Origin of the sequence: Pseudaminobacter soli (ex Li et al. 2025), assembly GCF_003012705.1 — a bacterium.
In the GTDB taxonomy this organism is placed as follows: domain Bacteria; phylum Pseudomonadota; class Alphaproteobacteria; order Rhizobiales; family Rhizobiaceae; genus Pseudaminobacter; species Pseudaminobacter soli.
On sequence record NZ_PXYL01000026.1, the window covers coordinates 1 to 48,309 of the forward strand.

The 48,309-nt window shown below is 60.1% G+C and carries 41 protein-coding genes and 4 pseudogenes; 17 read left to right on the forward strand and 28 right to left on the reverse strand.

Translation table 11 applies throughout. The features are described from left to right. The coding region (locus C7I85_RS27245) for a transposase family protein (RefSeq protein ID WP_146148983.1) at positions 1–540 on the reverse strand (540 nt) is incomplete at its 3' end. A 168-nt stretch (positions 541–708) separates the two neighbouring features. Continuing rightward, positions 709–965: pseudogene (locus tag C7I85_RS27250) on the reverse strand (ATP-binding protein); the annotation flags it as partial. 136 nt (positions 966–1,101) lie between these two features. On the opposite strand from C7I85_RS27250, the pseudogene C7I85_RS27255 reads away from it, so the two are divergent. Further along, positions 1,102–1,311, forward strand: a pseudogene (locus tag C7I85_RS27255) (DDE-type integrase/transposase/recombinase); the annotation flags it as partial. A gap of 64 nt (positions 1,312–1,375) precedes the next feature. Here C7I85_RS27255 and C7I85_RS27260 read toward each other — a convergent pair. The 5 genes from C7I85_RS27260 to C7I85_RS27280 form a co-directional block, all read right to left on the reverse strand. Then, a complete protein-coding gene (locus C7I85_RS27260; protein ID WP_245445129.1) occupies positions 1,376–2,668 on the reverse strand; it encodes an SLC13 family permease in 1,293 nt (430 codons plus the stop codon). Between the two features lie 653 nt (positions 2,669–3,321). Beyond that, positions 3,322–6,054 (reverse strand): HAD-IC family P-type ATPase, encoded by a 2,733-nt coding sequence (locus C7I85_RS27265; RefSeq protein ID WP_106727152.1) that lies wholly within the window; start codon positions 6,052–6,054, stop codon positions 3,322–3,324. Positions 6,055–6,128: 74 nt separating this feature from the next. After that, the gene (locus C7I85_RS27270) at positions 6,129–7,031 is read right to left on the reverse strand and encodes a polyphosphate kinase 2 family protein (RefSeq protein WP_106727153.1); all 903 of its coding nucleotides are present in this window, start codon (positions 7,029–7,031) and stop codon (positions 6,129–6,131) included. Between the two features lie 448 nt (positions 7,032–7,479). Further along, complete coding sequence (locus C7I85_RS27275; protein WP_428832918.1) at positions 7,480–7,821, reverse strand: DUF6958 family protein; 342 nt, start codon at positions 7,819–7,821, stop codon at positions 7,480–7,482. Beyond that, positions 7,755–8,246 carry a GFA family protein gene (locus C7I85_RS27280; RefSeq protein ID WP_210203090.1) on the reverse strand — a complete coding sequence of 164 codons (492 nt, stop codon included), beginning with the start codon at positions 8,244–8,246 and terminating at the stop codon, positions 7,755–7,757. The genes C7I85_RS27275 and C7I85_RS27280 overlap by 67 nt, the downstream gene beginning before the upstream one ends. A gap of 101 nt (positions 8,247–8,347) precedes the next feature. Between C7I85_RS27280 and C7I85_RS27285 the strand changes: the two genes are divergently transcribed. Continuing rightward, on the forward strand, positions 8,348–9,001 hold the full coding sequence (locus C7I85_RS27285) for a TetR/AcrR family transcriptional regulator (protein ID WP_106727156.1): 654 nt from the start codon (positions 8,348–8,350) through the stop codon (positions 8,999–9,001). Between the two features lie 276 nt (positions 9,002–9,277). Here the strand turns inward: C7I85_RS27285 and C7I85_RS27290 are convergent, their stop codons facing one another. From C7I85_RS27290 to C7I85_RS27310, 5 genes are all read right to left on the reverse strand, one after another. Then, complete coding sequence (locus tag C7I85_RS27290; protein ID WP_106727157.1) at positions 9,278–11,260, reverse strand: NAD(P)-binding protein; 1,983 nt, start codon at positions 11,258–11,260, stop codon at positions 9,278–9,280. Positions 11,261–12,061: 801 nt separating this feature from the next. Next, positions 12,062–13,420 (reverse strand): sensor histidine kinase, encoded by a 1,359-nt coding sequence (locus C7I85_RS27295; RefSeq protein WP_106727158.1) that lies wholly within the window; start codon positions 13,418–13,420, stop codon positions 12,062–12,064. Next, positions 13,407–14,084 (reverse strand): winged helix-turn-helix domain-containing protein, encoded by a 678-nt coding sequence (locus tag C7I85_RS27300; RefSeq protein ID WP_106727159.1) that lies wholly within the window; start codon positions 14,082–14,084, stop codon positions 13,407–13,409. Before C7I85_RS27300 ends, C7I85_RS27295 begins: the two co-directional genes overlap by 14 nt. A 96-nt stretch (positions 14,085–14,180) precedes the next feature. Continuing rightward, positions 14,181–14,975, reverse strand: coding sequence for a COG4705 family protein (locus tag C7I85_RS27305; protein WP_106727160.1), 795 nt, complete (start codon positions 14,973–14,975; stop codon positions 14,181–14,183). 51 nt (positions 14,976–15,026) lie between these two features. After that, a complete protein-coding gene (locus tag C7I85_RS27310) occupies positions 15,027–15,290 on the reverse strand; it encodes a hypothetical protein (RefSeq protein WP_106727161.1) in 264 nt (87 codons plus the stop codon). Positions 15,291–15,544: 254 nt separating this feature from the next. Here C7I85_RS27310 and C7I85_RS27315 point away from each other — a divergent pair, with 254 nt between their 5' ends. From C7I85_RS27315 to C7I85_RS27330, 4 genes are read left to right on the forward strand one after another with little or no spacing between them, the layout of a single operon-like run. Beyond that, positions 15,545–16,132, forward strand: coding sequence for a hypothetical protein (locus tag C7I85_RS27315; RefSeq protein WP_106727162.1), 588 nt, complete (start codon positions 15,545–15,547; stop codon positions 16,130–16,132). Beyond that, on the forward strand, positions 16,096–16,797 hold the full coding sequence (locus tag C7I85_RS27320) for an ABC transporter ATP-binding protein (protein ID WP_245445130.1): 702 nt from the start codon (positions 16,096–16,098) through the stop codon (positions 16,795–16,797). The genes C7I85_RS27315 and C7I85_RS27320 overlap by 37 nt, the downstream gene beginning before the upstream one ends. Continuing rightward, positions 16,790–17,473 (forward strand): ABC transporter ATP-binding protein, encoded by a 684-nt coding sequence (locus C7I85_RS27325; RefSeq protein WP_106727163.1) that lies wholly within the window; start codon positions 16,790–16,792, stop codon positions 17,471–17,473. The genes C7I85_RS27320 and C7I85_RS27325 overlap by 8 nt, the downstream gene beginning before the upstream one ends. Further along, positions 17,470–20,118, forward strand: coding sequence for an FtsX-like permease family protein (locus C7I85_RS27330; protein ID WP_106727164.1), 2,649 nt, complete (start codon positions 17,470–17,472; stop codon positions 20,116–20,118). Before C7I85_RS27325 ends, C7I85_RS27330 begins: the two co-directional genes overlap by 4 nt. Positions 20,119–20,548: 430 nt before the next feature. Here C7I85_RS27330 and C7I85_RS27335 read toward each other — a convergent pair whose 3' ends face one another. Together C7I85_RS27335 and C7I85_RS31230 are read right to left on the reverse strand one after the other, a co-directional pair. Further along, the gene (locus C7I85_RS27335) at positions 20,549–21,799 is read right to left on the reverse strand and encodes an Nramp family divalent metal transporter (protein WP_106727182.1); all 1,251 of its coding nucleotides are present in this window, start codon (positions 21,797–21,799) and stop codon (positions 20,549–20,551) included. A gap of 277 nt (positions 21,800–22,076) precedes the next feature. Continuing rightward, positions 22,077–22,253: a hypothetical protein gene (locus C7I85_RS31230; protein ID WP_181257417.1), complete on the reverse strand. Its 177-nt coding sequence runs from the start codon at positions 22,251–22,253 to the stop codon at positions 22,077–22,079. A gap of 137 nt (positions 22,254–22,390) precedes the next feature. Between C7I85_RS31230 and C7I85_RS32390 the strand changes: the two genes are divergently transcribed. Together C7I85_RS32390 and C7I85_RS27340 are read left to right on the forward strand one after the other, a co-directional pair. After that, the gene (locus tag C7I85_RS32390; protein WP_146148984.1) at positions 22,391–22,537 is read left to right on the forward strand and encodes an IS110 family transposase; all 147 of its coding nucleotides are present in this window, start codon (positions 22,391–22,393) and stop codon (positions 22,535–22,537) included. 365 nt (positions 22,538–22,902) lie between these two features. Further along, positions 22,903–23,592: a KUP/HAK/KT family potassium transporter gene (locus tag C7I85_RS27340; RefSeq protein WP_245445131.1), complete on the forward strand. Its 690-nt coding sequence runs from the start codon at positions 22,903–22,905 to the stop codon at positions 23,590–23,592. Between the two features lie 159 nt (positions 23,593–23,751). Here the strand turns inward: C7I85_RS27340 and C7I85_RS27345 are convergent, their stop codons facing one another. The 3 genes from C7I85_RS27345 to C7I85_RS31860 all read right to left on the reverse strand — a co-directional run bounded on the left by C7I85_RS27345 (position 23,752) and on the right by C7I85_RS31860 (position 25,368). After that, positions 23,752–24,357, reverse strand: coding sequence for an OmpA family protein (locus tag C7I85_RS27345; RefSeq protein ID WP_106727166.1), 606 nt, complete (start codon positions 24,355–24,357; stop codon positions 23,752–23,754). 5 nt (positions 24,358–24,362) lie between these two features. Further along, positions 24,363–24,860, reverse strand: a complete 498-nt coding sequence (locus tag C7I85_RS27350; RefSeq protein WP_210203091.1) for a hypothetical protein — start codon at positions 24,858–24,860, stop codon at positions 24,363–24,365. 346 nt (positions 24,861–25,206) lie between these two features. Then, a complete protein-coding gene (locus tag C7I85_RS31860) occupies positions 25,207–25,368 on the reverse strand; it encodes a hypothetical protein (protein WP_245445133.1) in 162 nt (53 codons plus the stop codon). Here C7I85_RS31860 and C7I85_RS27355 point away from each other — a divergent pair. Together C7I85_RS27355 and C7I85_RS27360 are read left to right on the forward strand one after the other, a co-directional pair. Then, positions 25,301–25,543, forward strand: a pseudogene (locus C7I85_RS27355) (SMC-Scp complex subunit ScpB); the annotation flags it as partial. The gene C7I85_RS31860 and the pseudogene C7I85_RS27355 overlap by 68 nt on opposite strands. 1 nt (position 25,544) lies before the next feature. Continuing rightward, a complete protein-coding gene (locus tag C7I85_RS27360; protein ID WP_210203092.1) occupies positions 25,545–26,705 on the forward strand; it encodes an Ldh family oxidoreductase in 1,161 nt (386 codons plus the stop codon). A 721-nt stretch (positions 26,706–27,426) separates the two neighbouring features. Here the strand turns inward: C7I85_RS27360 and ggt are convergent. Further along, on the reverse strand, positions 27,427–29,169 hold the full coding sequence (gene ggt / locus C7I85_RS27365; protein WP_106727168.1) for a gamma-glutamyltransferase: 1,743 nt from the start codon (positions 29,167–29,169) through the stop codon (positions 27,427–27,429). Positions 29,170–29,729: 560 nt separating this feature from the next. On the opposite strand from ggt, the gene C7I85_RS27370 reads away from it, so the two are divergent. The 3 genes from C7I85_RS27370 to C7I85_RS27380 all read left to right on the forward strand — a co-directional run bounded on the left by C7I85_RS27370 (position 29,730) and on the right by C7I85_RS27380 (position 33,302). Next, the gene (locus C7I85_RS27370) at positions 29,730–30,407 is read left to right on the forward strand and encodes a gamma-glutamylcyclotransferase (RefSeq protein ID WP_106727169.1); all 678 of its coding nucleotides are present in this window, start codon (positions 29,730–29,732) and stop codon (positions 30,405–30,407) included. Between the two features lie 121 nt (positions 30,408–30,528). Continuing rightward, complete coding sequence (locus tag C7I85_RS27375) at positions 30,529–31,062, forward strand: GNAT family N-acetyltransferase (RefSeq protein WP_106727170.1); 534 nt, start codon at positions 30,529–30,531, stop codon at positions 31,060–31,062. Positions 31,063–31,607: 545 nt separating this feature from the next. Continuing rightward, complete coding sequence (locus C7I85_RS27380) at positions 31,608–33,302, forward strand: HWE histidine kinase domain-containing protein (RefSeq protein ID WP_106727171.1); 1,695 nt, start codon at positions 31,608–31,610, stop codon at positions 33,300–33,302. A gap of 410 nt (positions 33,303–33,712) precedes the next feature. Here the strand turns inward: C7I85_RS27380 and C7I85_RS27385 are convergent. Beyond that, positions 33,713–34,411, reverse strand: a pseudogene (locus C7I85_RS27385) (IS6 family transposase). A 31-nt stretch (positions 34,412–34,442) separates the two neighbouring features. Between C7I85_RS27385 and C7I85_RS32115 the strand changes: the two are divergent. Further along, positions 34,443–34,784 (forward strand): FAD-dependent oxidoreductase, encoded by a 342-nt coding sequence (locus tag C7I85_RS32115; RefSeq protein ID WP_280954427.1) that lies wholly within the window; start codon positions 34,443–34,445, stop codon positions 34,782–34,784. 136 nt (positions 34,785–34,920) lie between these two features. On the opposite strand, the gene cyoD is transcribed toward C7I85_RS32115, so the two are convergent. The 8 genes from cyoD to C7I85_RS27430 form a co-directional block, all read right to left on the reverse strand. Next, entirely contained in the window at positions 34,921–35,334 is a 414-nt protein-coding gene (gene cyoD, locus C7I85_RS27395; protein WP_106727173.1) for a cytochrome o ubiquinol oxidase subunit IV, read from the reverse strand. Next, on the reverse strand, positions 35,331–36,026 hold the full coding sequence (locus C7I85_RS27400; protein ID WP_106727174.1) for a cytochrome c oxidase subunit 3: 696 nt from the start codon (positions 36,024–36,026) through the stop codon (positions 35,331–35,333). Before C7I85_RS27400 ends, cyoD begins: the two co-directional genes overlap by 4 nt. Continuing rightward, complete coding sequence (locus tag C7I85_RS27405) at positions 36,023–38,035, reverse strand: cbb3-type cytochrome c oxidase subunit I (RefSeq protein ID WP_106727175.1); 2,013 nt, start codon at positions 38,033–38,035, stop codon at positions 36,023–36,025. Before C7I85_RS27405 ends, C7I85_RS27400 begins: the two co-directional genes overlap by 4 nt. Before the next feature lie 2 nt (positions 38,036–38,037). Then, entirely contained in the window at positions 38,038–38,970 is a 933-nt protein-coding gene (cyoA, locus tag C7I85_RS27410; RefSeq protein ID WP_106727184.1) for a ubiquinol oxidase subunit II, read from the reverse strand. Positions 38,971–39,865: 895 nt separating this feature from the next. Further along, positions 39,866–40,690 carry an LssY C-terminal domain-containing protein gene (locus C7I85_RS27415; RefSeq protein ID WP_106727176.1) on the reverse strand — a complete coding sequence of 275 codons (825 nt, stop codon included), beginning with the start codon at positions 40,688–40,690 and terminating at the stop codon, positions 39,866–39,868. A 148-nt stretch (positions 40,691–40,838) separates the two neighbouring features. Then, positions 40,839–41,615, reverse strand: coding sequence for a DUF4239 domain-containing protein (locus C7I85_RS27420; RefSeq protein WP_106727177.1), 777 nt, complete (start codon positions 41,613–41,615; stop codon positions 40,839–40,841). Positions 41,616–41,746: 131 nt separating this feature from the next. Beyond that, entirely contained in the window at positions 41,747–43,357 is a 1,611-nt protein-coding gene (locus C7I85_RS27425) for an arylsulfatase (RefSeq protein WP_210203093.1), read from the reverse strand. A 182-nt stretch (positions 43,358–43,539) separates the two neighbouring features. Then, on the reverse strand, positions 43,540–44,526 hold the full coding sequence (locus tag C7I85_RS27430; protein ID WP_106727178.1) for a formylglycine-generating enzyme family protein: 987 nt from the start codon (positions 44,524–44,526) through the stop codon (positions 43,540–43,542). Positions 44,527–44,860: 334 nt separating this feature from the next. Between C7I85_RS27430 and C7I85_RS27435 the strand changes: the two genes are divergently transcribed. The 3 genes from C7I85_RS27435 to C7I85_RS27445 all read left to right on the forward strand — a co-directional run bounded on the left by C7I85_RS27435 (position 44,861) and on the right by C7I85_RS27445 (position 48,070). Further along, positions 44,861–45,625 carry a hypothetical protein gene (locus C7I85_RS27435; protein ID WP_146148985.1) on the forward strand — a complete coding sequence of 255 codons (765 nt, stop codon included), beginning with the start codon at positions 44,861–44,863 and terminating at the stop codon, positions 45,623–45,625. Between the two features lie 605 nt (positions 45,626–46,230). Continuing rightward, positions 46,231–47,583 carry a metallophosphoesterase family protein gene (locus C7I85_RS27440; RefSeq protein WP_245445132.1) on the forward strand — a complete coding sequence of 451 codons (1,353 nt, stop codon included), beginning with the start codon at positions 46,231–46,233 and terminating at the stop codon, positions 47,581–47,583. Between the two features lie 22 nt (positions 47,584–47,605). Next, positions 47,606–48,070 carry a hypothetical protein gene (locus C7I85_RS27445; protein ID WP_146148986.1) on the forward strand — a complete coding sequence of 155 codons (465 nt, stop codon included), beginning with the start codon at positions 47,606–47,608 and terminating at the stop codon, positions 48,068–48,070. Between the two features lie 58 nt (positions 48,071–48,128). Here C7I85_RS27445 and C7I85_RS31435 read toward each other — a convergent pair. Then, positions 48,129–48,309, reverse strand: a 181-nt coding sequence (locus C7I85_RS31435; protein ID WP_210203094.1) for a hypothetical protein, incomplete at its 5' end; no start/stop codon positions are given.

The following is a 48,309-nucleotide window of genomic DNA, read 5'->3' on the forward strand; positions in this document are numbered from 1 at the left end:
CCGACGCTCTAGGTCACACACGATCGTGCCATAGCGATGATTGCGCCGCCAAGCCCAGTCGTCGATGCCGATCACCGAGGGCGGGGGCGACGGTGGCAATCCTTGCCTGCGGATGACTCGGAGCAAGATGTCGTTGCTAACGGGCAGCATGAGCCGCTGGGCAAAACGCGCCGCTGGGCGTCCTCCAAGCGCAAGCGCCAGATGGTGGACGAGATGCTCGAGACGCCCAGTTCGCCTAGCGTAGGGAGGTAGCACATCGCCGAACCGCTCGGCGAATATCTGCCTACTGCAAAGTACCGCGTCACAGGTGAACCTCCGTGTGCGCACGAGAAGTCTGACGCGCCTTCCCGACAGGGGGAGGTCCGCTACCTGGCGGTAATAGCGGCTTCGAACCGTTTGCGACATTCGTCCGCATGCCGGACACGTCGCAGTAGCGGCGGCGCGGGAAAGCAACATGCAGGTCTCATCGGCAATGTGGGTGATGCGTTCGGCGACGAAGCCAGCCGGTACCAAATCAGAGAGGCGAAGCTTGGTGCTCATCAGGCTGATTCCTTTGTGGAAACTAGAAACGCAGCATCGTCACAACTGCATCAAAACTGAGTCAGAGCCCAATATTGACCCCCTTGTAGGCGATCAGCACTTGGCCTGCCCGGCGCTGGCCGGGGTTGCAGAGGGCGGGCCAAGTGCGGGTGGTTTGAGTATTCGGCTTTAGCTTTGAGAGCGGTTCTTGAACCGCCAGGATTCGTTGCCGGTCTCGATGATCTCGCAGAGGTGGGTGAGGCGTCGAGGAGCGCGGTCGTCATCTTGGCATCGCCGACGACGGAAGGCCATTCGCCGAATGCCAGGTTGGTGGTGACGATAACGGAGGTGCGCTCGTAGAGCCTGCTGATCAGGTGGAACAGCAGTTGCCCTCCGGCCTGAGCGAACGGTAGGTAACCGAGCTCATCCAGGATGACGAAGTCGAGAGGCCGCGTCGCCACGGCGTCGACGTTAACCAGGGCATCCGGCTCACTGGCCGTTCCATCGGACTATGCCCCATATGTGCCCGGGAGGTGGATCAACACTTCTCCGCTGGTCAAAGGCATACAACAGGTGTCTCACAAGCCGATCCGCACGACGTTCCCGGACAAGACGGCTCCGAACCCACTGGACCGCGTGAACCGACAGTTCAAGGCTCCCGCGCCCAACAGGCTCTGGGTTTCGGATTTCACCTACGTCACCACCTGGCAGGGTTTCGTCTATGTGGCCTTCGTGAGCGACGCCTTCGCTCGCCGCATTGTCTGCTGGCGGGTGAGCCGGACAGCACATGCCGCTACCGGTCTTTCCGAGCAAACTGACGTGCCAGATGTAACCGCCGTGAAGCAGGATTCCCCAATTACAACGGCACGAGGCCAATGCCCCAAAGCCATGCTATCGTAATGGCCAGGCTTGCGATCGTCATTGGAATACCAGAACGCGCGAAGTCAACAAAGCCGAGCTTGACGCCGGAAACGGAGGCCCGTTCGGCAACAATGATGTTGCACAATGAACCCGTGAGAAGGAGGTTTCCTGCGAAGGTCGATAGCAGCGCCAGCGCTGTCAGAGCACCCTCCGAGAGATCAGGAACGAGCTTGACCAGCAAGATGACGGCCGGGACATTGCCTATCGTGTTGGAGGCGGCAAGCGTCAGCGGCGCGAGGACAGAGAGCCGGTCGGGCAGCAAGCCCCGTTCGGTGAGCCAGACCATGCCCTGCTGTGCCAGTCCGGTCTTGGCGAAAGCGGCGGTGACTCCGAAAAGGCACACGAAAAGGAGCAGCAATTGCCAGTCGACCGCGCCGATCATAGTGCGTGAGGAGAGGCGACGCGACATCAGCAGAAAGCCCGCGACCGCGAGCGCCGAGAGTTCACGCGGCAACGGAGTCAGGAACAGCGCCACAAGTACAGCGACTGCAAACATGCCCTTCAAGAATTGAAACCGGTCGATTTGAGGTGGCCGGCTGTCCGCCGGAGTCGCGCCGTCGCCAGGCGCGATGCGCCAGGTCGCGACGATGGCGACGAAGGTAATTGCGAGGCTGGCCATTGTGGGCGGTAGGGCAAAGGCGAGATAGCGCCAGAAATCCAAGCCACCGGCCTGCCCGATGAGGATGTTTTGGGGGTTGCCGATAAGGGTAGCGGCCGAGCCGGCGTTGGCGGCCCCTGCGAGCCCAATAAGGTATGGTCGCGGATCGAGTCGTTGCGAGGCAACACCCGCGACAACCAAAGGCGCAAGCGCGAAAACGACGACGTCGTTGGTGAAGATCGCGGCCAGGACACCCGTCACTGCGATCAGGCTGGCGAGCAAAAGCTTCGGATTGCGGGAAGCGCGAACGATTTGATCAGCGATCCAGCCATAAAAACCGGAATGGTCAAACTGTGCAGAGAGGATCATCAGTGCGAACAAAAGGGCTATCGTGGGCACGTCGACTGCTGCGCCGGCTTCTTCGAGAGACAAATCGCCGAAGGCAAGGAGGACGATCAGACCGAGCAACGCGACGCCGGTTCGGTCGATCGCCAGGCCGGGCACGCGCCCCAGAGCCATGCCCACGTAGGCGAGCACGAAGACCGTTACAGACAGGGTTGTCATACAAAAATGCCCCGGAAAACGCAGACTGGAAGGAATCGCCAACCTACGCATAAAATAATCAAACACTTTACGCCCGTGGCGACCTGTCGAAGTGGCTTCAAGGTCGGTTCTGCCCGAGGGTCTGCTTGCATGCGAAGCCGTCAAGCGGCAAGGCCGGTCGCCAATTGATCATGAACGAAGTCCATCGCCCAGACCATATTGGGTGTGCTAATTCACTGTCCGCGTCGCCCGACAACTCCAACATCGGGCCGCGTTTTCATCCGACTAGTTCCGCCTTACGGGTGCCGCCGGCCGCAAGGTGCGATTTCGATCGTTCTGAAGCAACCGCTTGAAGATGTCGGCTTATCGTCAACTCTATCCAAAACCGGACTGTCCGGTCTCGGCCCCCAAACTGCCAGTCAGCAACGCGTCCGATCTCGGACAAACAGCGTGGCTCCACGAAACTCCGGAAGCGGATATTCACGCAACGAACAAGGTTGCCATATCGCCTTTCGAACAGCCCCGACAGGTCGTCCGGATGGACAACAGCCATCCACCCCCGGTCGAGACCCTCGTCTGAGCCGAGCCCGGCGTATTCGGACCAACGTCGATTAACAATCGATCTGCCCGTCGGGCAGTGGTGCCAAACCATGGCGGGTATCGCGTCGGGGACGCGGCCGTATCGATCTCCATTGCTGTCCTTTCCCATCCCGGGGCACCATGCGCCACGGTTGCTCACCTTACTGACGGGTCGCTGCGGCTCTCAACGCGGGCATGGAGCGGATGATGAGCTTCTCGATCTCCACGACAAAGAAGAAGACGAGCCCTCCGCCGATGAGCCAAAGCCAAGCCGACAGGGGTAGGGCCTCGGTGTCGAAGATCGTGTGGAACGGCGGCGCATAGGTAAAGAGGAGCTGCAACACTACAACTCCGGCGATCCCATACCAGAGAAAGGGATTGCCCATATGGGCGCGTAAAGACAGGGATGAATCGAGCAGGTAGCGGCTGTTGAGAAGATAATAGACCTGCCCCAGCGTGATGGCGTTAACGGCAGCCGTACGCGCCAACTGGTCCGAAGCGCCTTGCGCCTTCATCCAGAAGAAGGCAGCGAGCGTGTAGAGCACGAGCGCAGCGCCAACGAAGAGAATGCGCCAGATTCCGAAGCCGGTGACGATCGGCCGGTCGACCCGGCGTGGCCGCCGCCGCATCACATCCGCCTCGTGAGGCTCGAACGAGATGGTGAGGCCGAGCGCGACCGAGGTGACCATGTTTACCCACAGCACCTGCGGTGCGGTAATCGGCAGAGTGAAGGCGAACAGGATGGCAATCGCGATCACGGCGCCCTGGGCGACGTTGGTCGGCAGCAGGAAAAGCATAGCCTTCTCGATGTTGTTGTAGACCGTGCGGCCCTCCTTCACCGCCGCGGAGATCGAGGCAAAATTGTCGTCGGCGAGGATCATCCCGGCCGCCTCCTTGGTCACCTCGGTGCCCTTAATGCCCATGGCGACGCCAATGTCAGCCTTCTTGAGGGCCGGCGCGTCGTTGACACCGTCTCCGGTCATGGCGACGATCTGACGGTTGGCCTGGATCGCCTTTACGAGCCTGAGCTTGTGCTCCGGGCTGGCGCGGGCGAAGACGTCGACGTCGCGCACGCATTCCTGCAGCGCCGCATCGTTCATCGCCTCGATCTCGGTGCCCGCCACGGCCGTTTTGCCGTCACCGATGCCGAGCATCTTCGCGATTGCCGCCGCGGTGATCTTGTGGTCGCCCGTGATCATCGTCACGCGGATACCGCCACCGTGGCAATCCCGTACGGCGTCGACAGCCTCCTTGCGCGGCGGGTCCATGAGGCCGACGAGGCCGAGCAACACCAGGGTTCTCGGCAGGTGCTCCGGCCCGAGGCTACCGGCCTCTAAATCCGGGTCTGGCAGCCAAGCCAGGCCCAGCACGCGCTCGCCCTGCGCGGCGAGTCGGTCGCTCTCCCGAGTGAAGCGGTTACGATCGAGCGGCGCCGGTCCACTCGCCGTCTGCTGTCGGTCGCAATGGTCGAGGATCACCTCCGGTGCACCCTTGACCAGCAGCATCTCGCCGTCCGCAGACCGGTTCAGCGTCGCCATGAACTTGTGCTCGGATTCGAAGGGAATCGCGTCGAGTCGCGGCGCGGCGGCGGCCTCTGTGGCACGGTCCATGCCGAGCTTACTGGCGAACGGATAGAGCGCGCCTTCCGTAGGATCCCCCTCGACCTTCCACTTTCCGTCGTCCTGAAACAGCTCCGCGTCGTTGCAAAGCACCGACACACGCCCCATCAGCGCAAGCACCGGCGTGGTGCCGACCGGTTTGCCTCCCGCCTTAACCTCGCCTTCGGGCGCATAGCCGTCGCCGGTGACCTCATAGGAGGCTTCCGCCGTCACGACGGAGGTGACCATCATCTCCATCAGAGTCAGCGTGCCAGTCTTGTCCGAGCAGATGCGCGAGACGGCCCCCAGCGTCTCGACCGCCGGCAGGCGGCGGATGATGGCGTTGCGCTGGGCCATGCGCTGCACACCGATAGCGAGCGTGATCGTGATGAGCGCCGGCAGGCCTTCCGGAATCAGCGAGACCGCGATGCCGACAACCGCCTGGAACAGTTCGACGAAGGTCATGTGCCCGAGCCAGTGGCCCCAGGAGAAGAGCAGCACGCTGATGATGGCGATGGCGACCGTGATGACGTAGCCGAACTTCTTGATCTGCCGAAGGAGCGGCGTCTCAAGCGCGCTAACTTCGGCGAGCATCTGGTTGATGCGGCCGAGTTCCGTCTGCCTCCCGGTCGCCACGACGACGCCAGTCGCCCTGCCCGACACCACCATGGTGCCGGAGAATGCCATGTTCTCACGGTCGCCGACGGTAGCTTTGGCGGATACCGGAGCGACTGTCTTTTCGGCCGGAACGGATTCGCCGGTCAGTGCCGCCTCCTCCGTCCGCAGGTTCTTGGCGTCGACGAGGCGCATGTCCGCCGGGATCTTGTCGCCCGATTCCAAGAGCACAATGTCACCCGGCACAAGATCCTCGGCCGCAATGAGGCGCGCCGCCCCGCTGCGCAGCAAGCGCGCCTCCGCGGACAGCATGTTGCGGATCGAATCGAGGGCCTTTTCCGCCCGTCCCTCCTGCAGGAAGCCAAGCAGCGAGTTGAGAACAACGACGGCGAAAATGATCGAAGCGTCGAGCCACAGGCTCAGCATAAGCTTGATGAAGCCGGCCGCGAGCAGGACATAGATAAGTACATTGTTGAACTGGGCGAGGAACCGCATCAGCGGCCCGCGCTTCTTGCCTTGGGGCAGGCGGTTGGGTCCATAGGTCTTCAGCCGCTCGGCCGCCTCCGCGGCATCGAGGCCCCGCCCGGGATCGACGCGAAGCTGGCTTTCGACCTGTTCCACCGGCATCGCATGCCATGGCAACGGCTCCGTTTCCGAAGCCGTGGCCTCAATTGAGCCCATGTGCGTTCCTCCCGGTGCTTTCTGGTTGGCGTCGCAGGCCTCGCAATTGCGGTCGACATGAAGGCCTCGTCCGTCTAGCGGTCCGCCTCGAGTTCCTGACGCGCCGCAGAGAGATCCTTCATCTGCGCGGGCGTGACCTTGGGATATGCGAGGTCGAGCTTTTCGACAGCCTCGACGATCGTTGCCGCGACGACGAGGCGTGTGAACCATTTGTTGTCGGCGGGCACGACGAACCATGGCGCCGCCTTGGAGGCCGTGGCTCGGATTGCCTCGTCATAGGCATGCATGTAGTCTTTCCAGTATCGTCGCTCGCGAATGTCGGATGCGGAGAACTTCCAGTTCTTGTCAGGCTTGTCGAGGCGGGCCATAAAGCGCTTCTTCTGCTCCCCGTATGACAGGTTCAGGTAGAATTTCAGGATGACCACGCCCTGGCGCGATAGGTAGTCCTCAAAGCTGGCGATATGGGCGAGCCGCTCCTCCCACACGTTTTTCCCGAGAAGATCCGGTGGAATCTTTTGCGCGTTGAGCAACTCCGGGTGCACGCGCACCACCAGCACTTCCTCGTAGTATGAGCGGTTGAAGATGCCAATTCGTCCACGCTCCGGCACTTTTGTGGAATAGCGCCACAGGAAATCGTGAGAAAGTTCCTTGTTTGAGGGCTGCTTGAACGAGACGACGTCGCACCCCTGCGGATTGACGCGCGACATGACGTGCTTAATCGTCCCGTCCTTTCCCGCCGCGTCCATCGCCTGGAACACAAGCAGCACGGACCAGGAATCCTGCGCATAGAGAATATCTTGCTCCATCGCGAGCCATTCCGAACCGCGCTCGAGAAGTTGCGCTGCTTCCTGCTTGTCCATTTTGAGCCCCAGCGTGTCGCCGGGATCGAAGTCCTTCAGGCGAAAACTCTTGCCCTTGGTGACACGGAACGGATCCGAGTACTTCCTCATGGCGTCTAGTATTTCTTTGCGGGGCATTGACCGCTTCCTCCCGAACGATCGTCATTCGAGAATGAGATCTCGCGCTTGCAATCAATGTCAACGGAGGCGTTGATCGAGTTGCGAACTTTCGTCAAGGACACGCTGCTATGGAAACCCCTTCATTTCGGCGGTGCTTTCGATGTTCAAAGCGCGATGTCACGTTGTCTGCGGCTTAACGGTTCGAGGGTAATGGGGCGGGAATGAGCGAACCCACTGTCAGCTTTAAGATCGCCGCCGTAGCCTGGTGGCTATTCGATGCGCGGGTACGAGGCGGCTTTGCGCCCAGGATCGGCCCTCGTCGTGCCGTCCGCTAAATGTCGTGTTTGGGCGGTGATTGGATCGGCCCCGAGGCGGACCTATCGCTAGCGGCCAGTCCATTCAAAGCGCAGCGAATCGTACTGTGCTCCGCTTCATTCCTTCGGTTTGGTCCGGATGCATTGATCTATTACGCCAGGTGGAACGTGAGTGGCTTCGTTTCCTGTCTGATGATCTGACGCTTGGCCTCGAGGTTCAATTGCGCCGCCTTCTGCCGCCAACCCGACTTTGCCCCGCCAGGAAACAAATCCTGCGGCAACAAAGGGAGCAACTGTTTCTTCTCTTCAGCGGCCGTGATCCCCGGCGCTTTTGAGGGCAACACAGATAACAGGGCATCTTGCATAGCGAGATATTTGGCCTTGTCGAATTTCATGACATGACATTCTCGATTTCGAATTTCTCGCTTCAGACATTTTCCAATCTGCCTTGCAGGAATTCGATCTTCGGGTTGCGAAAGCCCATACGCGCCCAGGCTGCCATTAGCCGCAAGATAAACATGGGGGATTGCCGGTTCTGAACCGGCGCACTCTCAATTACGCGCCTGTCTTCAAGTCTGTCGCGGCAAATCGTGATCCAATGGCCTTTCGTGAAATCGAGAAACATGAACGTGTTGCAGCAGGCCGCGACGGCCCTTCGCGTCGGCGAACTCTCTTTCAGGCGATACTCACGAAGATTCTCTCGCCCGCTGGTGCATTGAACACAGTTCTTGGGGAACAATACATAGGCAACACCGTCGCTTTCATCGAGAATCGGCGCTGCTCCCGGAAGCCTTTCGAAGATGAGCGCCGCGTCCTGGCAACTGGAGCAGTGGCAGACGGTCGACAAGATCGGGTGTGCGCCAACCTCCAATGTGACCTGACCGCATAGGCACCGCGCTTTGGCAACCATGTCAGACACATCAACGCTCCATTTTGCAATCCGTTAAATAGACTGGACCGTCCAGTTTGATTTGTCAAGCTGGAGTGATATGCTCCCAGAGGACGATTCAAGGAGGGCAAATGTCGAACGGAGCTGCCACCCGCATACGCAGAAGCCGGGAGAAGATTCTCGCCGCAGCCGAAGACATCTTTTTGAGGCTCGGGTTTCTCGGCTCAAACATGGATATGATTGCGGAACGCGCGGGCGTTTCCAAGCAGACCGTCTATGCTCATTTCAAATCCAAGGAAGCTCTCTTCATTGAGGTCGTGAAGGCCATGACTGCCGGTGCGGCGAACAAGATCGGCAAGGATGTTGAAGAGGTTTTCGACGGTCGGTTGGTGGAGGAATATTTGTTGGACGTTGCGATCGCCCATCTTGCGATTGTGCTGACCCCAAGGCTCATGCGGCTCCGCCGGATGGTTATCGGCGAAGTCGAAAGGTTCCCCGAACTCGGGCGATCCCTTTACCTCAACGGACCGATACGATCGATCAAACAGTTCACGCGGGCGCTCGAACACTATGCGAGCATCGGCCAAATCGAGACGGCTGAGCCTGAAGCGGCCGCGACCCACTTCAACTGGCTCGTCATGGGCGGACCAACAAGCGCCGCCATGTTGCTCGGAGATGAGGGAATACCCGGTAAGGCGAAACTGCGCGCGCACGCGCAAGAAGCCGTGCGAATATTCCTTTGCGCCTACGCGACGGACGATAGACTGAAAGCTCACGATTATTGAACGACACACGGAGCGCGTCTCGACCGGGCAGCCTAAAGACGAGCCTCAGGGTACTGCAGAAATCGGATATTGGCTCGACTGCGTTTATAAGTACACGGCCTAGCTAAATCTCCTCATAGCGGACCGACAGCTTCTGGCCCCTAAACTGCCGGTCAGCAACGCGCCCCAAATCGGCCGTTCAAGTCGCTGCTAGCATCTCCCCAAAGCGGACCCGACAATGACCGGTGCGGCACGGTGCGGAAACGTCCCGCACCTCGCTGACCGACGGCGGCCGAATTACAGCCCGAGCTTCTCCAGCGGCGGTCCGGGATATCGGCTATAGTCGGGCGCACCTTCCGGCGTTCCCAGCAAGTCGCGCACCGCGCGGATACCTTGATCCATGGCCGAGTGGGCATAGGCGTAGGCGCCGCTGTCGGCGTTGGCGATGGCAATGCGCCCCCAAGGCTTGCGCGCCGTTATGATAGGCAGCGGGCCATCGGGCCAGTAGGCATCCCAAGGCCGCATGTACTCGTAGGCATAGCCATGGGCCCAGCGATTGCAGGTGATTGCCTCGATGTCGCGGGCGGCGTCGAAGCCCCCGGCGCCCAGCGCCCGGTTCAGCATGTCGCGGATCGAACGCTCCATTTCCTCGAAGGTGAGGCTGTAGAGTTCCCGGCGTCCGGCGAGGAACTGGTCGCGCGCTGTATCGGCCGGCGGCGCGAAGACTTTGGTGAGGTGGAGCACCACCGGGTCGGAGGGTTTGTCGGTGAACCTGTAGTCGCCCACCGAGACCGGGAAGTCGATCGAGGCGCCGCTCCAGAAGTTGCCGCGTGCGCTGAACCGGTCAATCTTGAGCTTGTCGAAAGCCTCCCAGTTGCGGATCAGTACGTTTGTGTAGATTAGCGCCACCTTCTGCTGGTCATTCAGCGCCGTCACCTGCTCTTCCGATAACTCATCGGTAAGGTAGGGGATGACGCGGTTCCAACAGGCGAGCACAACATGGTTGCCGGTGACTGTGAGCGGCTTGCCACCTTCGCCGGCATAGGTCACCGTCACGCGCTCCGCACTTTCCGGGCTGCCGTCGTGGGCAACCTTGACCACGGTTGAATTGAGCCGGATCCGCACCGGATGACCGGGAAGGTCGAGCTTGGCGTAGTCGAGTGTGCCGGTTGAGATCTCCTCCATCGTAGCGCCGGGCAGGGCCGCCGGGATCAGGCCGCGCACGAGGGCGCGAGCGATGCCAGCATTGCCTTCCGGGAAGTGGTGGATGTATTCGTCCGGTCCAGCGAAGTTCACCCGGCCGCTGGGGGCCATGTTCTTGTGAACCGAGTCGCCGAGGTCCATGCCACCGAAGCCGGGGCTGCCATTGGTCCAGGCGTCGAGCGCGCTGGTGCCGTCGATGCCAACGCCGAAATAGCCCATGGTCGTGATCTGGTAGAGCTCGACGAGCTGTGGGTCGGCTCTGACAAAGTCGAGCAGGAACTGCTTGTAGGTGATGTCACTGAGCTTCTGGAGCTTTTCCTCGCGTGTCAGACCCGGTAGGTAGTCGGCCGGAGCGTCGATGAGCTTGATGAGGTCGGCTTTTGCCTTGTCGTTCAGCGGGGTCTGGGCGACCCACGCTGCAGTATCCTTGGTGCGGATGACCAGCTTATCCTTGCCCCATTGCTCGGAGAAGAAGAACAGCGCCTTATTTGATAGGCCGCGCTGGTCGCGCCATTTCTGGTTGAACCAAGTCTCGAAGCGGTTCAGGTCGATGCCCACGTCGCTGATGAGTTTGTGCACCGCTGGGCTGAAGAAGCTCGGCGTGTCGATCGACTGCGAGCCGCCATAGCCGACGATTTTCTGGCCGTTGGAGGCAATATACTCGTTGCGTTTGGCATGACCGCCGAAATCGTCCAAGGGGTCGATCACCAACACGCGTTTGTCCGGACCGGCCTGCTGGCGATAGATATAGGCTGCAGTGAGGCCCGAGATGCCGGCGCCAACGACAACGAGATCGTAATGTTCCCCGGTCGGAGTGATCGCACCGGCATTCTCCCAGTAAGCATCGTCGCGTACCGTATGCATGACATTTTGCGCTGCGTCGGTCTGGCCACGCAGGCCGGCGATTCCGGGTGGATAGGCGGTGGTGCCGGAGTTCGCTTGCGCCTGCGCAGCGCCGGGCTTGAATGCTCGCATCGCCAAGGCCCCACCCACGGTGAATGCGAGCCCGTCAAGGAAGTCGCGTCGGCTGATCGGCTTATCCATTCCCAATCGTTTGTCTTCGTCAGTCCAGTTCATTCCTCAACTTCCCTGTTCGCTGCAATCAAAGACATTCACGCAAGTAGATAGCATAGCTTTCGCTTAGAAGATGCGTTGGATAAATGCTTGTATTCGAAGTGTATTTTGATACCAGGCGGCGTGTCAACAACGGGCCAATATGTTGCGTCGATGAGGCTTACTTCCCGGTTCGTGGCTAATGTACCTCCATCGCGCCGCATACCGCCGAGGTTCTACTCCACGCGTCAGAGTCTCGCGGGTATAGGATAGCAGTGGACGCCATCAGAATGGCGATGATCCAATGCGGTGTCTTCCACACCGCCACGAAGCACAGCGGCCAGCATTCTGAACTCGATTGGTGAGAGGGAGCGCAAGTCGAAGTGTGGCTGGATTTCGCTCCAATCGTCGAACCACTTGCCCAAAGCCGGGACTTGCCTCTGGCTAAGCGCTCTTTTTTTCTGGATCAGCAGGAGCTGGAATTTCAGGGGTTAAGACACATGCGGACGTGGCCTGCATCCCGTCAAATGCAGAGGGGAGCTAGTGACAGGCGAGCCTATTTGATGCTTCAGCTGGTCCGCTCTGTCGTCGACACGTCACGGACGAACGCAATGTTTTGGCCTGAAGCCGACTTGGGCGTACCAGGCCATGACCGACAGATTTGCGCCCCATTTCGGTCATTCCGCCGGCCCCTGCCGTCTTCCGGAAGCGGACATCGCTTGTCTTTCCGCCGCGAGCGAAGCCGCGCCGCAAACAGGCGCCGAAACCACGGGCGTTCCTCTTGCCCTAAGCAATCTACAGCAGCTACCACCACAAGGTGCGCTGCTACTTTGCCGGGAATGCTATTCTGACACGCAAGCCTGGTCGGTTGTCCTCGAGCGAAAGCTCTGCCCCGTGCAGGTCGGCGATCGCGCGCACCAGGCTGAGGCCGAGGCCGCTGCCTGGTGTGGTCCGGCTCTTTTCGATCCTGTAGAGCCGTTGAAACACCCGCTCTCGCTCGGCAGGCGGGATGCCGGGGCCATTGTCGGCGACCTCGGTCACGACCTTGTCCCCACGGTTTTCGACCTTGATGTCGATCCGCGTGCCAGCGCCGCAGTGCCGAATGGAATTCTCGATCAGATTGGCGAACATCTGGATCAGAAGTTCACGGTCGCCCGAGATGGGGCTTGCCGGGTGGTAACCGCCCGCGATGACCAGGGACTTGCCGTCATCCTCGGCCACGTCGGCGTAAATCTCGATGATCGAGGCCGCCACGTCATTGAGATCAACCGGTGCGAAGCGGGCCTTGCGCGAGCCAGCCTCGATCTGTGCGATGCGGAGCAGCGCGTCGAAGGTTTCGTTGATGCGGTCGACCTCGGCGCGTGCTTCGTTCAGGTCGTCGGCAACCGGCGCACCTCTCTCGTTACTGTCGACGGCGCTCTCGATAGTCAGCTTGAGGCGGTTGAGCGGCGTTTTCAGATCGTGCGCGATATCCGTGCTGACCTGCTTCATGCCTTCGACCAATGCGGCCAGACGTTCCAGCGCAGCGTTGATCTGGCTGGACACGGCATCGATATCGTCCCCGCTGCCAAGCAAAGGGATGCGCGCGTCCAGCCTGCCGTTGGAGACGGCGACCATCGTGTCGGCGATGCGATCGAGACGCCTTTGAACGCGGGAGGCGAGCAGGGCACTGCCGGCAAAGGCGATGGCGAGTATGATGGCGAGCGCCCAGCCGAAGCTGGTCAGCGCGATCTTCTCCAGGTGATCGGTCTCGGCAAGGCTGACACCGACGGCAAGCCAGTTGTCACCGACCTTGCCCGAGACGATGCGATAGCTGGCGTTGCCCGATAGGCCGAGGCCGCCGGCCGGCAATGTCGTGATGCCTGCCGGCATGGAAGTCATGGTGAAGTTGCCGGCCAGCGTTTTGCCCGCCCGATCCTGCAAGACAAAGATCCTGTCCTCCGGCTTGGTCAGCCGCGCATAGGTCTCGACCGCGCTGACGAGATCCTCAAGATCGCCTCCGCCATAGGTTGCGGCCACCACCGACCATGTTTCGCGCGCTGTGCTGTCGAGCCCCGCGGCAAGATCAGCCTTCATTATCTGGTAGGCGATGAAGCCGGTGGACAGGAATGCGAGGACGAACAGGCTGCCGAAAGCAACGGCAAGGCGGAACGGCGTGCTGCGGAACAGGCTAGCGCGGCGCATGCAGGCTGTAGCCGGTGTTCCGCAGGGTGTGCAGTAGCTGCGCTTCGAAAGGTTTGTCGATCTTTGCCCGTAGCCGGCTGATATGTGTCTCGACAACGCTCGTCTTCGGATCGAAATGCAAATCCCATACCCGTTCCAGAAGCATGGTGCGCGTCAGCACGCGCCCTTCGTTGCGCATCAGGATTTCCAGAAGCCTGAATTCGCGCGGCTGCAGATCGATCGCCTGGCCCTGCCGCGTCACCAGTCGCTTCACCAGGTCCAACTCAAGATCGGCCACCTGCAAGACGGTTTTCTGGTCTTGTACCGGAGGCCGGCGGGCCAGGGCATGGACGCGCGCCAACAGTTCGGAGAATGCGAAGGGCTTGACCAGGTAGTCGTCGCCTCCTGCCTCCAACCCCTCGACCCGATCGTCGACGCCGCCGATCGAGGTCAGGAATAGAACGGGGACCTTCACATTCGCGGCGCGCAGTGCCTTGACCATCGAAAGGCCATCGAGGCCCGGGATCATCCGGTCCACCACAACGACGTCGTAGGGCGAGCGCGTTGCCTGGAAAAGCGCATCGCGGCCGTCCACGATGACGTCGCAGGTGTGCCCGGCTTCCGAAAAGCCTTTGACCGCGTAATCAGCCGTTTTCTTATCGTCTTCCACGACAAGGATGCGCATGCGCTTCGTCTCTCAGCCCGACCAGGCAAGTCGTTGGCGATAGATACTATTTCATTCGCGCAACGGCGACAATTTCGAGCCGAGGCGGCGAGCGCCTCAATCCGGCGCGGCCTCGTTCACGCCGAGGTCGAGTTGGTCACGCGGCTGCGAGAGCGTCATATAGCCGATCAGCAAGGCAATCCCGGCGAGAAAGATGAAGCTTGTCACCGTCGTGCCCAGACCGAGGCCCCCGTGCTGGTCGGGCTGGGAGAAGAAGTCGCCCAGCGAAGCCCCGACCGGGCGTGTCAGAATGTAAGCGAGCCAGAAGCTCAGGATGCTGTTGAGGCCGAACAGATAATAGCCGAGGGTAATGGCGACGATGATGCCGCCGAAAAGGAAACCTGTTGCGAGGTAGCCGAGCTTGATGCCCTCGGCAACGAGGTCGCCGGCAGCGGTGCCGAGTGCGAAGGTGAACAGCACCGCGAGCCAGTAGAAGAGCTCGCGTCGCGCCGTGAAGATCGTATGGATCGAAAGCGTTCTCTCGACCAGGTACCAAAGCGCGAATGTGGCAGCCAGCGCGATGCTGAAGGCGATGGTCGTCGTTTCAAGGCTTACGCTGAAATTGTCGACCAGATTATCGGTGACCAATGTGCCCACAACGCTGATCAGGACGACAGTAACCCAGTAAACCCAAGGGACATATTTCCTCTGGGCGAATTGCAGGACAAGCGCGGCAATCAGCACGCCGCTCAAAATCCATGACGTCGTGGAAAGACCCAGGCCCAGGTCCAGGTTCATATAGTCGGCGGCGGTCTCCCCCACCGTCACGGCAAGCAGCTTTATCAGCCAGAAGTCGAAGGTGACTTCGGGCACCTTGTTCTGCATAGGCGCGCGATCTGCCAGCGTCGTCATGGATAGTCTCCTCGATGACGGGAATATCTCGGATGAATTGATGGAGGACGGCTATTTGCCGAGAGCTTTCAGTGCCTGAGCAAAGAGTTCGTCGGCGCCGGCATCGTCGTCGGCCTTGCAGCGCTCCAGCCCTTGGGCCCTGAGATCGTTGACCTTGGCCCTGTCGGCGTCGCCAACCTTGGTGGCTTGGAGGGCAGCATTGACGTCCTTCAGCATCTTTTCGCATGGCACCGGATTTTCCGCGGCGCTGGCGATTGCAGGAAGAACGTTGACCGCAGCGATAAGCGAAAGGGCAGCAAGAGAAAGTGTTTTCATAACAGCTTCATTCCGTTGGGGGCGGTTAATGGATCTAGGAACGGCCAAAGAGCGCCGTTGCGCAAAGCTCTAAAGCGCGAAGGTCAACTCCGCCTGTCCGGCAGCTTACGGTTTGGTAAGGAACGGCGGTCGCCCACGTCTGAGGCCCTGGCCTCTGAAACCTTACGAAAGCGTATGACGGCGGCGAAGCGAGGGTAAGATCGTAATGTCATCTTGCAGGAAGCAGGGCGGGCCGCCGTGCAAGGAGACATCTCATGTCCTCAACACTGCCAATCGGAACTGCGGTCCTTGCTGGTCTTCTCTTCACACTGCCGCTCGCCGTGCCGGTGATCGATGTGGCATTCGCTGCCGAGAAGCCCCTAGCGGCCGAGAAGAACCCGCCTGGCGACATTCCCGACAGCCAGGTCTTCATCGACTACGTTTCGCCGAAGGATGGGTTCTCGCTGAAAGTCCCGGAAGGTTGGGCGCGCACCGACCGTGCCAACGGGGTGAGCTTCGTCGACAAGCTGGACGGCGTGGTCCTGACGCGATCGGACGCACCCCAACCGCCGACAGTGGACAGCGTGAAGAAGGACTATGTCGGCCTGCTCGAGAAGGAAGAGCGGGCTGTAAAGATCGACAGCGTGAAAGTCGTCAACTTGCCGGCCGGCAGCGCGATCCGCATCGTCTACAGCTCCAATTCGAGCCCCAATGAAGTGACCAGCAAGCAGGTCCGGCTGGAGAACCAGCGCTTCCTTTATTTCAAGGACGGCAAACTGGTCGCGCTGGAACTCTACGCACCCCAAGGGGCAGACAATGTCGACCAATGGAAGCTGATGTCAGAGTCTTTCCGGTGGCGCTGACCATGGTCGTACTGGAGGCCCATGAGCTCTATCGCTTCTACCACGTTGGCGACGACGAGACCGCTGCCTTGCGGGGCGTAAGCCTTACCCTGACGCCTGGCGAGATGGTCGCGATCGCCGGGCCATCCGGAAGCGGCAAGTCCACGCTTCTGGCCTGCTTGACAGGACTCGATGAGCCTGACGGCGGCTATGTGACGGTCGGAAACACTCGAATGACGCGTCGCCCGGAGGCGGAACGAGCCGCCATCAGAGCCGAGAATTTCGGTATCCTGCTCCAGTCGGCAAACCTCTTCCAGCATCTGACGGTCGCGGAGAACATAACGCTGCCCATGCTGATGGCGGGTACGTTCGACAGTCCGCGCTTGGGTGGGCTTCTCAGCGCACTAAGGCTCGAAGCTCGAGCAAGGGCCTATCCGCAGGAGCTCTCCGGCGGCGAGACCGCACGTGCGGGCCTGGCCGTTGCGCTTGCCGCCGATCCGCCCGTGCTGGTTGCCGACGAACCCACCGCCGAGGTCGACCGCCAGACGGAAGCGCGGCTGATGCTTCATCTGGAGGTGCGCCGGGCGGCCGGCAAGACGACACTGCTCGCGACCCATAGCGAAGCGCTGGCAAGCCGCGCCGACCGCGTCCTCCATCTGAGGGACGGGAGGATCAGCAATGAATGAGCCACTGGTACTGGCAAGCGACATTTGCCGGAGTTTTCCAAATGGAAAGAATGCCGTGCTGCCGGTCTTGACCGACATCGACTGTCGTGTCGGCACCGGCGATCGGGTGGCGCTCGTTGGGGTCTCGGGGAGCGGTAAAACCACTTTGCTTCACATTCTCGGTGGGCTCGATGAGCCAACGAGCGGGAGCATCTCCTGGCCCGCATTGGGCGCGCGCGAGGAACTGCGGCCCGGCAAGGTGGCTTTCGTGTTCCAGACCCCAAGCCTGTTTCCTGCGCTGACTGTCGTGCAAAATGTCGCCTTGCCCCTGCTGTTGATGGACAAGCAGAACGATGCAACCACCAAAGCGCGGGAAATCTTGGCCAAATTTGAACTTTTGGACCTGTGCGAAAAACTGCCGGAGGAGCTTTCCGGCGGTCAGGCACAGCGCGTGGCCATGGCGCGGGCTCTCGTGACCGGGGCCAGGCTGATCCTGGCAGACGAGCCGACCGGCCAACTGGACAGCAGCACGGCGACGCACCTTTTGGATCTTGTGCTGAACATCATGGACGGCTCCGATACGGCGCTCGTCATCGCCACGCACGACGAGACGGTGGCGGCGCGCCTCAATACACGCTGGTCGATAGATGCGGGACAACTTCGCCACGACGTCATGCCGACAAGGAAAAGCGCATGATCAGGCTCTGGCTGTTCGGCCTGCTTCGTCGTCGCCTCGGCCGCCTTGCCGGTGTGGCTGCGGGTGTTGCCGTCACGGTTGCGTTGCTCGCCACGCTCTCGATATTCCTCGCCGACAGCAGCAGCTCCATGACGCGCCGAGCCGTCGCCGCAGTTCTGATCGACTGGCAGGTGGAAGCGGTTCCCGGCGCGGATCTTGCTGCAATCCACGAGGCGATCACCAAGGCAGCTCCCGTTACCGCGATCCAGCAAGTGCTTTACGCCAGCGCCGCCGGCCTGGAGGCGAGCGCCGGCGGCACTGTGCAAACGACTGGCCCCGGCAAGGTGATCGCTTTCGATAACGGCTACCTGGAAGCGTTCCCCAAGGAGGTCAGGCTTCTTTCCGGCCGTGCCGACGGGGTTGTGCTCGTCCAACAGACAGCCGCGAACCTGCACGTCGCACCCGGCGACAGCGTCTCGATCAAGCGGGTCGGCTTGCCTCCGGAAACCGTCAAAGTCGATGGGGTGGTCGATCTTCCCGACGCCGATGCATTGTTCCAGGGTATGGGACTGCCACCGCAGGCAGCCCCCCAGGCGCCGCCGGACAATGTGATGATATTGCCGGTGGCGGAATGGCAACGCATTTTTGTCCCTCAGCAGAGCGCGCGGCCGGACACCACGCGGGTGCAATTTCATGTCCGGCTCGACCATGTCGGATTGCCATCGAGGCCCACCGAAGCGTGGAACGAAGTGGCGGGCGCGATCAAGAACCTTGAAGCTCGCGTGGCTGGACAGGCATTGGTGGCCAACAATCTGGGCGCGCGGCTGGATGCCGTGCGCGGCGACGCACTCTACGCGACGGTGCTGTTTCTCTTCCTCGGCGTGCCAGGCGTGACGCTGGCTGCCATTTTGACCTTCGCCGTAACGGCGACCGGCGCCGGCCGTCGTCAGGCGGAACAGGCTTTGCTGAGGATACGGGGCGCGAGTGTCAGCCGCATCCTCACCTTGGAAGCAGCGGAAGCCATGCTGGTTGGCGGCGTCGGGGTGGCGATCGGTGTCGGAGCTGCGATGCTGTTTTCCTATTTGCTGTTCGATTCCACCGCGTTTCGTACAGCTCTACCCCTGGCGCTGTCGGCGCTTGCCGGGCCGGTGCTGGCGCTGGCGGCGTATCTCTGTCCGGCTTGGCGCGACTTGCGCGGGCGCAGCGTGAGTTCCGCGCGGCGTCTGGTAGGTCGGGGTCGTGCCTCCTTGTGGAAGCGAATTTGGCTCGACGTTCTGTTCCTGACCGGCTCGCTTCTGCTCTTCTGGCAGTTGGCCAGCACGGGCTATCAAGTCGTGCTGGCTCCCGAAGGCGTGGCTGCGACTGCCGTCGATTACAAGGCGTTTATCGCGCCGGCGCTTTTCTGGATCGGCGCCGTGCTGCTGACAATGCGCCTGTGCGGGACGGTTATCGCCGGGAACGGCCGAACCCTGCAGGCGCTGCTCAGACCCGTTGCCGGACGCCTCACACCGATTGTTTCGGCTGCCCTGTCGCATCAGAGCGGGCGGATCACGATCGGCATCGCGATGACAGCTCTTGCCGTGTCCTTCGCCTTGTCCACTGCCGTCTTCAACACGACCTACAATGCCCAGGCACGTGTCGACGCCGAGCTGACCAATGGCGCCGACGTAACTGTCTTCGGCACTGCGGCCAATCCGGCCGGTGCCAAGCTCGACCTGCTGGCAGCCGTACCGGGCGTCGCCGGGCTCCAACCGATGCAGCACCGCTTCGCCTATGTCGGCGCCGATCTGCAGGATCTCTATGGCATCGATCCCAAATCGATCGGCAAGGCGACGACACTCTCGGATGCCTATTTCTCGGGCGGAAGCGCAGCGGAGTTGCTCGCGAAGCTGTCCGAGACGCCCAATGGTGTGCTGGTATCTGAAGAGACGGTACAGGATTTTCAGCTGACCGTCGGCGATACGATCAATCTGAGGCTGATGAACGCAGCCGACAATCAATACCATCCCGTGCCGTTCACCTTCATCGGCGTGGTGCGCGAATTCCCCACGGCGCCGAAGGATTCATTCCTGGTTGCCAACGCTTCCTACATCGCGCAGGTGACTGGTTCGGCGGCGAACGAATATGTCTTGATGAAGTCCGAGACCGATCCGGCGTTTCTGGCCCGCGCCGCCGCCAAGGCCCTCGCTGCCGATCCAGGGCTCCAGGTCAAGGATGTGGGCTCGGCGGCCCACCTCATCGGCTCCAGCCTGACGGCGGTCGACCTGTCCGGGCTGACCAAGATCGAACTCACCTTCGCCCTTGCCATGGCCGTCGCCGCCGCCGGGCTGATGTTGGGTCTGGGATTTGTCGATCGGCAGCGCAGCTTTGCCATCCTGTCGGCGATCGGCGCCAAGCCTCGGCAGATCGCCGCCTTCCTGTGGAGCGAAGGGCTGCTCGTGGCGCTCGGCGGGTTGGTCTTTGGTGTGTTTTCCGGTCTCACCATGGCCTGGATGCTCGTCAAGCTGCTGACCGGTGTGTTCGACCCACCGCCGGAAACGCTCGTCGTTCCCGTGGCCTATCTGGTGCTTCTGTTTGCGCTGCTGCTTCTCGCAATCGCAGCGGCGGTCATTCTGGTAACCCACGCAGGCAAGGGCAAAGATGCAGAACTTTTGCGGGAAATATAGGATCTCCCAATTAGGCCGACTGAGACTCACCATTACCCCGACGATCAGCCATTTCCGGCGAACGTCTGCTTTTCGAGAACGCGTTCCATGGGAAACGAGAAAGGCGCCCGCCGGCTGTTGGAAGGCGGCGGGCAAGATGTTGGCGGCTCGACCACGGCAGAAACGCCATTAAGACAATGCGACGCGGTGCGCCCTAGCCGAAGTTCCAGGCATGCAAATGGCTATTTCTTCAAATGGCCGACGTAGTAGATGGTGATCACGTGCTTATCGGAATCCCTTAGCGGGTCGTATCCCGTCACGTGTGGACCCCAACACCCTCGAGGTCGTCCTGACTATCGCATAACCGTTATGTCGCTGGGCACCTGCTGCGGGAGAGGCCTTTGTGCTCATCCCCTCAGTGAGCAAGCCACGCCCGATAAACCCATGCGAGTTACAGAAAACTCGTAACGATCATCGCTGCGGCCGTCAGCGTCATCACCGCCGTCGAAAGCCAGCCAACTGCACGAAGGCCGGCGCCGATGGTGTTCTTGCCCATGATACGCGATTGCACGGCCATCAGCATCATCATCACCATGATCGGAACCGCCACGACGCCGTTGATGACGGCACTCCAATACAAGGCCCTGATCGGATTGATCGGACTGAAGTTCAAACCGACGCCGATGAGCGTCGCGATCGCAATCGTCGCATAGAAGGCCTTTGCGTTCATGGGCTTCCGATCGAGCCCGGTCGGCCACCGCAAGGCCTCTCCGACCGCATATGCGGCCGATCCCGCGAGGACCGGCACCGCGAGGAGCCCTGTGCCGACGATTCCGAGGGCGAAGATCGTTTCGGCCATCACTCCGGCCAGCGGCCTGAGCGCCTGCGCTGCCTGGGCGGAGCTGTCGATCTGGGTAATGCCGTTGACATGGAGCGTCGCTGCGGCGGTCACCATGATCGACAGGGCAACGACATTCGACAAGCCCATGCCGACGAAGGTGTCCTGACGTATCCGGGCCGTGGCGTCTTTCGTCTGCTCGGGTGCGCCCTTGAGCGCTTTCCTTTCGGGCACGGCCCGAATGTCCTCGACCTCCTGGGAAGCCTGCCAGAAGAACAGGTACGGACTGATCGTAGTGCCGAGGATGGCAACGATGGCAGTCAGATAGTCCTTGTCGAAAGAGACATGCGGAAAGAAGAAGTTCCTTGCCAGGGTCGACCAGTCGACTTTTACGAAGAACAGAGTGACGACATACGCAAAGAGCGCGAGCGTCAGCCATTTCAGGACGCCGACATATCGATCGTATGACAGGTAGACCTGTGTCACGACGCAAATGACGCCGAATGTCAGAACGTAGACGATCTGCGGCCCTCCGATCAGCACCCGCACGGCGTCGGCCATGGCACCTATGTCGGCGCCGACATTGATGATGTTTGCCACCAATAGCAGCGAGACACAGACATAGACGACCGGGTTCGGGTAGAACATTCTTAAGTTGCCGGCGATCCCCCGACCGGTGGTGCGGCCGAGCTGTGCGCTGATTATTTGGATGGCGACCATCAGCGGATAGGAGAAGAGCAACGTCCAACTGGGTGCATAGCCAAACTGCGCACCCGTTTGGGAATAGGTGGCGATCCCGCTTGGATCGTCATCCGAGGCGCCGGTAATCAGACCGGGGCCAAGCACCTTCAGGAATTGCGGCATGGTCGGCGCCACGGCGTGGACGGCCGCCTGGTTGCCCGCTTTCGCCTTCTTGGCCACTGACGTGCTTTCAGCGTGATGGATTGAAGTCGAATTCTAATGCGCGACGGGCTCGATGTGTGAGCGCAGCAACCAACTCGCCAATCACGCTGTGGTTCCAGCCTTCGCCTGGCTTCTGACAAGCTTCCTGCGCTGACGCTCGGTCCTGACCCGCTTCGGCGTCGGCCGCCCGGCGTGATGCCATTCCGGTGCAAGCCTACTGCTGTCTACACGATGTCTTCTAGGCTTCGGCTGCCGAGCGTGTAGAGTGACAAGTCCGCGCCGCGACCTCGTTCCTGTCCGCTTGATCGACAATTTTCAGCTCTTCGACCGCGCGCTGCATCAAGGCGTCCAGCTCGTCCAAAACCTCGGCGGAAAACGAACCCAGTTGCTCGTGGTGGAGGGCAAGATTGCGCATGACGACGCTGCTGAGCCTTGGCTCTGGAAGTAGGAAAAAGGTTGAGCCGTTGGGCTCGCGTCGCACCTGGCGATGCGGCGGTGGCTAAGGTGTTCTAGGCTCCACCGATCCAGTCCAGTGGATCAGGGAGACAAGCGATGGATTTTTTTGTCGGTTTGGACGTTTCGGTCAGGACGACGAGCATCTGCATTATGGACGCGTCCGGAGCGATTATTCGGGAGGGCAAGGCCGAGAGTTCGCCGGAAGCGATTGCGGCCTTCCTTGCAGCGGTTGATCGCCGCTAAGCCCGCTCTGCCAGTGGCTCAATGCCAGGCTGGCGAAGGCGGGCTTTCCGGTGATCTGCATTGAGACGCGCCATGCCCAGGCCGGTCTGAGCGCCCGGCCGAACAGACGGATCGCAATGATGCGCGTGGCATCGCGCAGATGATGCGGGTCGGGCTCTATCGCCCTGTCCACGTCAAAACGCTGGCCAGCCAGAAGATCCGGGCACTCCTGAGCGGCCGGCGCTTCCTTCGGGCCAAGCTGCTCGATGTTGAGAACAGCATCCGAGGCCTGCTGCGCAACTTCGGGCTAGGTCGGCATCGTGACACGAGCGCAGTACGAGCGGCGCATCATCATAGCCATGCGCGAGGTTTGGGGCTGGAGCCTCTTGGCGAGCGGCGCCGTTGCTGGGTTTTTCCTCATCGTTGATACGGCATTCTTCTTGGCAAATGTCGTGAAAGTTCTTGATGGCGGCTACGTCCCCTTGCTCCTTGCCGCATGTGTCTACGGGCTGATGCTCACTTGGCACAATGGTGCCCAAGCGGTTTCGCGCGGCCTGCACGAGAGGCTTGTGCCTGTAGCTCAGTTCATGAAGCAGTTGAAAGCCGCCGGCGTGCCGCGCGTGCCGGCGGTATTCTTGACCAGGACCACAAGCGATACGCCGCCGATCATGGTCTGGCACGTCAAACGCAACAGGGCACTGCATGAGCGCTTGTTTGCTCTCACGATAGAAACACAGTCCATTCCACGGGTGAGGGACAAGGACCGCCTCTCGGCGGACGAGATCGCCCCGAACTTCTGGCGTGCGACGGTACGATATGGCTTCATGGAACGGCCGGACATTCCGGCCCTCCTGCGCAAAGCGCATGCCACAGGATGCGGCATCGATCTCGATGACGTCACTTACTATATCGGCCATGAAACAGTCGTCAGCCGCGTCGGCGGCCGCGGCCATTGGGTGACTAGGTTTCAGAACAAGCTATTTTCGCTCATGGAGCGGAACAGCACCCATGTCACCGATTTCTTCCGCGTGCCTTCCGAGAGTGTTGTCGAGATCGGCCGGCAGATAGCGATTTAAGCTGCTTCAAGACGTTCGACGTGTCGTCTCCAAATCGGAGCCGGTCCTGTAGCGACGCAACGCGGAATGAGTCCAAGTTCGGGCGGGCCGACGCCCGCGATGCCGGTATCAATGGGATGGTCGTTGAACGGATTCAGAAGGCGGCCCCTCGCTCGCAGTCTATTGGCTCTCTCTAGGCAATACGAACTCGACACGCCGATTCAAGGCGCGCCCTTTCGGATTATCTGCACCGTTTTCAAGCGTGTTGGGCGCGATGGGCCGGCTGTCGCCAAGTGCTTTGACCGACAGTCGCGCCTTGTCGGCACCGTGCGCCGCCAGCCATTTGGCTACGGCTTTCGCCCGCCGCAGGGACAGATCCTTGTTGTAACGGACAGTGCCTTTGGAGTCGGTGTGACCCTCGATGACGACGGTGCCAGCGGAAATCGATCGGATCAAACGCGCGATATCGCTGAGCGTCGTTTCAGCGGCTGGTCGGATGCTGGCCTTGTCGAAATCGAACAGGATATCGCCCGTCATAGAAACCCTAACGGTCTGTTTATCTTGTCGCACCGAAAGGCCGCTGTATTGGGCGGCAAGCCCGTCGGCCCTCGCGGATAGATCCGATATGGCGCTGTTCAGATCGGACGGGGGGCCCTTCAGGTCCAAGATGGTGGCCTTGAGGTCGCGGATTTCACCATTGTTTTTGGGCGCGTCCTGCGCGTAGGAACTACCCGCGCCAACCATCGTCATAGCCGCAACAAGGGTGGGTTTAAGCAGACCGGTCATGAGGACTATCGGTCGGTGATCTTGATGGCATCGAGTGTTTCGATACCCGGAATTGTCAGCGACACTTCAGTTACGTCTTTCGGCGGGGCAGGGAACCTTCCATGCCAAGAGCCAGCGGTGGCGGAGCCATTTGTAGTCTTTATGACTAGGTAAGGATTTGTCAGTGGCTTGTCGTTGCTGTCTGTCAGCAGCAAGTGTTTTTTGCTGCCGGCAAGAACATAGAAGCTGTTTTCGTAATCGCTCTTGCTGATAGAATCATAGATTCTCTCCACTTTGCCAGCGACGAGAGGTTTGAAGCGCAGCTTGATTGTTAGAATGTCGGCGTGCCGGACCGCCTCAATCACTTGGGCCTCGGCAGAGCCACCGTCGGTCAACCCGACGGCCAGGGGCGCTACTGTGGGCGTTTCTGATTGTGTCTGGGCGGATGCGGTATGGGAAAATCCTGTGATCGTCAGGATAAGACCAAGAGCGCAAGCGGCGGCGGCTGTTCTAAATGGAGCCACAATAATAATCCTTATCGTCAAAAAGGGTACTTGCTAGCCCACATGAATGGCGAAACGGAAATCGCATTTGCCTGCCGACTGTTACATGGATTGATCGGGATGCTGCAACGACTTACGACTTGGCTGGATTCCAGAAGCACCCATTTGATGGGCAAGGGCGGTCAGGTCTGCCTACATCGCGCGATCCGAGTTCATCGTGCGGCGGTAGGCGTTGGCGCTGAAACCGGCGGAAGGAAGGGCTGATGGGCACCGGAACATCAGGTGAGATGGCGGCAACGCGCCCCATCTCGGTCATTCCGCCGACCCCTGCCGCCTTCCGGAAGCGGACATCGCAAGGGTGACTGGTTCAGATGCGATCGCGGATCCCCGCAATCAATTTTATCATAAATCGCTCAGAAACATCTCCCGGCGAGCACACTGCGCGATTCATCGAGGCGGTCATCTTCGCTTCCGCCGAGCCGGTCAGCCGCGAAACGCTGGCGCGGGTGGTGGGCAGGGATTGCAGCATCGATCTCCTGGTCGACGATCTCAAGGAAGAGCTGCGCGACCGTCCGTATGAGCTCCTCTTTATCGCAGGCGGTTGGCAACATCGAACCCGGACCCGCTTCGCCGGCACCATTCGCGCCGGGTTCGCGACCACGCGCTCGGCCGCCGCTGCGCTCTCCGAGTTCGAGGCGATAATGAATGCTCGATGTCGAGCGACGATACATTGATCGGCAGAACAGCACCTTCGCTCATAAGAAACACAACAGCCTCTCTATTAAGAGTGAATTTTCATTCAAAAGCAGGCCCGCGTCCGCGATTTCACGACAGGAAAATCCCCTCATGAACAGGAAAAAAATTGAACCTGATGTCAGGCTGTTGGAAAGCGACCTTATGGCGCTGACGACAGACTTTCTGCTTTCACACGGTCTGAATGTACCGCAGGCCCATTCCTTGGCGCGAATCCTGGTAGCTGCTCAGCGCGATGGAAGCTGGTCTCACGGTCTGCAACGATTGCCGGGAACGCTGGACACGATGAGCCATCCCCGGTTCAACAAGCAGGCAGATCCCGCTCCCGAAAGCGTCTCTGCCGCTGCTGTGCGGATCGATGCACAATACGGCTTTTCATGTCTGGCGGCCGAGAGAGGCATCGAGGCCTTGGTAGAAAAAACCAAGCAAATCGGCATAGGTCTGCTTGCCGTCAAAAATGGTTTTCATTCGACCGCCTTGTGGCCGCTGATCGAGCGAATTGCCGAGGCCGGACTTGTCGGCCTTTCGATGAATCCCACCCATGCCTGGGTCGCGCCCGCCGGCGGGACAAAAGGATTGCTAGGCACCAATCCACTCGCCTTCGCCTGGCCGCGAAAAGACAAGCCGCCCTATGTCTTCGACTTTGCGACCTCTGCCGCCTCCCGTGCCGATATCGCCATGCATCGCAACTGCGGCGAGGAAATTCCAGATAACTGGGGCGTGAATGCGCAAGGCGAGCGCACGACGGATCCGGCCGAAGTCCTGGCAGGTGCTATGCTTCCGTTCGGCGGTCACAAAGGCTCAGCCATCGCGACCTTGATTGAACTGATGGCCGGTCCTCTGATCGGAGATCGCACAAGCCGGCTATCGCAGGACTTCGATCAGGGGGCCAATGCCGCTCCGTGCCATGGTGAACTGCTGCTAGCCTTTTCGCCCGACATCATCGGCGGTGCGGATGCGAGCGATGACGCCGAAGCCGTATTTGCCGGATTCTCCGATCAGGGTGCGCGCCTACCAGGTGACCGCCGCTACCGGATGCGGGAGGTGAGCGCCCGGGAGGGTATTGCGGTTTCGAGCGCGCTATTAGATCGTATTCGTTCATTGGTCCGATAAGAAGGCGATCCGGCGTTAAGTGGCACATGGATAACTTTTCTCTGACAGGTGCCTCGTTCATCTAGATGATCTGCAAGTAGGTGCATCTCTTATGCGGTCCCATGCATGTGATAGCCCAGCGGTATCGCTGCAAAGTCGCGGTTCAAGGTAGCACCCACCCGCCAGTATGGACTGTGGCTCTGCAAAGTAGAACTGTCGCGTAATGCGTCTCAAAGGGCAGTACGCGGCAGTTAGAAATGCGACAGTCACGCTGCCTCTTGCCACAGACGTGAGCACCCAATCGGGCGTAAACTGGTCAGCGTTGCGCCACTTCCGCGTGACGATTTTGCCTATCATGTCATTGCGGACGACGCAGCCGGTCGGGTTCCGTCGCAAACGTTCCATCAAGATCGATAATTTCTTGCCTCCCGGACGAACTGGAGGGTTCACCCGCCTATTCTGATTCTTGGTAGATCTCACAGTCAGGAAAAAGGCATCGTGTGTCGTCGTTATTGCGAGCGACTGCTCAACGAGGGAACCGCCCCGGCGCTTGCGAAGCCCGCCGCCTTGGGAGCGCTCGCCCACGCTTTCACGGCCTCGCTTGCGGCGGTTAATCGAGACGGCCATAGGCCGATACAAGGCGGTGATCGGCGCCGGCACAGAGCGCGTCGTCAGTCGCCGGGTGCGCAGCCTTTCGGACGCATCCCTCCGTTGGCCGATCCGGCGCGGCCTGACGGACCGGTCAGTAGCCTATCGCGGCGCCTGCGACAGCACGGCTGTCGATGGCGCCGTAGTAATGCGCCCCGGTGCCGGATTCGATCTCCTTCAGGTTCCTTCCGCCGACGAGGATGCCGGCCGCCTCGCCCCAGATCGTCCAATCGGGGTCGATGCCAATGGTGTAGCCCATGCCGGCGAGCAGGCGCTGCGTGTCGGGCGACAGCGCATGAGGTTCCATATACACCCTGTCCGGCAGCCATTGGTGATGGATCCGCGGCGCGTCGATCGCCTCCTGCAGGTTCATGCCATGGTCGATCACGTTCATAATGGCTTCCAGCGTGATGGTGATGATGCGCGAGCCGCCGGGGCTGCCGATCACCATAAACGGCTTGCCGTCCTTCGACACGATGGTCGGGCTCATCGACGACAGCGGCGACTTGCGCGGCGCAATCGCGTTGGCCTCGCCCTGCAACAGACCGTAGAGATTCGGCACGCCAGGTTTGACGGTGAAGTCGTCCATTTCGTTGTTGAGCAGGATGCCGGTGCCCTCGGCGACCTTGCCCGTGCCGAATGAGCCGTTCAGCGTGTAGGTGACGGCGACAGCATTCCCGTCCTTGTCTATGATCGAATAGTGCGTCGTCTCCGTGGACTCAGGCCCGCCATTGACCTTTAGCTCCTTGCTAACGCCAGCCCGATACGGGTCGATGCGGGAGCGGATTTCCGCGGCATAGGCCTTGCTGGTCAGCTTGGTTACCGGATTGTCGATGAAATCCGGATCGCCGAGGGCGGTGTTGCGATCGACATAGGCATGGCGCATGGCCTCGACCATAAGTCGCGTGGTCTCGGCCGATCCGTAGCCGAGATAGGCGATCGGGTAGCCCTCGAGGACGTTGAGGATTTCGCAGATGATCAGCCCCCCGGAGGAGGGCGGCGGCGAGGAGGCGATGTCGTAGCCCCGATAGGTGCATTCCACCGGCTTCAACTCGCGCACCTTGTATTGCTCAAAATCCTCCTTCGCCAGGATGCCGCCATTGGTGATGCTGGCCTTGACGATCAGATCGGCTATCTCACCCTTGTAGAAGGCCTCGGCGCCCTTGTCAGAAATCTGCGTCAGCGATTTCGCCAGATCGGTCTGCACCAGCGTGGCGCCCATCTCGAAAGGCTTGCCGTCCTTCAGGAAAATCTTTGATGCTGCCGGGTCCTTCGCCAGCATGTCGTTGCCTTCGGCAAAGGAGGCGATGTCGCCCTGTTCCAGCACAAAGCCGTCCTTGGCCAGTCTGATCGCGGGCGCCAGCAGTTCCTCGCGCTTCTTCGAGCCGTATTTCTCGCGGGCGGTCTCGAAACCGGCGACGGAGCCGGGAACGCCGACCGCCAGATAGCCGTCCGTGCTGGCACCGGGGATCGGATTGCCAGCCTTGTCGAGATACATGGTCTTGGTGGCGGCGAGCGGCGCGCGCTCCCGGAAATCCAGGAAAGTGGTCGTTCCGTCCTTAAGGCGGATGGTCATGAAGCCGCCGCCGCCGAGGTTGCCGGCGGTCGGATAGACGACGGCGAGCGCATAGCCCACCGCAATGGCGGCATCGACGGCGTTGCCCCCGCTCTTCAGCACGTCGACGCCGACCTGCGACGCCAGATGCTGGGCTGTCACCACCATGCCGTTCTGGGCCTCCACCGGCGCGGGCGATGCCCCGAATGCCGGCGCAAATTGCGCCACGCCAAGCCAGAACGCGACGGTGAAGGAAAGCTGCTTCGGTCTGAATTGCTGCATGGCGACCCCCGGTTTTTCGTTCGATACGAACCTGGTAGACAGGACTCTGTCGAGCCCGGTGTGGGAACCACGGAGCCGAGATCTGCAACTGCTCCGCACCTAACCCGTCTGCGCTGGCTCCCTTGAGGCGAGTCCAGCATCAAATGTCGTTTGCTCGGCCTCAACTAGCCGGAATTCGCGAAGTACTTGGAGCAAGCTAGTCGTTCGCTGCACGAATTGTAAGGGGCCTCTTGGAAGGCGCCGGCGAGCGTATGGACCTCGACGCGCCTTGCCCAGAGCGAAGCATACGCCATCTACGTTGTGCTTTGCTCACCTCTCCTTGTTCGATCCTCGTGATCGTGCTCCCCCGGTCAGATCGCCCTATCAATAGGTTGTCCGTCAGAACCGGAAATGAGGTTGATCGAATACCCGCATAGCCGTCAACGTATCCGGCTATGACGAGTATTGCCAAAAGTATTGTTCTGATATCATCACTTTCATGACAAACTTAGACCTATTGATTGCCTAGACGGGTTCTGAATTTGGCTTGCCAATAGTCGAGGAGCAAAGGATAAGGCACAATGAACCTAACCGCCGAACTCATTGCCTTGGTTGAGCGGACGGAACCCGACCCGGGGCCAGCGCCGGGAACAAGCGAGCACACAGACGCAGAACTCGCCGAAATGGCATCTGCTCTGCTGACCGAGCACGCCCCGGAACATCTATGGGTTTTTGCATACGGTTCGTTGATCTGGAACCCAGAGTTCGACGTTGTCGAGCAACGACGTGCCGTCGCATCAGGCTGGCATCGTTCCTTCTGCTTGGAACTGACAAGGTGGCGAGGAACGCGGGACTTGCCTGCCCTCATGCTGGCGCTTGATCGAGGTGTAACCTGCATCGGAATCGCATATCGGCTGCCTCAGGGTGATAAGCACGGGCAAATCGTCAGGTTGCTTGATCGCGAGGTTGACGCAAATCCCCCAACCAATGTGCCAAGGTGGATCCAAGTCTCCACGACTGAGGGACGCTTGACGGCTTTGGCCTTCGTGGCATTGCGGAGTGGTAGCGCGTATGCCGGGAAACGACCCTTGCCGGAAGTTGCCAGTGTGCTTTGTCGGGCAGCCGGTCACTGGGGATCTGCGGCTCAATACGCGTTCAACACCATTACCAAGCTGGAAGAGTACGGAATCCGTGACCGCAACTTGTGGGAAATCCAGAAGCTGATGGCCTCCGAAATCCAATCTGCACATCCCAAGTAGCGACATTTCTGACGGCCGATTTCCACTCCGAAGCAGCCATCAGCGGGGCAGGTCCAGAAGAACTTGATTGAAGCCCATTGTCCTTACCCTGCGACCTGCCGCTTCATTCAGAAGCAACGACATGGCGGAGAACGTGATGCGCGTGCGGGTTCGGATCGCGGACGGCGATGACATACCGGGAATTGAGGCCCTTCTGAGCCGTTCGTACCCGATTCTGATGGCCCAAGCCTACACGCCGCAGGTTCTGGCGCTTGCCCTGGCGTTGGTTGCGCGGGAAAATCCTGCGCTCATCGGGTCGGGAACTCTCTATGTAGCCGAAGACGCCGGAACCGTTGTCGGTTGCGGAGGCTGGACGTTCGATGCGCCGGGGTCGGGCATGATCGTGGACGGGCTGGCTCACAATCGCCGCTTTGCCGTCGATCCTGAACGGGCTGGGCGAGGCATTGGGCGGGCCATCTTCGAGCGATCTGCACGAGACGCGGTAGAAGCAGGCGCAGCCCGGATTCGGGCGCTTTCCAGCCTCAACGCCGAACCGTTCTATGAGCGCATGGGTCTCCGGCGCCTGGATTTGATCCGCGTGCCGATCGAGGCCGGTGTCGAGTTTCCCCTTGTGCTCATGGAGGGGGTGCTTCTTCCGCCTCCCACATGTTCCTGACGTTCATATCCCACACGGCACTCTTCCGTTCTGGGCCTTGACGATGCGACGGATACGCGTGGCATAGCGCAAACTCTGGATGGCGTTCACCGTGGCTGTCAGTTCATCCTCGGGGTCCTCCTCGACGGGCCATCCGGTTTCCCCTACCGGCGAGCGCGTTACCGGCTCGCTCTCGCTCAAGAGCCAAATGGTGGGTGGCCCGTACACAGAAACAGAAGCGCCCACCAATCGCCACGGACCAGAGGAGCCGCCGAGGATCACGCGGGCCCATCTTTTCTTCCCTGTATGGGCGGTTAATTCGCCAGAGGCCGCCCTGCGGTGTTTGGTGTTCTCTTGATGACGACTAAATCGACATCAGCATGTCGGGCTTACCTTCCCTGCATGGGTGGGAAACTCCGAGATTCTATGTACTGTATGAAGCCAAAATGTGGTTACCGACGACTATTGCGCGTTGGTAAAATAAACTGCGGGGGTCTTTCGCACCACCAGGTGTTGCTGCCCTATTCGACGCCAATGGGCCGGCCGCCAGTGGCGCAGCGCATTTTATGGTGGTGCTTGCGGAATTGCTCGGCCTGGGCGCTTCGGTTGTGCCGCCGCTTGTCGGTGGCAGGCAATGGTGGTTAATTTATAGCTGGCCCAACGATGCCTGGGATACATATTCCCCAGGATGGTGGATCATGCTCAGTGCAGGTGAAGTCAACGCGAAAGCGAGGAGACTGCTCACCCAGTGCCAAGCCTGGATTTGTTACCTTGCGTTTGGCTGCGCCTATTCGGCACTTTTTGTTCTTGGCGTTTCGACGGAAAGCAACATCATCCTGGCGCTGTTTTGGCCTGTCAACGCGTTCATGCTCGGCATGCTCGTACGCTTTCCTTTGTTGGCCCGCCTTCCAGGCTGGATTGCTTGTCTTGCCGGCTTCATCGCCGCAATCTTGATAATCGGCTATGGGCTGGTCGACGGTGCGAAGCTGGCTGCGTGCAATTTTGGCGTCGTCGCCGTCGGTTATATCGTGCTTTCAAGGTTCAGCAGGGTTGATCAACGCCTGGAGCGCCCAATCTCGGTGCTCTACCTTTTTGCCGCGATGCTCGCCGCGTCCGTGTACGCTGGGATCGCGAATTCGCTTCTCGGCGGGCCCGTTTTCGGCGCCCAGGAGCCCGCGACAGCCTTTCGATATTGGTTTTCGGTCGAGATTTTGAACCAGGTTGCTATCTTACCAATGATCCTGGCTTTTCCCGAAGATCGGCAATGGTCACGGCACCTCCCCCTTATCCTTCACGAACAAGCACCCATCGTCGTGCTGGTCGTGTCGGCCGCCGCAGGCGTATTGTTTGGGGGACTAGCTGCGCTGGCTTTTCCGGTTCCAGCACTCTTTTTGTGTGCGATTTCCTATCGCGTTTTCCTCACAGCGTTGCTGACGTTCGCGTATTGCGCTTGGACCATCGTTGCAACGACATTGGGCTACATCGGCTTGCCGACTGACAATCAATTGCTTGTGCTGTCGATCAGTATGGGGCGCGCGCTCGTCACCTTAGGCCCTCTCATCATCTCAACGACCACAGCAACAAGAAATGAGGTTCTTGACCAGCTTAGGTGTCTCGCCGCCGAACGCGAGATTGTGTCCAATGAACTGGAACACCGGATAAAAAACGTGTTCGCGCTGTTCAATGGACTGATCAGCCTGTCAGTACGTGACAATCCGGATTCTGGACCGTTTGCCGACACGCTCAGAAATCGCCTCGTCGCGCTCCAGCATGCACACAGCCTTATACTGGCAGGGAGCGCAACTCCCGGCGGTATCGGCGGCCTTACTTCGCTAAAAAAGGTGATCAGCGTTCTACTCAGACCATACGAAGGAGGTGCTGAAAGGCAAAGCATCGTCGATGGTGACGATGCTTTCATCGACAGCGGAATTGTGACTTTAATGGCCCTGGTTTTCCACGAGCTGGCAACAAATTCGATCAAGCACGGAGCGTTGAGCGACCCCAGAGGTGTTTTGGAAGTTCATGTCAGGCACAGCATTGATCAACTGCGCATCAAGTGGACAGAGAAGGCCCCCAGACCGAATAGCCAACTAGGTGTCAGTGATACCGGTTTCGGCTCGAAGCTTTTGGACCTGACGATCAAATCGCAGCTGCGAGGATTCTATACCCGCACTTGGGCAGCGGGCCAGATGGACATCGACATCGTTCTGCCCGGCAAACTGTTTCACGCATTGAAGTCGACGTGCGGCTCAGAACAGTAGACGCGGCATTGGGAAATGGATGGACCAGGATATCCGGGTCTTGGTCTAGTCGGTGAGGCTCGGTCACGCACCAGGCGATTTGCTGCCGGCCGCCTAACTCAGCTCTTAGGCGCCTTTTGCCAGCCTCATCGCTTCGCTTGCAAATTTCCTCGGAACGCCCTGTTCCTCCAGCCAGCGGCCGAAGTGACTAGGCGGTAGCTCGGCCTCTTGTCGAGTAGTTTGCGGCCAATGGCGGCCTTCTCCTCGTCGGTGCGGGAACTTCGCCGGTGCCGCTGGTCCAATTGTTCCCGCAACTGGTCGACCCGAGCGCGATCGTCCGCAATCCGCAGATAAGCACTGTGGACGGCTTGCCATCAGGTTGTGTTGCAAACTCTCGATGGGACGCAGATGAAATTCCCTCTTCACGCAATTCAGGCTGCGATTGACTCGAATTGTTCCTGGAGGGACGGGGCGGGATTGAAGACGAAACGGCCTTGCCGCTTTCGCATCATGTGAACCATCTCGATGCCGGTCAAAGTGGCGGTCGCTGCGGCAAACGTCTTGAAGCCCAGCATTGGTCGGACCCGCCGCTTGATACGCCTATGATCCTGTTCGATACGGTTGTTTAAGTATTTACTTTTGCGGAGGCTGATCGCCTTCAGTGATTGCCGAGACCGATCCCGTAGACGGTTCTCGGCATCGCAGGAGATGATCGCCTCCCGGTTGGTCTGGCTGCCGTCGATGACGATACGATCTGGTCGACCATGGCGGGCCAGAGCCCTGCGCAGAAAGCGTTTGGCCGTCGCCAGATCGCGCCATTCGCTGAACCAGAATTCGACGGTGTTGCCGTCGATATCGATGGCCCTTTAGAGGTACCTCCACTGCCCGCGAACCTTGATGTAAGTCTCGTCCATATGCCATTTGCTCCCGACCGGCCGCTTTCGATGGTTGAAGCGCTTCAGCAACAGCGGCGAGAAGTGAACGACCCAGCGATGGATTGTCGAATGGTCGATGTTGATGCCACGCTCTGCCATCATCTCCTTCAGATCCTGCAAGCTCAAGCCATAGGCCAGATACCAGCGCACACACAGCAGGATCACTGATCGATCGAAATGGCGGCCTTTGAACATGATAAAATCCCCGAAAGGCGGAGAGGTCTTCATGCCGATCGCCGATTACGGAAGAGTTTGCAACAGATCCATCCTGATTGCCGGCGGCGGGCCGGTAGGGATGAAGGCGGCCGTGGTGGCTGCCGAGCGTGGGCACCAGGTCACACTGTTCGAGCGAAGCAGGCGCCTGGGCGGACAGGCCCGTCTCGCCGAAATGCTTCCCGGCAGGGCGGAGTTCGGCGGTCTGATCGTGGGTTCCGTCCTAGCCCTTAGTCGCTGTCTGCTGTGTGAGCGGCTATGGAAAAGAACAGATTTGAGAACCCCTTCACCGTCAGGGCCGATGCGTCACAATGGTGCCTCGGCGATTTGGCGCGAATGCGCCATGGGGCAGTGAGGCTGGGGCCATAGGCATTCCGCTCAGCACCACTGACCGCCCATAGACACCGACCGGACGTTGCTCGCGCAAAGTGGGTGTTCTCAGCCGCTGCCGCGTGTTCATGAACTGGGATCGCATTGACCCGCGCCGCCGTCTATCTCTGCATCTGCATCAGCTGCCCCGTCGGCATCATGTTGTCGCTCAGGTTGGCCATGATCCATATCGATCCGACGACGATTAGGAAGACAACCAGGGTGCCGAAGGCGAGCGCCAGTATGTTGTTGGTGTTGTCCGGACCTGTCGTGATGTGAAGGAAGAACACCAGGTGAACGCCCATCTGGGCGATAGCGAGTACGATCAGAGCGACCGGAATGGCTGGCGCGTAGATGGCATTCGAACCCGCCAGAAGGAAGGACGCGACGGTGAGCACGATAGAGAACCCGAGGCCTATATTGGCGTTTCGCACCCAATGGCCGGCGCTCTCCTCCGGCGCATCGCCAGGGGCGTGATCTTCCCGGTCGTCCAAGACACCCGTGTAAAGGTGAGGATCGGATTCGAGGTTGCTCATGTGAGGCTCCCCAACAGATAGACGATGGTGAAGATGCCGATCCAGACAATGTCCAGAGCGTGCCAGAAGAGGTTGAAGCAGATCAGTCGGTGAACGATCTCCGGCCGGAAGCCCTTGACTTGCACCTGTGCCAACATGGTGGCGAGCCACAGCCCGCCAAGTGTGACATGCAACCCGTGAAGGCCCACCAAACCAAAAAAGGACGTGAGCATCCCGCTGACCTGAGGCGTGATCCCTCGAGCAGCCAGCTCGATGAACTCCTGCAGCTCAAGAAGAACGAACACCAGGCCGAGGAAGCCGGTGATCAGCAGGAAAATCTGAGTCCACAGGCGGCTCCGCGCGTTCGTGGCCGCAAACGAGAGCATGCAGGTGTAGCTGGACAACAGCAGCGCCGTCGTCTCGATCGCCACTCGGGGGATGTCAACAATTTGGGAAATCGTCGGGCCGCCAGCGGTCGCTCCCCGCAGCACGGCGAAGGCCGCGAAAAAGCAGGAGAACAATACGATGTCGCTGAGCAGATAGATCCAAAAGCCGTAGCCCACGATGATCCGCTTCCGGGCGGGCCCCGTTTCCCCATGGCCAGCACCCGCAACGGGTTCTTCCGGACCATGGGCGCGATGACCGAGCCGGTGAGGGTCTTCGCGGACGCGGCGGATAGCCTCCACACTGGCGGGCAGCCCGGTGTACGTCATGGCAGTACTTCCTGCCTGGTGAGCTTTTCGAGTAGAGCTTCACGGGCCGCACGGCGGGCCCGGTCCACGCTGGCGACCTGCTCGATTGGCACCTCGAACTCGTGGATGTCCCGCCAGGCGAAGACCACGAATCCCACAAAGGCCGCGACCAGAGCGACGGACGCTAGCCACCAGATGTACCAGACCATTGCAAAGCCGAAGACCGTGGTAAAAAAGGCCGTGAAGAAGCCAACCGGGCTGTTCACCGGCATGTGGATAGGCTCGTATTTCGGCTCGGGAGACAGCTGTTGGGTCTCCACCGCACGCAACTTGATGCCCCAATAGGCCTCTTCTCCTTCGACGTTAGGCATCACGGCGAAATTGAAGAAAGGCGGCGGCGAAGGCGTGGCCCATTCAAGGGAGCGGCCGTCCCACGGATCGCCCGTTACGTCGCGGAGCGTCTCGCGGTCGCGGATGCTGACCACCAGCTGCATTACTTGCGAAATCACCCCGAGGATGAGGATGCCGACGCCGATCACCGAGATGTATAGCCAGGGCCGCCACGCCTCGATGTTGATATGCTGCAGGCGCCGTGTCATGCCGAGCAGGCCCAGAACGTAGAGTGGCGTGAACGTCACCCAGAAGCCGATGAAGGCGAACCAGAAGGCGACCTTGCCCCAGCCTTCATGCAGCCGGAATCCAAAAGCCTTGGGAAACCAGAACTCCAGGCCTGCAAAGATACCGAACACCACCCCACCTATGATGACGTTATGGAAATGCGCCACCAAAAACATCGAGTTGTGGGTCACGAAATCCGCTGGCGGGATGGCGAGCAGCACTCCGGTCAGGCCGCCGATGATGAAGGTGAAGATGAAGCCCATGGACCACAGCATGGGAACTTCGAAGCGCACTCGGCCGCCATACATGGTGAAGATCCAGTTGTAGATCTTCACTCCGGTCCCAACCGCGATAATGCTCGAGGAGATGCCGAAGAACGTGTTGACCGCTGGGCCCGCGCCCATGGTGAAGAAATGGTGCAGCCAGACCATCATGGAGACGATGCAGATGAACAGGGTGGCCGCGACCATGGATCGGTATCCGAACAGCGGCTTGCCTGAGAAGGTCGAGAAGATCTCGGAGAAGATGCCGAACGCCGGCAGGACCAGGATATAGACCTCCGGATGTCCCCAGGCCCACACCAGATTGACGAACATCATCGGGTTTCCACCCGCGGTGTTCGTGAAGTAGTGCCAGCCGAGGTAGCGATCAAGCGTCAGCATCGCGAGCGTAGCGCTCAGAATCGGGAAAGTGGCGACGATCAACATGCAGGAGGCCAGTGCGGTCCAGCAGAACACCGGCATCCGCAGAAAGCTCATCCCTGGACAACGCATCTTCAGCACCGTGGTGACGATGTTGATTCCCGTGATCAGGGTTCCGACCCCGGAGATCTGCACCGCCCAGAGGTAATAGTCGACGCCGACGCCCGGCGTGTAGGTCGTCTCGCTGAGTGGCGGGTAAGGCAGCCAGCCGGTGCGGGCGAACTCGCCGACAAACAGAGACACGTTGACGAGCAGGGCGCCGCTCGCGGTCAGCCAGAAGCCGACCGAATTGAAGGTCGGGAACGCCACATCGCGCACACCGAGTTGCAGCGGAACCAGGAAGTTCATGAATCCCAGTACAAGCGGCATCGCACCGAACAAAATCATGATCGTGCCATGAGCCGTGAATACCTGGTCGTAGTGCTCCGGCGGAAGATAGCCGGGCGCATCGATGGCTAGCGCCTGATGGGTGCGCATCATGATGGCGTCGGCGAAGCCACGGATCAGCATCACGACGCCTAGCAGGCAGTACATGACACCGATCCGCTTGTGGTCGACGCTGGTGATCCACTCGTGCCACAGATACGGCCACCAACCTTTCGCGGTAATCAGGATCAGCACGGCGACGGCAATGAGGATGACGACGAAAGAGGTGATCAGCGGGATAGGCTGAGAAAGCGGGATCGCTGAAAGGTCAAGCTTGCCAAGCATGGTCAGTCCTTTCCGCTGGTCGATACTTCACGCCCAGCGTGGTGCGGGCCCCCGGGCTGCGGCCCTGGGCCTGGCGCGATCTGCTGATTTGCCACGGCCAGGAAGAGCTGAGGATCGATCCCCCCGTAGGTTGAAGGCGGTACGCGCTGGGCCTGTTGCAACAGCTCGGCGTAGGCCGCTCGGTCGAGGACCGGACCAGTCCCTCGGACGCTGGCGACCCAAGCTCCGAAGTCGGCCGCAGGCACGCTCTTCACTTGGAATTGCATGTCGGAGAAGCCGTCGCCGGAGAACTGGGCAGAAATGCCCAAGAGCTGTCCCGGGTCGTCGGCCTGCAGGTGCAACTGGGAGACCATGCCTGGCATGGCGTAGATCATCGAGCCTAGGCGCGGCACGAAGAAGGCGTTGAAGACGCTCGCCGAGGTAATTGAGAAATGGACCGGCGTTGCCGCCGGAACGACTAGCTGGTTGATGGTCGCAATCCCCTGCTGGGGGTAGATGAATAGCCATTTCCAATCGAGCGAGACGACCTGCACCTCAAGGGGTCGAACTTTGGAGGGCAACGGCCTGAACGGGTCGAGTTCGTAGGAGCCGATCCAGATCAGACCGCCAAGGAACATGACGGTCAGGGTCGGGATCGACCAGACGACCGCTTCGACCCGTCCCGAATAGGACCAGTAAGGCAGGTATTCCCCGCGGGGGTTCGACGCGCGGTACCGCCAGGCTACCCAGAAGGCCAATAGTATCGTCGGAACGACGATGGCCAACATGATTACAGCGGAGTCAATCAGGATAGTCGCGTTTTCCGCGCCGACAGGACCGAGCGGATCCAGCACGCCGCCGGAACAGGAGGCAAGCCCGACGCTGGACAGTCCGCAAGGTAACGCACCGCGAAGCGCGCGGCACAGAGAACCTTTAGGGATCTGCAACCTACCCATTCGGTAGCGTCCCTGCTTATCGCGGACCAAACGCCCCAAGCCCTATAATGTTCCGCCGGCTTGGCGGCGACCCAGCGTTAGTTATTTGCCGATCTCAACGGCCTTGTTGCAACGGCCGAATGGACGCGCAAAGTCGTTCGGATACGCGGTCATCATGGGGTAAGAATTTCGAACTGCTCGGCCCGGGACGGATTTGGGCTGAAGGCGTATCTCCCAGCGCGTCACGTGGACCATCGATGCCGGACAAGATGATCCCGTCCGAGGTCAGCGATTTGAAGCCGAGCATTGGTCGGACCCAGTGCTAGATGGTTGTGTTGCAAAATTTCGTGTGTCTAGACGGCGGCTGCCGGTGGCCGCAATTCAGGCGGCAATCGCCTCGAATTGTTCCCGCAGCGTGGGGGAAGGATTGAAAGCGAAGCGGCTGATGCCGGCCAGCGTGACCCTCGCCGCGGTTGTATTCGCCGGCTTGTGGCCCTCGCTAGTGCCATCAGCGTTTCTTAGCAGATGTCGGGCCTCGGCACGGTAGCTCGGCCCCTGGGAGGTCCGGATCGAGCCCCCCGACCCGGCAGGTTGAACGTTTGATATCTTCGTAGCAGTGCTGAGTGCTTATCTCAGCCTCAATCGTCGCAATCTCGCAGGTCATTTCATCTAACGCCAGCAAAACTATGAATATCTGCGTTGGGTCGCGACGCAAACCTTGCCTGCGCTCGGAATCGGACATCGCGAGCGACAATGCTGGAGGTCGTGGTCGCCAGCAGTGGTTGAGTGCATGTTGGCGATAACCGGACTGCTTCAGACCTCTTCGATGACCCGGTGCGCCCCAAGCTATCGAAGCCCAACTTCCCGGACCAGAAACCGGCTCAGTTCCAGTGACCTTCCAATTCCAGAACCCTGTTCAATTTTCTATCAGGCTGGCGAACGCAATCTCACCATCGGTAATGTAATGATTGACCTTTCCGGTCTGCAAACGTGAACCAGATTGGTGCAGCGTGACATCCCCAATCACGCGTCTTGCTCTCAGCTCGCTGATTATGTGGTCGCGCTCGACGTTCGTATCTGAATCGGTAGCGTGTGTAACTTGGAACGTTAGCCAGGTAAGAGAAAAACCAGTATCTCTGGTGCCCGCCCCAACCCATAGTACGCGTTGGTCAGCCGAGGGTTTATCCGTATTCAACCAGAAGCTCGCTGCGCTCACATCGTCCTCGGAGCGGTCGAGGCTCCGCGCCCAGAAGCGGATGTGATGGCGCTTACGCGGGCTGTTATCGATGGGCTCTTGGAAACCTATGTCCTGCCTTCTCCCAAAGAGATAGAGGGTGCTGAAAGGCGCGGTGGGATACGGAGAGTTGAGCAGAAATGCTCGTATCATTCGCCATGAGCTCGCCATCCCCAAACGGTCGGCCGTGGACCAGCCCGCCGCCGCAAAAGCATCGCAAAGCTGTTGAAGCGTGCCGATGAGGACAAGATTTACTGGGTCGCCGGGCAGGCCATCGCCGGTGACCGTGTACCTAGGGATAAATCCACGATGAAGTATCTTGAGGCCCATTCGGACCACGTTTGGTAAAATAACATAGGCAGCCAAGCCGTATGTAACACTCACCGCCAGAAGCCATGGAAGTCTGTGGTCCGCAGTATCGAAAACGACGAAGACTATCAGCCAAACGCTAAGTACGCCCAAACAGAGAACTAGAAACCTCTGGAAAAAGCGCGTCAGCAGTCTCAAAATACTCTCTCCCGTTTAGCGCCGGAAACCCTTTTCATGATATAAAGCGGTTGCCGTCGGGATCATCATCTGAGTACATGAAAGCGGACGGCCTTCACTCGTCGTCCGTTCTACCGGTCAGCCCTGCCGAAGTCGGCCACGCAGGCACCTAGTCAGGAATTGCGGCGATGCTGGTGGCGGCATCGATTATCGGTTGCTGGCTCGCTTCGATGAACCCGGCTCCTGGTCTGTCGAGGTCGAGGATCACGATTATGACGCAGGAGACCAACAAGCCCATGACATAAACCGGTATCCGAGAGCGCCGGACTTTAACACCGGTCGCGTAACCCGCGAACCCGCTTGCGACGACGGCGATGCCGAAAAGCGTCAGTTGAACTATGTTCGGTATACGACTGCGTTGCGCGATCAGCCGCCTTGCTTGATTGTCGATCGTCTCATTTAGGGCCAGGATGAATAGGCCAGTTGGCACCATGCCGGTATCGGATGCTGCCATCGCCATTGCCTGTTGCCAGAGTTTTTCCTGAAGCGCATTCGATTTATCGATCTCCGCCGCCCATTCGGCTGGCGTCAGCGCACGCTGGGTGACGTCGACCCGGATTTTCACGTACTCCTGCAGCAGTTCCAATACCTCCTTGCGATGCGGTTCGGGTAGCAGGCGCGCACGCAGCGCCGTCGTACTGATTGCGTTGGCCTCGGCCAAGACGGCGGTGCGTCGAGCGTCAAAGCGCGTGAGCGCCAAGGCAAACGTAAAGCCGAACATCAATGCCAGCAGACCGATCATTGCTCCTTCCAGCGTGGGCACGTTGTCATCACCCCGATCACCGATGCGTGCACCCAGCCAACGGCCAAATTCGACTGCCGCCAAGATTGCGACGAAACCGGCCAGAAAAATCGCTGGAAGCGAATAGTTCGACAGATCGAGCATGAGACAACTCCTGTTAGAATTCCTCATCCCGCTCTGTTGAAAGGTCAGCTTAGGCCAGAGCGTGACGGCCCTGAGCTTCCCGTGCTTCCTCCCCCGCTTGCGGGGGAGGGGCGAAGCGGCTGCCCATCTGGCTAGTCGCTGGGGTGGTTCGCCAGGGCCTTCTTGACCTGATCGAGGATGCCGCTGAGATTGTAGCTCTCGGGAGCTTGCAGCGGCGGGAACTTTTCGTAAGTCTCGAGGTGTCGCAGCCACAACTGCTGGCCGATCGGCAGCATGTTCCAGTCGTATTGGAACGCGGTCGCCGGAGCGCCCAATGCGCCGCCAAGGCTCATGGCTGACTTCTGATCGATGCCGACCGCCTGCTCGAACGGGTCGCGCTTGATGTTCTGGACCAGAGTGAAGTGGAACGGGACGAGCGGCAGAATCCAGCCGGACGGCCCCGGTTGCGACATGGTGTAGTACATCTTCCAGTTCTTGTAGCGCACCGCGGACGGCGTCGCCCCCGAATAGTAGAAGAAGTAGTCACGTGCCGATTTCGCGGACTTGCCTTCGAGCATGTCGGTCTGATCGAAGCCATCAAGTGTCGTCTTGACGATGCCGGGATACTGGCCCGCCTCGATTTGCTGCTTCAGCCCATCGCCCTTGGGTCCGCCGGCGATGTCGACCAGCGTCGGCACCCAGTCGAGGGCCGCGAACAACTGGTTGTTGACCGTGCCCGGCTTGATCACGCCCGGCCAACGAATGACCATCGGCGCGCGATAACCGCCCTCCCAAGCCTCGCCCTTCTGGCCCTTGAACGGAGTGACGCCGCCATCCGGGAAGCTGATGGCCTCAGCGCCGTTATCGGTTGTGAAGACCACGATGGTGTTGTCGAGCTGGCCCATATCCTCCAGCTTCTTGAGGACGACGCCGACATTATCGTCGAGCTGCTTCATGCCGGCTTCATTCACACCCCAGTCCTTGCCGCCGCGCTCACCGACCATGGCTTCGTATTTCGGCGACAGCACGGTCACGACATGCATGCGGGCCGGGTTGTACCAGACGAAGAAGGGCTTGTTGGTCTTGTTCGGGTCGTTACGGTCGAGGAAGTCGACGACCTTGTCCGAGATTTCCTCGTCCACCGTCTTGGAGCGCTCAAGCGTCAGCGGCCCCTCGTCGGAACACATCTGGTTTTGCTCCGTGCCGTTGGGGGATTTGCACGACAGCACGTTCCGCGGCGGCGTGAGACAGGTCGTGGTCTTGGGGTCGACCGCGCCCGGCACCTCCGCAATGCCGGGGATCGGCGTGTTGCGGCAAGGTGGGGCGACGGTCTGGGTGTTCGGATTCTTGTTGATGTCCGGGAAGCTCACCTGCTGCATGGCATCGAGGTGATAGAGATAGCCCCAATATTCCTGGAAGCCGTGTGCCGTTGGAAGCGATGCGGTGTGGTCGCCCAGATGGTTCTTGCCGAATTCGCCGGTGGTGTAGCCAAGATCGAGCAGGAACTTGGCCAGCGCCGGCGTGCCGGGCTGCAGATAGGACGGGCTGCCGGGCAACTGTGGCGGGATCATGCCCGTGCGCAGCGGATACATGCCGGTGAAGAAGGCGTTACGACCGGAGGTGCAGCTCTGCATGGCCACATAGTCGGTGAACATCGCGCCTTCCTTGCCGATGCGGTCGATGTTCGGTGTTTCGCCAACCATCACGCCGCGATGGTAGATGCTCGGCTGCATCCAGCCGATATCGTCGCCCATGATGAACATGATGTTCGGTCGCTGAGGTGGCTGTTGCGGTTGCGGCGGCGGCTGTTGCTGTGCCTGGGCCAAGGACGCGGCGGCCATCACGGCCGAGAGCAAGGCCGTGCCCCCGATCAAAGCGGCTTTGGTCCATATGCGCCTGAGGCGGGGCCTTCCATCTGTAGTCTCTGAGAACGCACGAACATCACTCATGGACTGCTCCTCTTTCTGATGATGCAGCGGAATCCAACGTGGCTCATGGAAGTGTCGACAGGCTGCGGGTGACGCGCCGCCGGACGGTAGCGGCGGCAATAGTTCGGCGCGCACAGATGCGAGCCCCCCTTCAGGACTCGTCGGGGAATCTTCGCGCCCAACTGGTTGGCGTCAAAACTCTGTTCCTCGCGCCCACCGCGCGGATTCTGCGGAATGCAGCACGCCTTCGCCGCATCGACGGGGTGTTTCGGCATGTACCAGTCGCTTGTCCATTCCCAGACATTGCCGATCATGTCGTAGAGCCCGTAGCCGTTGGCCGGGAACGACATGACTGGCGAGGTGCGCTCGAAACCGTCCTGGGCGAGGTTCTGCCAGGGGAACTGGCCCTGCCAGGTGTTGGCCATATGTCGGCCATCGGGGGTCAGTTCGTCACCCCAGGCGAATTCTGCTTGGTCGAGCCCGCCGCGCGCCGCGTATTCCCACTCCGCTTCGGTTGGCAGGTCCTTGTTGGCCCAGCGCGCATAAGCCTCCGCATCGAGGCAGGCGACATGCACCACCGGGTGATCTTCCAGCCCTTTGATCGAGGAGCCCGGGCCATAAGGGCTGCGCCAGTTTGCGCCGAATTTGAAGATCCACCACCGACTGAAGTCGTTGAGGGGCACTGGGTGATCCGGTGGGCTGAATACAAGTGACCCGGCCTTGAGCATGTGCGGCAGTGCGAAAGGATAGTCCTTCGGGTCAGGATTTCTTTCAGCCAAAGTGACGTGCCCGGTGGCACGGACGAAGGCGCGGAATTGGCGGTTGGTTACAGGCGTCCGGTCGATCCAAAAGCCGTCGACGGCAACACGGTGGATCGGCGCTTCCTCTGGATAGTGCTGCTCCGATCCCATGCAGAACGCACCGCCTGGAATCCAAATCATGCCGGGAATTGGTGTTTTACTTCGGGGGTCCTCAGCAGTCGGCGAATCCAAAGCAACAGCCATTGAACACAGCACCCCTTCCTTTGCGCTGATGAAGACATATCTTGGAGAGTTCTAGGGCGGAGCCTTGAGACGTCAATGTTGAGTCAAATACCATCAAAAATTCATCGGATTAAGACTGAGTGCGTGGACGAGATCTTTTCTTTCCGCATGAATCGGCGCCGATCGCCTGCGCCGAGAGCGCAGAGTTGCTCGGTCGCTCCTTTACTGGAAAGGTGAGCCAATGTCGCAACAGTCAAAATAGATATTTGATCTAAATGCAGAAACATCTTGGTCAGCGAATTGTCTTTGACTATTGTTCCGGTGTCCTGGACGAAACAAGTGGGGGATGGCTGCAATGCGGACTGTGCTGCTTGGAATGATGGTATCCTTGTCGTTGGCGGGTCCGGTTGCCGCGGCAGACGTGACCGAGCCGGCGCCGATCGAAGCCGGCGGCTGGAAGTATCAGCTAACTCTTTACGGCTGGGCGACGTCGCTGACCGGCGACATCGGTGTCCGAGATTTGCCGGTCGTCCACGCCGACGTGTCCTTCGCCGACATTCTCCGGCATCTTCACGGCGCGTTCATGGGCTCGATCTACGGCACCAACGGGGAATGGATGTTCCTGGGCGACCTGATCTGGGCCAAGACCGCGTTCGAAGCGAGCGGCCCGATCGTCGGCACGGTCAACTTGGTGCAGACCCAGGCGATTGCTTCTGGCATCATCGGCTACGCGCTGCCGGTCAACATCCCCAATCTCGATCTGAGCGCGACGGCGGGCATCCGGTACAACTATCTCAAGGCAGACCTCGACATTGCGCCGGCGGATTTTCCGGGCATCAGCCGCGAGGGCAAGCGCGACTGGGTCGATCCGACCGTCGGGCTCTTCGCGCATTACGACTTCAACGACCGCTGGTTCGCCAATGGCCTCGCCGACATTGGCGGCTTTGGGGCCGGCTCGAAGATTTCGGCGCAGGCATTCGCCGCGGTCGGATACAATTGGAACGAGAAGATTTCGACCGCGCTCGGCTATCGGGTCCTCTACACCGACTACGACAAGGATAACTTCCTCTACAAGACGACCGAATACGGGCCCTATCTCAGCCTCGGCATCCATTTCTGACACTGGTTGGATAGACAGCTATGCCGGCGGCCAGCGCTACCGCTGCTGAAGCCTGTCCCTTGCAGAGCGTAGTGCTAAATCCATCTTGCGCGGTTCGATTTTGGCCCAGATCGAGCGGAAGAGGCTTGGCGCTGGCGGGCCTAAAGGACTTGGGATAGGACTTGCCGGCATCCCTTCCGGTCGTTGAACTGCTATGCCGATTACAGCCAACGGCAAAAAGGCTGGGCAAGTAAGCAGCATCGAACTTTGGTATTCGAGCCGTTCGGCGAAATAGAGTAGTCGCGCCAAACATGGACAGCGGGGCTACTTAATTCTTCGACCTTCTTGAGCGCTGGCCCCGATGCCCAGCCGACCAGTCCTTCCACCACCAGGCCCTCCTGAGGGTCCATTTCGATGCTGTAAAGCTTGGGGTATCCGTCGAGCTTGCCTTGCTGAGCGCCCTTGACCCCGCTGCAAGCCGATCTACATCACAGCCCGGCTCACTCGAATTGCGGGGTGCCCCACCATTCAGCATGCGGGCCTCTCTTGTAGGGGCTTTCGGAGGTTTTCAGATGTGCCCAGGGCATGATTTGCCGGGGCGCTAACTTCTGCGATGGAGGCAGGCCATGCATAGAGCTCGGATTTTCGACCGTCTGGATCGCGATCGCAAGCTCCAAGTCGATCGAAGAGTTTTGTTGGCAGGCTTGGGGATGATGCCGCTTTTGTCCGGGACGCTGATCTCCAAAATGGCAATCGCGCAAAGCGCGGCAACGGGAAATGGGTTTTCATTCGCTGCGGTCGGCGACACGCGACCGATGATGTATCTGCCGAACAAGGATGGCCAGCCGGACCTCGTGAAGTTGTTCGTCGAGATGTTCGGACTGGCCATGCCCGAAAAGGTCGCGGAAGCCGTCGTCAAGCGCGATGTGAAGATGACCTTCGACCCGGTGACCGGCCAGCTCATTCAGGTCGTCATGCCCTTTGAAAGCCGCAGCGAGGTCATGACGTTGAGCGTGGATCAAGGCTGGGTCACGGAAGCCTCGGTCGAAGACGTCAAATTGCTTCCCGGCGTGCATCGAACCATGTTCCGGCTGAGCGGCGGCGACTGGGTTAGCCGCGAGATCGTCAGAGACGTTCGATCCGGGCGCGCGAGATTCGTGATCAACAGCGGCGACGTTGTCTGGTGGGGAAATCAGGGGCTCACCGTCGAGCAGAGCCCCTATTGGCAGCGGGTGAACGATACGATGCTCAGGCAACTGCCGCCGCCCGATGATGAGATGCGCGCGGCGGGCCTCGAGGGACGTTGGTACATCAGCGTGGGCAATCATGAAGTGTGGGGCGATCCGCAGATCGCTGGGGTCCTGTCCGCCGTGCCCTATTTGAAGGACCTGGGCGTGACGCCGGATCGGCTGATCTACAAGTTCGATTTCAAGAATGTTCGCTTCATCTTCCTGTGGAGCGGGAAGTACGACTATCGCTCCCCGTCGCTCTGGGATGCCGATCGGCCGAAGTACGCCGAGCAGATGACGCAGCTCCAGCAGTGGCTGGACGACGCCAAGGCCAAAGGCATCCGCAAGGCATTCATCATCTTCCATTACCCGGTCTTCGCGCGCTCGGGCCTGGGCCCTATTCCCGAGCCTGACAATCCCCATAAGGTCATCGCGTCCTACGCCAAGGATATCGAACTGGCCGTGTTCAACGGACATGTCCACACGACCGAGCTGTACGAGGTTGACGGCGTGAAATACCTGATGCTTGGCGGCGGTGGCGCGGAGCAGGACCCCATCCTGCCGGGACGCACGAGCATAAAGGTGCCGGCGGACTATCCACTCGACTTGTATTGGAAAGGCCAGCCACCGAAAGAGGAATACAATTACGTCCTGGTCGATGTTGAACCGGGGCAGAAGACCAAATTCACACTCAATCGCTTCCGGCCCTGGGCGGCAGAACCGTTCGCCAGCGTGGATTTGTTTACCTAGCTTGTTGCGAGTGGAGATGGAGGTGGCGAGCGCGCTGATGATCATTCATGGCCTGGTGGCGGTCGCGCTGCTGGGGGCGATCACTCATCAGACGCTGGCGGCATGGGCTCCGGCTGTCCCTCGCCAGGATTCCTTCTTCGCGCGCTTCCGGTCCGTCCCTCCCGCGTCCTTCGCCAACGCCATCGTCGCTTTGTATCTTGCGGCCGCTTTGCTGGGCGCGAGCCTATATTTGTATTTTCGTGTCGATGTCAGGCCTGCACTGGAGCGCAGCGGACATTGGGAGGCGCTCGGGTTGTTCGACCTCAAGGAGCACTTCATCTCGATCGGATTGGGGGTGTTGCCGGCCTATTGGCTCCTCTGGCGACGGCCGGCCGCAGAAGACTCCCGCCGAATGCGTGCCATCTTGACTGCGATCCTTGCTTTCATCGTCTGGTGGGCCTTCTTGGTCGGCCATGTCATGAATGACATCATGGGCTTCGGTCAATGACGCCCGGTCTTGCGTTGCGCCGCTTCGTCTTGGCGTATGGAGCAACGTTCCCAGTCCTTTACGTGATCGCGCTGGCGAGGGACGTGGCGCTGTTTACGGTATACCCCTCGCTTGGTCTGCCCCCTGAAAAGTGGTCCTCCCTGAAGTAGGCTCGTGAGCCGTTGGAGAGGACATTGGAATGCCCCAGAAGAAGCACAAGCCCGAAGAGATCGTCGCGAAGCTGCGCCAGGTTGATGTTT

Excerpts from the sequence above, each read along its gene's own strand:
- C7I85_RS27265 (WP_106727152.1), bottom strand. The coding sequence starts at position 6,054 with ATGGGCTCAATTGAGGCCACGGCTTCGGAAACGGAGCCGTTGCCATGG.
- C7I85_RS27270 (WP_106727153.1), bottom strand. The coding sequence starts at position 7,031 with ATGCCCCGCAAAGAAATACTAGACGCCATGAGGAAGTACTCGGATCCG.
- C7I85_RS27285 (WP_106727156.1), top strand. The coding sequence starts at position 8,348 with ATGTCGAACGGAGCTGCCACCCGCATACGCAGAAGCCGGGAGAAGATT.
- C7I85_RS27290 (WP_106727157.1), bottom strand. The coding sequence starts at position 11,260 with ATGAACTGGACTGACGAAGACAAACGATTGGGAATGGATAAGCCGATC.
- C7I85_RS27295 (WP_106727158.1), bottom strand. The coding sequence starts at position 13,420 with ATGCGCCGCGCTAGCCTGTTCCGCAGCACGCCGTTCCGCCTTGCCGTT.
- C7I85_RS27300 (WP_106727159.1), bottom strand. The coding sequence starts at position 14,084 with ATGCGCATCCTTGTCGTGGAAGACGATAAGAAAACGGCTGATTACGCG.
- C7I85_RS27305 (WP_106727160.1), bottom strand. The coding sequence starts at position 14,975 with ATGACGACGCTGGCAGATCGCGCGCCTATGCAGAACAAGGTGCCCGAA.
- C7I85_RS27310 (WP_106727161.1), bottom strand. The coding sequence starts at position 15,290 with ATGAAAACACTTTCTCTTGCTGCCCTTTCGCTTATCGCTGCGGTCAAC.
- C7I85_RS27315 (WP_106727162.1), top strand. The coding sequence starts at position 15,545 with ATGTCCTCAACACTGCCAATCGGAACTGCGGTCCTTGCTGGTCTTCTC.
- C7I85_RS27320 (WP_245445130.1), top strand. The coding sequence starts at position 16,096 with ATGGAAGCTGATGTCAGAGTCTTTCCGGTGGCGCTGACCATGGTCGTA.
- C7I85_RS27325 (WP_106727163.1), top strand. The coding sequence starts at position 16,790 with ATGAATGAGCCACTGGTACTGGCAAGCGACATTTGCCGGAGTTTTCCA.
- C7I85_RS27330 (WP_106727164.1), top strand. The coding sequence starts at position 17,470 with ATGATCAGGCTCTGGCTGTTCGGCCTGCTTCGTCGTCGCCTCGGCCGC.
- C7I85_RS27335 (WP_106727182.1), bottom strand. The coding sequence starts at position 21,799 with ATGCCGCAATTCCTGAAGGTGCTTGGCCCCGGTCTGATTACCGGCGCC.
- C7I85_RS31230 (WP_181257417.1), bottom strand. The coding sequence starts at position 22,253 with ATGCGCAATCTTGCCCTCCACCACGAGCAACTGGGTTCGTTTTCCGCC.
- C7I85_RS32390 (WP_146148984.1), top strand. The coding sequence starts at position 22,391 with ATGGATTTTTTTGTCGGTTTGGACGTTTCGGTCAGGACGACGAGCATC.
- C7I85_RS27345 (WP_106727166.1), bottom strand. The coding sequence starts at position 24,357 with ATGACCGGTCTGCTTAAACCCACCCTTGTTGCGGCTATGACGATGGTT.
- C7I85_RS31860 (WP_245445133.1), bottom strand. The coding sequence starts at position 25,368 with ATGCTGCAATCCCTGCCCACCACCCGCGCCAGCGTTTCGCGGCTGACC.
- C7I85_RS27360 (WP_210203092.1), top strand. The coding sequence starts at position 25,545 with ATGCTCGATGTCGAGCGACGATACATTGATCGGCAGAACAGCACCTTC.
- ggt (WP_106727168.1), bottom strand. The coding sequence starts at position 29,169 with ATGCAGCAATTCAGACCGAAGCAGCTTTCCTTCACCGTCGCGTTCTGG.
- C7I85_RS27370 (WP_106727169.1), top strand. The coding sequence starts at position 29,730 with ATGAACCTAACCGCCGAACTCATTGCCTTGGTTGAGCGGACGGAACCC.
- C7I85_RS27375 (WP_106727170.1), top strand. The coding sequence starts at position 30,529 with ATGGCGGAGAACGTGATGCGCGTGCGGGTTCGGATCGCGGACGGCGAT.
- C7I85_RS27380 (WP_106727171.1), top strand. The coding sequence starts at position 31,608 with ATGGTGGTGCTTGCGGAATTGCTCGGCCTGGGCGCTTCGGTTGTGCCG.
- C7I85_RS32115 (WP_280954427.1), top strand. The coding sequence starts at position 34,443 with ATGCCGATCGCCGATTACGGAAGAGTTTGCAACAGATCCATCCTGATT.
- cyoD (WP_106727173.1), bottom strand. The coding sequence starts at position 35,334 with ATGAGCAACCTCGAATCCGATCCTCACCTTTACACGGGTGTCTTGGAC.
- C7I85_RS27400 (WP_106727174.1), bottom strand. The coding sequence starts at position 36,026 with ATGACGTACACCGGGCTGCCCGCCAGTGTGGAGGCTATCCGCCGCGTC.
- C7I85_RS27405 (WP_106727175.1), bottom strand. The coding sequence starts at position 38,035 with ATGCTTGGCAAGCTTGACCTTTCAGCGATCCCGCTTTCTCAGCCTATC.
- cyoA (WP_106727184.1), bottom strand. The coding sequence starts at position 38,970 with ATGGGTAGGTTGCAGATCCCTAAAGGTTCTCTGTGCCGCGCGCTTCGC.
- C7I85_RS27420 (WP_106727177.1), bottom strand. The coding sequence starts at position 41,615 with ATGCTCGATCTGTCGAACTATTCGCTTCCAGCGATTTTTCTGGCCGGT.
- C7I85_RS27425 (WP_210203093.1), bottom strand. The coding sequence starts at position 43,357 with ATGTTCATCATGGGCGACGATATCGGCTGGATGCAGCCGAGCATCTAC.
- C7I85_RS27430 (WP_106727178.1), bottom strand. The coding sequence starts at position 44,526 with ATGGCTGTTGCTTTGGATTCGCCGACTGCTGAGGACCCCCGAAGTAAA.
- C7I85_RS27435 (WP_146148985.1), top strand. The coding sequence starts at position 44,861 with ATGCGGACTGTGCTGCTTGGAATGATGGTATCCTTGTCGTTGGCGGGT.
- C7I85_RS27440 (WP_245445132.1), top strand. The coding sequence starts at position 46,231 with ATGCATAGAGCTCGGATTTTCGACCGTCTGGATCGCGATCGCAAGCTC.